57 protein-coding genes (2 of these 57 cut by a window edge) are annotated in these 57,671 nt (G+C 43.5%); 11 read left to right on the top strand and 46 right to left on the bottom strand.

Going from position 1 to position 57,671, the window contains the following annotated elements; genetic code table 11:
- The 16 genes from BLHYD_RS01690 to BLHYD_RS01615 form a co-directional block, all read right to left on the bottom strand.
- Positions 1–379: the 5' portion of an indolepyruvate oxidoreductase subunit beta gene (locus BLHYD_RS01690; RefSeq protein ID WP_005946948.1), read on the bottom strand. It extends 191 nt beyond the left edge of the window; 379 of the gene's 570 nt are visible here — the first part of the coding sequence; its start codon is at positions 377–379; its stop codon lies beyond the left edge, outside the window.
- Positions 380–384: 5 nt separating this feature from the next.
- Positions 385–2,163, bottom strand: a complete 1,779-nt coding sequence (gene iorA, locus BLHYD_RS01685; RefSeq protein ID WP_021845670.1) for an indolepyruvate ferredoxin oxidoreductase subunit alpha — start codon at positions 2,161–2,163, stop codon at positions 385–387.
- 30 nt (positions 2,164–2,193) lie between these two features.
- On the bottom strand, positions 2,194–3,099 hold the full coding sequence (locus tag BLHYD_RS01680) for a bifunctional enoyl-CoA hydratase/phosphate acetyltransferase (protein ID WP_005946945.1): 906 nt from the start codon (positions 3,097–3,099) through the stop codon (positions 2,194–2,196).
- A gap of 473 nt (positions 3,100–3,572) precedes the next feature.
- The gene (locus tag BLHYD_RS01675) at positions 3,573–4,244 is read right to left on the bottom strand and encodes a V-type ATP synthase subunit D (protein ID WP_021845668.1); all 672 of its coding nucleotides are present in this window, start codon (positions 4,242–4,244) and stop codon (positions 3,573–3,575) included.
- A gap of 79 nt (positions 4,245–4,323) precedes the next feature.
- On the bottom strand, positions 4,324–5,694 hold the full coding sequence (locus BLHYD_RS01670) for a V-type ATP synthase subunit B (protein WP_005946941.1): 1,371 nt from the start codon (positions 5,692–5,694) through the stop codon (positions 4,324–4,326).
- Between the two features lies 1 nt (position 5,695).
- Positions 5,696–7,465: a V-type ATP synthase subunit A gene (locus tag BLHYD_RS01665; RefSeq protein WP_005946940.1), complete on the bottom strand. Its 1,770-nt coding sequence runs from the start codon at positions 7,463–7,465 to the stop codon at positions 5,696–5,698.
- Between the two features lie 64 nt (positions 7,466–7,529).
- Complete coding sequence (locus BLHYD_RS01660) at positions 7,530–7,850, bottom strand: V-type ATP synthase subunit F (protein WP_005946938.1); 321 nt, start codon at positions 7,848–7,850, stop codon at positions 7,530–7,532.
- Complete coding sequence (locus tag BLHYD_RS01655) at positions 7,843–8,814, bottom strand: V0D/AC39 family V-type ATPase subunit (RefSeq protein WP_005946936.1); 972 nt, start codon at positions 8,812–8,814, stop codon at positions 7,843–7,845. Before BLHYD_RS01655 ends, BLHYD_RS01660 begins: the two co-directional genes overlap by 8 nt.
- A gap of 33 nt (positions 8,815–8,847) precedes the next feature.
- Complete coding sequence (locus BLHYD_RS01650; protein ID WP_005946934.1) at positions 8,848–9,441, bottom strand: V-type ATP synthase subunit E; 594 nt, start codon at positions 9,439–9,441, stop codon at positions 8,848–8,850.
- 46 nt (positions 9,442–9,487) lie between these two features.
- The gene (locus tag BLHYD_RS01645; protein ID WP_005946933.1) at positions 9,488–9,967 is read right to left on the bottom strand and encodes a V-type ATP synthase subunit K; all 480 of its coding nucleotides are present in this window, start codon (positions 9,965–9,967) and stop codon (positions 9,488–9,490) included.
- On the bottom strand, positions 9,964–11,982 hold the full coding sequence (locus BLHYD_RS01640) for a V-type ATP synthase subunit I (RefSeq protein ID WP_005946932.1): 2,019 nt from the start codon (positions 11,980–11,982) through the stop codon (positions 9,964–9,966). Before BLHYD_RS01640 ends, BLHYD_RS01645 begins: the two co-directional genes overlap by 4 nt.
- 42 nt (positions 11,983–12,024) lie before the next feature.
- On the bottom strand, positions 12,025–12,333 hold the full coding sequence (locus BLHYD_RS01635) for a hypothetical protein (RefSeq protein ID WP_021845666.1): 309 nt from the start codon (positions 12,331–12,333) through the stop codon (positions 12,025–12,027).
- A 273-nt stretch (positions 12,334–12,606) separates the two neighbouring features.
- Complete coding sequence (locus BLHYD_RS01630) at positions 12,607–13,719, bottom strand: ABC transporter substrate-binding protein (protein WP_005946928.1); 1,113 nt, start codon at positions 13,717–13,719, stop codon at positions 12,607–12,609.
- A 327-nt stretch (positions 13,720–14,046) separates the two neighbouring features.
- Positions 14,047–15,078, bottom strand: a complete 1,032-nt coding sequence (locus tag BLHYD_RS01625) for an AI-2E family transporter (protein WP_005946926.1) — start codon at positions 15,076–15,078, stop codon at positions 14,047–14,049.
- Between the two features lie 114 nt (positions 15,079–15,192).
- Positions 15,193–15,858: an RluA family pseudouridine synthase gene (locus BLHYD_RS01620; protein ID WP_005946925.1), complete on the bottom strand. Its 666-nt coding sequence runs from the start codon at positions 15,856–15,858 to the stop codon at positions 15,193–15,195.
- A gap of 1,436 nt (positions 15,859–17,294) precedes the next feature.
- Positions 17,295–19,553, bottom strand: a complete 2,259-nt coding sequence (locus BLHYD_RS01615) for a hydratase (protein WP_055164253.1) — start codon at positions 19,551–19,553, stop codon at positions 17,295–17,297.
- A 380-nt stretch (positions 19,554–19,933) separates the two neighbouring features.
- Here BLHYD_RS01615 and BLHYD_RS01610 point away from each other — a divergent pair, with 380 nt between their 5' ends.
- The 3 genes from BLHYD_RS01610 (at position 19,934) to BLHYD_RS01600 (ending at position 21,712) form a co-directional block, all read left to right on the top strand.
- Entirely contained in the window at positions 19,934–20,215 is a 282-nt protein-coding gene (locus tag BLHYD_RS01610; protein ID WP_021845662.1) for a hypothetical protein, read from the top strand.
- Positions 20,216–20,663: 448 nt separating this feature from the next.
- On the top strand, positions 20,664–21,215 hold the full coding sequence (locus tag BLHYD_RS01605; RefSeq protein ID WP_005946916.1) for a DUF3793 family protein: 552 nt from the start codon (positions 20,664–20,666) through the stop codon (positions 21,213–21,215).
- 74 nt (positions 21,216–21,289) lie between these two features.
- Positions 21,290–21,712: a flavodoxin gene (locus BLHYD_RS01600; protein WP_005946914.1), complete on the top strand. Its 423-nt coding sequence runs from the start codon at positions 21,290–21,292 to the stop codon at positions 21,710–21,712.
- A gap of 149 nt (positions 21,713–21,861) precedes the next feature.
- Here the strand turns inward: BLHYD_RS01600 and BLHYD_RS01595 are convergent, their stop codons facing one another.
- From BLHYD_RS01595 to BLHYD_RS01585, 3 genes are all read right to left on the bottom strand, one after another.
- Entirely contained in the window at positions 21,862–23,208 is a 1,347-nt protein-coding gene (locus tag BLHYD_RS01595) for a glucose-6-phosphate isomerase (RefSeq protein WP_005946912.1), read from the bottom strand.
- A 159-nt stretch (positions 23,209–23,367) separates the two neighbouring features.
- On the bottom strand, positions 23,368–23,961 hold the full coding sequence (locus BLHYD_RS01590) for a hypothetical protein (protein WP_021845661.1): 594 nt from the start codon (positions 23,959–23,961) through the stop codon (positions 23,368–23,370).
- A 145-nt stretch (positions 23,962–24,106) separates the two neighbouring features.
- On the bottom strand, positions 24,107–24,805 hold the full coding sequence (locus tag BLHYD_RS01585; RefSeq protein WP_005946908.1) for a 5'-methylthioadenosine/adenosylhomocysteine nucleosidase: 699 nt from the start codon (positions 24,803–24,805) through the stop codon (positions 24,107–24,109).
- A gap of 236 nt (positions 24,806–25,041) precedes the next feature.
- Here BLHYD_RS01585 and BLHYD_RS01580 point away from each other — a divergent pair, with 236 nt between their 5' ends.
- Entirely contained in the window at positions 25,042–25,287 is a 246-nt protein-coding gene (locus BLHYD_RS01580; RefSeq protein ID WP_021845660.1) for a TIGR03905 family TSCPD domain-containing protein, read from the top strand.
- A 344-nt stretch (positions 25,288–25,631) separates the two neighbouring features.
- Here the strand turns inward: BLHYD_RS01580 and BLHYD_RS01575 are convergent, their stop codons facing one another.
- The 4 genes from BLHYD_RS01575 to BLHYD_RS01560 form a co-directional block, all read right to left on the bottom strand.
- Positions 25,632–27,230, bottom strand: coding sequence for an MBL fold metallo-hydrolase RNA specificity domain-containing protein (locus tag BLHYD_RS01575; protein ID WP_005946902.1), 1,599 nt, complete (start codon positions 27,228–27,230; stop codon positions 25,632–25,634).
- 78 nt (positions 27,231–27,308) lie between these two features.
- A complete protein-coding gene (locus BLHYD_RS01570; RefSeq protein ID WP_148391204.1) occupies positions 27,309–28,202 on the bottom strand; it encodes a hypothetical protein in 894 nt (297 codons plus the stop codon).
- 261 nt (positions 28,203–28,463) lie between these two features.
- Positions 28,464–28,973 carry a DUF6147 family protein gene (locus BLHYD_RS01565; protein WP_005946899.1) on the bottom strand — a complete coding sequence of 170 codons (510 nt, stop codon included), beginning with the start codon at positions 28,971–28,973 and terminating at the stop codon, positions 28,464–28,466.
- A 75-nt stretch (positions 28,974–29,048) separates the two neighbouring features.
- Entirely contained in the window at positions 29,049–29,828 is a 780-nt protein-coding gene (locus BLHYD_RS01560; protein ID WP_005946897.1) for a DUF4367 domain-containing protein, read from the bottom strand.
- A 120-nt stretch (positions 29,829–29,948) separates the two neighbouring features.
- On the opposite strand from BLHYD_RS01560, the gene BLHYD_RS01555 reads away from it, so the two are divergent.
- Positions 29,949–31,034: an undecaprenyldiphospho-muramoylpentapeptide beta-N-acetylglucosaminyltransferase gene (locus tag BLHYD_RS01555; protein ID WP_005946896.1), complete on the top strand. Its 1,086-nt coding sequence runs from the start codon at positions 29,949–29,951 to the stop codon at positions 31,032–31,034.
- A gap of 5 nt (positions 31,035–31,039) precedes the next feature.
- Here BLHYD_RS01555 and BLHYD_RS01550 read toward each other — a convergent pair whose 3' ends face one another.
- Both BLHYD_RS01550 and BLHYD_RS01545 read right to left on the bottom strand, forming a co-directional pair.
- Positions 31,040–31,561 (bottom strand): RNA polymerase sigma factor, encoded by a 522-nt coding sequence (locus BLHYD_RS01550; protein WP_005946894.1) that lies wholly within the window; start codon positions 31,559–31,561, stop codon positions 31,040–31,042.
- A 27-nt stretch (positions 31,562–31,588) separates the two neighbouring features.
- Complete coding sequence (locus BLHYD_RS01545) at positions 31,589–31,990, bottom strand: HIT family protein (protein ID WP_005946893.1); 402 nt, start codon at positions 31,988–31,990, stop codon at positions 31,589–31,591.
- A gap of 132 nt (positions 31,991–32,122) precedes the next feature.
- Between BLHYD_RS01545 and BLHYD_RS01540 the strand changes: the two genes are divergently transcribed.
- Positions 32,123–32,803: a sensor histidine kinase gene (locus BLHYD_RS01540; RefSeq protein ID WP_005946891.1), complete on the top strand. Its 681-nt coding sequence runs from the start codon at positions 32,123–32,125 to the stop codon at positions 32,801–32,803.
- Here the strand turns inward: BLHYD_RS01540 and BLHYD_RS01535 are convergent.
- Complete coding sequence (locus tag BLHYD_RS01535) at positions 32,781–33,395, bottom strand: rhomboid family intramembrane serine protease (RefSeq protein WP_040350425.1); 615 nt, start codon at positions 33,393–33,395, stop codon at positions 32,781–32,783. The genes BLHYD_RS01540 and BLHYD_RS01535 overlap by 23 nt on opposite strands.
- 181 nt (positions 33,396–33,576) lie before the next feature.
- Between BLHYD_RS01535 and cyaB the strand changes: the two genes are divergently transcribed.
- The gene (gene cyaB, locus BLHYD_RS01530; RefSeq protein ID WP_005946887.1) at positions 33,577–34,140 is read left to right on the top strand and encodes a class IV adenylate cyclase; all 564 of its coding nucleotides are present in this window, start codon (positions 33,577–33,579) and stop codon (positions 34,138–34,140) included.
- A gap of 206 nt (positions 34,141–34,346) precedes the next feature.
- Here cyaB and BLHYD_RS01525 read toward each other — a convergent pair whose 3' ends face one another.
- The 4 genes from BLHYD_RS01525 to BLHYD_RS01510 form a co-directional block, all read right to left on the bottom strand.
- Positions 34,347–36,263, bottom strand: coding sequence for an oxidoreductase (locus BLHYD_RS01525; RefSeq protein ID WP_005946885.1), 1,917 nt, complete (start codon positions 36,261–36,263; stop codon positions 34,347–34,349).
- Positions 36,264–36,489: 226 nt separating this feature from the next.
- Positions 36,490–37,683: a site-specific integrase gene (locus tag BLHYD_RS01520; RefSeq protein WP_005946884.1), complete on the bottom strand. Its 1,194-nt coding sequence runs from the start codon at positions 37,681–37,683 to the stop codon at positions 36,490–36,492.
- A gap of 78 nt (positions 37,684–37,761) precedes the next feature.
- Positions 37,762–37,965, bottom strand: a complete 204-nt coding sequence (locus BLHYD_RS01515; protein ID WP_005946882.1) for an excisionase — start codon at positions 37,963–37,965, stop codon at positions 37,762–37,764.
- Positions 37,965–38,975, bottom strand: a complete 1,011-nt coding sequence (locus BLHYD_RS01510) for a replication initiation factor domain-containing protein (protein WP_005946880.1) — start codon at positions 38,973–38,975, stop codon at positions 37,965–37,967. Before BLHYD_RS01510 ends, BLHYD_RS01515 begins: the two co-directional genes overlap by 1 nt.
- 537 nt (positions 38,976–39,512) lie before the next feature.
- Between BLHYD_RS01510 and BLHYD_RS01505 the strand changes: the two genes are divergently transcribed.
- The gene (locus BLHYD_RS01505) at positions 39,513–40,148 is read left to right on the top strand and encodes a helix-turn-helix domain-containing protein (protein ID WP_005946876.1); all 636 of its coding nucleotides are present in this window, start codon (positions 39,513–39,515) and stop codon (positions 40,146–40,148) included.
- Between the two features lie 274 nt (positions 40,149–40,422).
- Here BLHYD_RS01505 and BLHYD_RS01500 read toward each other — a convergent pair whose 3' ends face one another.
- Positions 40,423–40,980 (bottom strand): TetR/AcrR family transcriptional regulator, encoded by a 558-nt coding sequence (locus BLHYD_RS01500; RefSeq protein ID WP_005946872.1) that lies wholly within the window; start codon positions 40,978–40,980, stop codon positions 40,423–40,425.
- A gap of 177 nt (positions 40,981–41,157) precedes the next feature.
- On the opposite strand from BLHYD_RS01500, the gene BLHYD_RS01495 reads away from it, so the two are divergent.
- The 3 genes from BLHYD_RS01495 to BLHYD_RS01485 all read left to right on the top strand — a co-directional run bounded on the left by BLHYD_RS01495 (position 41,158) and on the right by BLHYD_RS01485 (position 42,815).
- Positions 41,158–41,853 carry a C45 family peptidase gene (locus tag BLHYD_RS01495; protein ID WP_005946868.1) on the top strand — a complete coding sequence of 232 codons (696 nt, stop codon included), beginning with the start codon at positions 41,158–41,160 and terminating at the stop codon, positions 41,851–41,853.
- 298 nt (positions 41,854–42,151) lie between these two features.
- The gene (locus tag BLHYD_RS01490) at positions 42,152–42,571 is read left to right on the top strand and encodes an RNA polymerase sigma factor (protein WP_008728841.1); all 420 of its coding nucleotides are present in this window, start codon (positions 42,152–42,154) and stop codon (positions 42,569–42,571) included.
- Between the two features lie 4 nt (positions 42,572–42,575).
- Positions 42,576–42,815 carry a helix-turn-helix domain-containing protein gene (locus BLHYD_RS01485; protein WP_005946862.1) on the top strand — a complete coding sequence of 80 codons (240 nt, stop codon included), beginning with the start codon at positions 42,576–42,578 and terminating at the stop codon, positions 42,813–42,815.
- A 248-nt stretch (positions 42,816–43,063) separates the two neighbouring features.
- Here the strand turns inward: BLHYD_RS01485 and BLHYD_RS01480 are convergent, their stop codons facing one another.
- The 15 genes from BLHYD_RS01480 to BLHYD_RS01410 form a co-directional block, all read right to left on the bottom strand.
- Positions 43,064–43,702, bottom strand: a complete 639-nt coding sequence (locus BLHYD_RS01480) for an HAD-IB family phosphatase (RefSeq protein WP_021845236.1) — start codon at positions 43,700–43,702, stop codon at positions 43,064–43,066.
- Positions 43,703–43,775: 73 nt separating this feature from the next.
- Complete coding sequence (locus tag BLHYD_RS01475) at positions 43,776–45,092, bottom strand: RuBisCO large subunit C-terminal-like domain-containing protein (RefSeq protein WP_005946848.1); 1,317 nt, start codon at positions 45,090–45,092, stop codon at positions 43,776–43,778.
- A gap of 19 nt (positions 45,093–45,111) precedes the next feature.
- On the bottom strand, positions 45,112–46,554 hold the full coding sequence (locus BLHYD_RS01470) for an aspartate aminotransferase family protein (protein ID WP_021845238.1): 1,443 nt from the start codon (positions 46,552–46,554) through the stop codon (positions 45,112–45,114).
- Between the two features lie 125 nt (positions 46,555–46,679).
- The gene (locus BLHYD_RS01465) at positions 46,680–48,227 is read right to left on the bottom strand and encodes a xylulokinase (protein WP_005946843.1); all 1,548 of its coding nucleotides are present in this window, start codon (positions 48,225–48,227) and stop codon (positions 46,680–46,682) included.
- 271 nt (positions 48,228–48,498) lie between these two features.
- Positions 48,499–49,884 (bottom strand): DUF6382 domain-containing protein, encoded by a 1,386-nt coding sequence (locus BLHYD_RS01460; RefSeq protein ID WP_196795164.1) that lies wholly within the window; start codon positions 49,882–49,884, stop codon positions 48,499–48,501.
- A 40-nt stretch (positions 49,885–49,924) separates the two neighbouring features.
- On the bottom strand, positions 49,925–50,338 hold the full coding sequence (locus BLHYD_RS01455) for a TadE/TadG family type IV pilus assembly protein (protein ID WP_040350422.1): 414 nt from the start codon (positions 50,336–50,338) through the stop codon (positions 49,925–49,927).
- A gap of 15 nt (positions 50,339–50,353) precedes the next feature.
- Complete coding sequence (locus BLHYD_RS01450) at positions 50,354–50,773, bottom strand: hypothetical protein (protein WP_005946837.1); 420 nt, start codon at positions 50,771–50,773, stop codon at positions 50,354–50,356.
- A gap of 6 nt (positions 50,774–50,779) precedes the next feature.
- Positions 50,780–51,523: a hypothetical protein gene (locus BLHYD_RS01445; RefSeq protein WP_050769867.1), complete on the bottom strand. Its 744-nt coding sequence runs from the start codon at positions 51,521–51,523 to the stop codon at positions 50,780–50,782.
- A 22-nt stretch (positions 51,524–51,545) separates the two neighbouring features.
- Positions 51,546–53,006, bottom strand: coding sequence for a DUF5702 domain-containing protein (locus BLHYD_RS01440; RefSeq protein ID WP_040350421.1), 1,461 nt, complete (start codon positions 53,004–53,006; stop codon positions 51,546–51,548).
- A 29-nt stretch (positions 53,007–53,035) separates the two neighbouring features.
- Positions 53,036–53,203, bottom strand: a complete 168-nt coding sequence (locus BLHYD_RS01435; RefSeq protein ID WP_005946831.1) for a Flp1 family type IVb pilin — start codon at positions 53,201–53,203, stop codon at positions 53,036–53,038.
- Positions 53,204–53,224: 21 nt separating this feature from the next.
- Positions 53,225–54,238 carry a type II secretion system F family protein gene (locus BLHYD_RS01430; protein WP_005946829.1) on the bottom strand — a complete coding sequence of 338 codons (1,014 nt, stop codon included), beginning with the start codon at positions 54,236–54,238 and terminating at the stop codon, positions 53,225–53,227.
- A 2-nt stretch (positions 54,239–54,240) separates the two neighbouring features.
- Entirely contained in the window at positions 54,241–54,984 is a 744-nt protein-coding gene (locus BLHYD_RS01425) for a type II secretion system F family protein (protein ID WP_005946827.1), read from the bottom strand.
- Positions 54,981–56,171 carry a CpaF family protein gene (locus BLHYD_RS01420; protein ID WP_005946825.1) on the bottom strand — a complete coding sequence of 397 codons (1,191 nt, stop codon included), beginning with the start codon at positions 56,169–56,171 and terminating at the stop codon, positions 54,981–54,983. The genes BLHYD_RS01425 and BLHYD_RS01420 overlap by 4 nt, the downstream gene beginning before the upstream one ends.
- Positions 56,168–57,172: a P-loop NTPase family protein gene (locus tag BLHYD_RS01415; RefSeq protein WP_005946823.1), complete on the bottom strand. Its 1,005-nt coding sequence runs from the start codon at positions 57,170–57,172 to the stop codon at positions 56,168–56,170. The genes BLHYD_RS01420 and BLHYD_RS01415 overlap by 4 nt, the downstream gene beginning before the upstream one ends.
- Positions 57,169–57,671: the 3' portion of a prepilin peptidase gene (locus BLHYD_RS01410; RefSeq protein WP_050769866.1), read on the bottom strand. Its footprint extends 4 nt past the window's final position; only the last 503 of its 507 coding nucleotides appear in the window; its start codon lies off the right edge, out of view; it ends in the stop codon at positions 57,169–57,171. Before BLHYD_RS01410 ends, BLHYD_RS01415 begins: the two co-directional genes overlap by 4 nt.

Genomic DNA, 57,671 nt, shown 5'->3' with positions numbered 1-57,671 from the left:
CTGTCGCTTTTGAATGAGATTTAATGATATCCAGCACATCATCTGGATACTCTTCCTGTCCGGTAATCACAGACATAGAGTCAATCTCTTCATCATTTACAACCAATACACCGCCTTCTTTCAGATAATCCAAAGCTCTCAACGCTTCCATTTTCTCAAAAGAAACAATGATATCGGCACTGCCTTTCTCAATTACCGGAGAATAAACCACATCGCCGTAACGCACCTGTGAGGATACGCTTCCACCACGCTGAGACATTCCATGAATCTCACTCATTTTCACATCAAATCCGGCTTCCATTAAGCCCAGGGTCAGTATTTTACTGGCGAGGATGGTTCCCTGGCCACCTACACCAACTAATAAGATACTCTTTGTCATCGTCCTTAATCCTCCTTCGAAATGGCGTCTTTCCTACAGACTTGCATACATACATCACAGCCCACACACTGTGCACGGTTAATATGTACCTTCTTGTTTACTCTGTCGTAATTCAGAGCCGGGCACCCAGTTTTCAGACAAGCTTTACATCCGATACACTTCTCCGGATCAATCTTATTCTTGGTTTTAAACAGATTGTCGAATTCATCCAAATCCGCCTGTGAGAATTTCTTCAGTACACATGGCCATCTGGTAATGATTACGGAAGGCTCATCTTTGATTGCCAGACACTTATCCAGAGTTTCATCAACCTCTTTCAAATTGTTTGGATTAATAACGAAGATATGCTTGATACCAATCGCTTTCACCAGGTCCTCCAGGATAATCATACTAGCCGGCTCTCCCTTCGCGTTAAAGCCAGTACCTGGGTTCTGCTGATGTCCTGTCATTCCGGTAATACGGTTATCCAGGATAATATTGATGGTGTTGCTGTTATTGTAAACAGTGTTAATCAGGGAGTTCACGCCAGTGTGGAAGAAGGTAGAATCACCCAATACAGTTACCACACGACGTCCGGTGTCACCCATATTGAACGCTTTCTGAGCGCCATGTCCTAAGCTGATGCTGGCTCCCATACAGACAGTGGAATCCATTGCTTTATACGGAGCTCCTGCTGCCAACGTATAACAACCAATATCACCACTGATCATAATATCTTTTCTCTTTCCAAGACGGTAGAACATTCCACGGTGAGGACATCCTGCACAGAATGTAGGCGCACGGTTAATCAATTTGCTGTGATCGAATTCGATCGTCTTTGGCTTCTCTCCGCCCACTGCCGCGCGAATCACATCCGGAGTCATCTCTCCCCATTTCGGGAAAATCTCTTTTCCTACACATTCGCAGCCCTGCAGTTTTACAAACTCTTCAATATAAGGATCATTCTCCTCCAAAATATATACCTTATCTACTTTGCTACAAAAATCCTTGATCAGATTTGCAGGCATCGGGTTTGTAAAGCCCAACTTCAAGTAAGATGCCTTATCTCCCCATACTTCTTTCGCATAATAATAGCAGATACCAGATGCGATGACACCCACAGAAGTATCTCCCATCTCTACTCTGTTAAATGGAGAAGTCTCACTGTACTCTGCCAACTTTTCTAATCTCTCTTCCAATTTTACACGCATTGGTCTGGCGTGCGCTGGCAAGCAGACATATTTCTGTGGATTTTTCTCCCAATCTTTCAGCGGAATCTCCACACGGTCATGCAGTTCTACTACAGATTTAGAATGGCAGACACGAGTCGTCATACGAATCACAAATGGGGTATCATATTTTTCACCCAATTCATAAGCCGCTTTCACCATGTCAATACATTCCTGGCTGTCAGATGGCTCTAACATCGCCAATTTTGCGGCCTTTGCATAGTTACGGTTATCCTGCTCATTCTGAGAAGAATACATACCCGGCTCATCAGCTGTAATAATTACATTACCTGCATTTACTCCCATATAAGCCCAGGTAAACAATGGGTCCGCCGCTACGTTCATACCTACATGCTTCATAGATACGATACTTCTAGCGCCGCCGATTGCCGCTCCGATCGCAGACTCCATGGCAACCTTCTCATTCGGTGCCCACTCTGCATAGATCTCCTTGTAAGTGGAAATATTTTCCAGAATTTCTGTACTCGGTGTGCCTGGATAAGCTGATGCGTGACGTACACCTGCTTCATAAGCACCTCTGGCGATAGCCTCATCGCCGGTCATTAATTTTTTCATTTCCCGCTTTACCTCCTTCATTCGCTTCTTCTATTTGTTTACCATACAAGCACATGCCAAAAGTGAATAATATTTTTCTTCAAACGTCGCGCTTCTGGAATTCAGCGCGATTGGACACTTCGCTCCCACAACACATCCTGCCATCCGTGCCTTGCCAAGCATCAGCAGAGACTTCACCATAATATTTCCCACATCAATGCTGGGAACTAAGAGGATATCCGCTTCACCGGTGACTGGGCTGTCAAAACCTTTGATCTGAGCAGATTCTTTGCTCATCGCCAAGTCCATAGAGATAGGTCCCGCAAAATCACAGTTCGGAATCTCACCTGCCTCAGCCATCTTTTGAAGTTCTGCCGCATCTACGGTAGCCTGCATCTTCGGGTTCAATACCTCTACCGCACAGAGGGCAGCCATCTTTGGTCGTTCATACCCAAAGCCACGGAACATTTCCACCGCATTGATGGCAATGTCTTTCTTCTTCGCCAGATCAGGATACATCATCATCCCGCCGTCAGTCACTCCCAATATCTTATGATAAGTCGGAACATCCAGTAAGGCCACATGAGACATCGCCTTCCCTGTCCGGATACCTTTTTCCTTATCTACAACACCTTTTAACAAAGTGGACGTCTGTAGGAGCCCTTTCTGAATGAAATCCGCCTTTCCTTCACGGACCAATTGAATGCCCTTCTCCACTGCATCTTCGTCAGTTTGACTGTCAATCACATCTGCCGGGTCAATCTCATGTCCCAGAGATTTTCCGATCTCTAGAATTTCTTTTTCTTTTCCCACCAGAATATAATCCAGTATCCCCTCTTCTCGCGTCTTCAAGACTGCTTCCAGCGTGTGTGCATCGTGCGCAGCTATAACTACAACTTTGCACCTGCCAGCCGCCTGAACCTTATCTCTCAACTGCTCAAAGCTTTCAATTACCATTGCGGTCGCCCTCCTTTAATAGAATTACGAAACAATTTCTTCCTCACAACGGATACCGCATTTCTCTCATCGGAGGAAGCCCCCATACAATTTTAGTGGATTCACCAGTACGTACTTTTTGCTACTTCATAATAGTTATATAAATCGTGCACGATTCTTTAATGCTATTGTAGCTTTCTTCCATAAAAAAGTCAATTATTATATATTTTTTTTTGCATTTTCTCTGTTTTTACCTTTTTTCATAATAGATTTTCAGTAATATATACCATGAATTCTAAAAATCTTATTAATTATATAACAAATTTTCCCAATCACTCTATTCAGACGCAGTTTTCTTCTATTATGCAAAGGTCAGGGCAGACTAGCTCATACATCCTAACTGTGTTCTCTGTCTGTGCCAGCGGCATCCTCGCTTCGCTAAGAAAAAACTGCTGTGAGACATTTAATGTCCCACAGCAGCTCTCAAATGAGCTCTATGCTTCTCGAACCGGACGTTCACTGTACTTGTGAGCATCCTCCAGCATCATATCCTTCACCTTCATCAGGCGAATCTGCGTGCTTCGTTCATTCTCATCCAGCTTCATGGTAATATATTTAATATGCTCCTGTGCCTGTGGAATAATCACATGCTCCAGGGCATTTACACGACGACGAGTCTTCTCGATCTCCGCCGACATCAACTGACACGCTTTCTCGCACTCAGCTAGACGCAGCATATCCGGCAGAATATCTGCCAAGGATTTCACCGCCCCGTCTAAATCACTGGAAGTAAACGCAAAACCATATGAATAGATATCGTTGGCGTCTGCCGTCCTGGTCTTATACTCAAAGGACGGAATATCGACACTCATGACGTTCTTTGTGGAAGTCTCCAGATAGACCTCCTGCTTCGGCGCCATCAACGCAGTGTTCAAAGTCTCCTCCGACATTCCGGCCTTCGCCACAACGAAGTTCGTATTCGCCGATCGAATTCCCTCTTCCACTTTCAATCGCAGTGCCATATTTTCACGTGCCAAATCCAGGAACTGGCGCATAAGTTCATCTCGTTTATCTTTCAGAAGCTTGTGTCCTCGCACCGCGGTCACAAGTTTTTTCTTCTGTTTGGTCAACTCCATACGGGTTGGGTTCACCTGGGTAGATGCCAAATTCCTTCACCTTCTTTCCTACTCTAACGCAATCTGTCGTATGTGATGGCTGTATATACAACCTGCTACCGGATACTCGTTACTTTCCGTAATACATATCCAGGAACTTGTCATCAATACGTTTCAGCTCACTTCTAGGAAGAATGGAGAGCAATTTCCATCCGATCTCCAGGGTCTCCTCAATATCACGGTTCGCATCATATCCCTGGGATACATACTGCTCCTCAAAGGCATCTGCGAACTTCGCATAAATTAAGTCGATGTCAGACAGAGCTGCTTCGCCTAAGATGGTCATCAGCTCTTTCGCGTCTTTACCGCGGGAGTAAGCCGCAAAAAGCTGATTCATCGTGTTGGAATGGTCCGCACGAGTTTTTCCCTCACCGATACCCTTATCCTTCAGACGAGACAGTGACGGAAGAACATCAATTGGCGGAGTCACTCCGCGACGGTACAGCTCACGGCTCAGGATGATCTGGCCCTCGGTGATATATCCGGTAAGGTCAGGGATTGGGTGAGTCTTATCATCCTCAGGCATGGTCAAAATCGGAATCATCGTGATACTTCCATTCTTTCCAGTCTGACGTCCAGCACGCTCATACAGCGTAGCCAAATCTGTGTACATATATCCCGGATATCCACGACGTCCAGGAACTTCCTTACGTGCCGCGGATACCTCACGCAACGCATCTGCATAGTTGGTGATATCCGTCAGGATAACCAACACGTGCATATTCTTCTCAAAAGCCAGATATTCAGCAGCCGTCAACGCCATCTTTGGCGTCGCAATACGCTCTACCGCCGGGTCATTGGCTAGATTGATAAACAACACCGTACGGTCGATAGCACCTGTCTCTTTGAAACTCTCTACGAAGAAGTTAGACTCCTCGAAAGTGATACCCATAGCCGCGAATACTACGGCAAAGGGTTCTGAGGTTCCGCGCACTTTCGCCTGTCTGGCAATCTGAGCTGCCAGCTGTGCGTGGGGAAGACCGGAAGCTGAGAAAATCGGCAGCTTCTGTCCACGTACCAGTGTGTTCAGTCCGTCAATCGCGGAGACACCCGTCTGAATAAACTCTTCCGGGTAGACACGGGCGGCTGGATTCATTGGCAGTCCGTTGATATCTCTTCTCTCATCCGGCAAAATCTCAGGCCCATCATCAATCGGACGGCCCAGACCATCGAATACACGGCCTAGCATATCTCCAGAAACACCCAGCTCCATGCTTCGACCTAGGAAACGTACTTTACTGTTTGACAGGTTGATACCTGTAGAATTCTCGAATAACTGTACTAAAGCATTGCTTCCATCAATCTCCAACACCTTACATCTGCGGATATCACCGTTGGCTAGCTCAATCTCACCCAGCTCGTCGTAGGTAACATTCTCTACACCTTGTACCAGCATCAAAGGACCGGCAACTTCTTGTATGGTTCTATACTCTTTTGGCATTTTACAGGTCCTCCTTTCCTAAAAGGCCAGCAATCTCAGCAGACAGTTCTTTATCCACGGCCTCATATTCGGCTGTCAGATTGCTTTCCTCTGTATATTTATAACGTCCAATTTTCTCACGGACAGGCAGTTTTACCAGATCATTGACCTGTGCGCCGCGACTAAGTGCTTCCGCGCCTTCATCGTAAAATGCCAATACCAGCTTCATCATATAGTGCTGTTTTTCCAGAGATGTATAAGTGTCAATCTCATGGAAAGAATTCTGATGCAGGAAGTCCTCACGGATAGATCTGGCCGCCTCCATCTTTAAGCGGTCTCCAGGTGACAACGCGTCCATACCTACCATCTGTACGATCTCTTCCAACTCGGATTCTTCCTGAAGCAACGTCATCATTTCCTGGCGCAGAGCCATCCAGTCCTCAGCTACATTTCCATTAAACCATGGTCCTACGTCATCCAGATACAAAGAATAGCTAGTCAACCAGTTGATAGCTGGGAAGTGACGTTTATAGGCCAGGGCAGAGTCCAATCCCCAGAACACTTTTACAATACGCAGAGTCGCCTGGGATACTGGCTCAGAAATATCACCACCTGGCGGCGATACGGCACCGATCGCTGTCAGCGCTCCCTCTCTGTTATCGCTGCCCAGACAGATCACATGTCCAGCTCTCTCATAGAACTGAGCTAGACGGCTTCCCAGATATGCGGGATAACCTTCCTCACCTGGCATCTCCTCCAGACGTCCAGACATCTCTCGAAGAGCCTCTGCCCAACGGGAAGTAGAGTCTGCCATCAGTGCCACGGAATAACCCATGTCACGGAAATACTCTGCAATCGTAATACCTGTGTAAATGGATGCCTCACGGGCTGCCACAGGCATGTCGGAAGTATTCGCAATCAAAACCGTACGCTCCATCAAAGACTGTCCCGTCTTCGGGTCTTTCAGCTCTGGAAACTCATTCAGAACGTCGGTCATCTCATTTCCACGCTCACCACAACCGATATAAACCACAATGTCAGCCTCCGCCCATTTTGCCAGCTGATGCTGAATCACCGTCTTGCCGCTTCCGAAAGGTCCTGGAACCGCAGCCACACCACCTTTGGCGATGGGGAACATGGTATCGACTACTCTCTGTCCAGTCACCAGCGGAACCTTCGGAGGAAGTTTTTTCTGATAAGGGCGTCCTACACGAACTGGCCATTTCTGAGCCATAGTCAGCTCTTTGTCTCCATCTTCCGTCTCTAAAATTACAACTACATCATCCACCGTAAATTCTCCGGCTTTGATGTCTTTTACCTTACCTTTCATATTCGGCGGAACCATGATCTTCTGCTGAACCAGCACAGTCTCCTGTACGGTTCCCAGAACATCACCGCCGGCCACTTCGTCGCCTGGTTTCGCAACTGGCACAAAGTTCCATTTCTTATCACGTTTCAGAGACGCAACCTCCACACCACGCTTCAGATTGTTGCTGTTGGTCGCCTTCATAATGTCGTCCAGAGGACGTTGAATACCATCATAGATACTGGAAATCAATCCAGGTCCCAGTTCTACGGACAGTGGCATTTCGGTGGATTCCACCGGTTCGCCAGGTCCAAGACCAGAAGTCTCCTCATATACCTGAATGGAAGCCTGGTCGCCGTGCATCTCGATGATCTCACCGATCAATCGCTGATTACTAACACGCACCACGTCGTACATGTTGGCATCTCTCATACCCTCAGCGATAACCAGAGGTCCTGCCACCTTCTTTATCGTTCCTTTGCTCATTTGAACAAATCACCCACTTTCCTAATTTTCCTGTCTCAATTTTGAAGACAGGTTCTCAGTCCTTCTAATTATCTCCAAAGAGAATATCTGAGCCGACTGCCTGCTCCACGGATTTCTTGACTCCGGCCACTCCTGCGCCGGTATTCCCTGACACTCCCGGTATCTGAATAATTGCCGGCAGAATCTCTTCTCGATATTTCTCTACTTCATGCTCCAGCACAGCCGCAAGAGCTTCTGTGATATAAATCACTGCGTAAGCTCCTTCCGCCAGCTTATGCAGTTTCTGTTTCGCTTCATCAGGGTCTGACACAGGAAAAGTATCCAGACCCAGCGCAGCGAACCCATAAATGCTGTCATACTCGCCGATCACTGCAATCTTATACATACATTTCCCTTATCCTTTCCCGGATAAATTCATCCGATAACTGATTCAGCTTTCCAGTCAGAATAATCCTGACTGTCTTTATCTCATTCTCTCTGGCTAAGATATAAGCCACAAGAGGTCCAATTGTAAATGGATTATATAGCTGCGGGTGGATTGTCTGGATAATCCGGTTATCACACCAACGCTCAAAAGCAGAGGCTGATTCCGCCAGAGCTTGTGCACCTTCAGCATATACCGTTCCGCTTAAATACTCCTGAATCGCGTCCATACCGCTGAGTGCCGCACGAGACAGTTGGTCTACACTGATGGAATCACATTCTGCCATTGCTCTTTTCATAAATTCCATTGTTTTCGCGGTTTTTTGTGAACGCACTGCAATTTTGATATCTGCCACAGCCACCGTAGACTCTGCATAGTCACGGATAATCTCAGCATCAGACCGTTTACCGGCCTCGTAGATGGCCTCTAAGGCTGCTTTGTCAACCATAATGTCACAAAGCTGACCATCTCTCGTGTGCAGAAAAGTCTCATAGGCCTCTTCCGCTACCCGAGACATGCTCTTCGGCAGTTTGGAGAAATTCTTCTCAGATATAATCTCCATCATTTCTTCTCCACTGATCGCGCAGTCATTGAAGAAAATATTGGGATTCTTCTCCTCCGTGGCGACTTCCTTGATCGCCGCCTTAAGATTATGGAATAGATTTGAGTAGGTGAGCACATCAAACACCGACATGTCGTCTACCAGTTCCCGCATCAATTCCCAGGTTTTCTCCCTCTCCCGGGTCAAAATTGCCTCTGCATTCACGGGAGTGTCCATATCCCCCCAGCCCTTGTCAATCAGAAATTGCAAACACTGTGCCTCATCTTTACATGCCATAAGCTGATCGATCGTGGCCTGAGAAAACAGGGTTGTCTCCCTCGCACGGATTCGCGCTACCGCGTAGGTGTATTGCTCGTCATACATAGGTGTATACCTCCTTTTCGCGGATTTGCGCTTTTATGAAAATAATACTCTTTGCACCTGATCCTGCAATTCATCCTTCCTGGATGCAAACATCGCCTTGAAAGAACAGTTCTCTTCAATTCCACCATAAGCCAGAATAAAACCGCCATCCAAGTTTTTCGCCTCTTTGGACAGACTCAACATACCGCCCACAGATGCCGCGATCTCCTGGATTTCCTGCTCAAAACCCGCAGGCATCTGTTCCAAGTCACGCTGTGAGAAAAAAATTTCTCCACTTTGAGGAAGCGCATACTTTTTCAGCATCTCTCGAATAATCTGAAAATATTCATCCCCAGATTTCTGCACAAATACTGCATATGCCCTATCCACAACAGCAGTAATCAACTCCTGCTTTGCCTCCAAAAGAGAAGTTCTACGCCGTAAGTCTGATGAAGAAATAACTCTGTCTTTGTAATTGCGAATTTCTGCTTCCGTCTTCTTCTCAGAATCCTTCTGCATATTCTTTACTTCTTCCCTGGCTTCGTCCATAATCTTCTCTGCGGAAGTTCTGGCATCTTCGAGAATCTTTTCAGCGGAACTGTTCGCTTCATCAAGGATTTGGTTAATCATCTTATCTAATCCAGTCATTTTCCGCTCTCCTTTATTTTACTACTGATTGATTATCACGCTGCAATTACGGCATTGGGATTGCTGTAACAGCCAGAATAGAAATCAAAAGAGCAAGGATTGCGTAGGTCTCAACCATCGCCGGGAACAGCATCGCTTTACCGAACTGCTCTGGTTTTTTCGCTACGATACCGATAGCAGCCGCAGAAGTCTGTCCCTGAGCTTTGCCGGAGATCAGTCCAACGATACCAATCGGTAGACAAGCTGCCAGAATCAAAAGGCCTGTCTTCGGGTCTAAGTTCGCTGGATTTCCGCCCAACAGACCGATCTGCGACAGAGTGATAAATCCAACCAGCAGACCATAAATACCCTGTGTACCAGGCAGAAGCTGCATAATCAGAACCTTTGCGAATTTACTTGGGTCTTCACTGACAACACCAGAGGCCGCGCGTCCGGCAATACCTACACCAATTGCGGAACCTGCACCTGCTAAAAATACTGCGACTGCTGCACCTAACAATGCGTATACTAAACCTAATTGATTCATAAACTTGTTTCCTCCTTAACATCAACATATTTTGTTTTCGCTTTGAATGGTTGGAAAGGTCTTCCTCCGCCTTCATAGAATTTACCAAAAAATTCCACGAACTGAAGACGGTTGGTGTGCACATAGGCACCCAAAAGATTAATGGCCATATTCATGGCATGGCCAACGATAAAGACGATGATAAAAAATATTGCTCCGATAATTCCCTTACCCATCATGCTTCCCATCTGATTGACTACGGAAGCAATAACTCCTGTGGCAAGTCCCAGCGCCAACAGACGTGAATAGGACAGTACGTCACTTAGCCAGCCCGTGATATTATACAGGTCATATGCTCCCAGAGCAATCCGGAGAGCAGGGTTTTTGTTGGCACGTCCAGACATTAGAAGCAGACCGACTGCTCCCACAATCGCCAGCACCTTCGCCAACATCTGCAAAGCTGGTGGGAACACAATCGCTATCGGCGACATTGATGCAAAAATCTTACTTGGAAGAAGCATCAGAATCAATCCGATCAGGAACAAATACCACAAAACCACATCGCAGAAGAAATCCAAATACTGTTTGTTCTTAATACACAGATATCCTTTGATTCCCAATCCCACGAACAGGTGGATAATTCCAAACAACATACAGAACATCAGCAGGGTCATCGGCTCTTCCAAAGGAACAAACCACAGTGCCGGAACAACAATTTCTTTTCCAAAGAATACTCTGGCAACCACGGTGACAGCGTCCCCAAAAATACCGCCAAACATCAGTCCCCAAAATACTGTAGAGAGTCCACAGTACATAAACATTCGAATCGCCTTTTGCATCCCCTCTTCCATCCTGGGGAATTTTTTTATAATCACCGCACAGGCGATAAACACCAAAACTCCGTATGCTGCGTCTGAAAGCATAAGTCCGAAAAACACGATATAGAAAAAGGACATGATCGCTGACGGGTCAATCTCTCCCGCTTTTGGCAGACCATAAGAAGCCAACACACCCTCCACGGATCCTGCTATCTTATTATTTTTCAGCAGAACCGGGGCTTCCTCCGGGTCCGGTGTTTCCACATCTACGACAAGGTCATATTTCTCTTCCATATGCTTCTGAAGAGCTGCCGTATCCTTTTCCGGTACATAACCACTGATCAGAAATGTCTGACGAGACTGCAAGACTTCTCCCAACACTTCATATTTCTGAGCTCTAGCCCGGAAATAGTCTGAGACTATCTTAAGCTTCTGTCTACTCTCGGCATAGCTTTGAATCTGTTTTTCAATCCCTGCGTTTTCCTGTTCCAGATTTTTAACTTCCTGTTCCAGTTTTTCTTTCTGCTTGGATGGAATCTCATCAGTCACCATCGATGGCTTTGAAAATCCCATCGACCGCAGAGCCTCCTCCATTTTCGTCGCCTGATCTCTCAGGCAGAACACTGTCACACAGGTCTGGTCCTGATCTGAAGAAATCACCTGAATATCCATTGCTTCCAACTCAGGAGCTTCCTGAGCCAGTCTCTCATAGATCTGCTCCAGAGTCAGCTGACCGCCGAAACTTCCAATTAACACAGCCGTAAATTTAGTTCCCTGATATCCCATCGGGATATCCAGCGACAGCCAAGGCTCCAACGATTCTATCTGATTTTCCACCTTGACTGCTTTCGCTTTATTCTCAGTCAACTGTTTTTTCAGAGTCAGCAGTTCATTTGCACTCTCTAAGACTTTGTCTTTGCCCTCCGTGATTTGATCATACTCACTCTTCTCCACCAGAGCTCTTCCTTCCAATGAAGAAAACATAGAAGTCTTTTCCGGTGCATATTCCTGAAGGATCTCTAAAGCATGATCGATTTGAACCGCCTTTTTGTCAAAGCCTTGCCGCACTTCTAAAGTGTTCGCTTTGCGAAGCGCCGCATCTTCAACAATGGATGTGTCAATTTCCATGATTCCCAATGCCTGGAGTTCTTCTAATATGGCCTTTCTGTTTTTCTTCATAGCGCAGATACTAAATCGTTGCATCTGCAATACTGCCATACCCACATACCTCCTTTACCAAATATTTTACCTTCCTGTCTTCTAGTACAGGTTCGCGATCACGGCCTCAACGGCCTGTGATTCTTTCTGCGCCGCCTTCTCCCTAAGTGCAGCAATCTCCTCTTGCACTCCCCGCAGCGCCTTCTCCTGCTCAGCTTCTGCTTCTTCCTTCGCAGCCTCCATCTTCGACGCTGCATCCTCTCTCAAGCTCTTAAGCTGAGCCTCTTTAAAAAGCTTGGCATCTTCTTTAGCTTTTGCCACCATGGCATCCGCCTGCTGCCGTGCATCCTTTACAATCTTTTCCGCCTTTTCCTCCGTCTCTTTTACAACATTAATAGTTTCTTGAATCATCTGATCACCACCTTTATCCATATAGATAAAATTTTATCATAAATCATATGATAAAGCAACGTGTTTCCAGCATTTTTTATATATATTCCCATTATACAAAGAATTTTTTATACATTTTAACATAAAACAAACCTCTGGAAATCCTCGACGTTTTGTAGATAAATAATACAAAAGTGCAGGAAACTGTCGATTATTCTACGATTCCCTGCACTTTTATACATTACTAATTATAAGTCTATTTTTTAACAACGAAAATCAATGAACAACAAGTGTTCACAACAGATATTTCGTATTTTCAAACTCTTTTATGTTCTGGCTGTCAATCCACTGACTTTTTACCCAGACATGTTTCTCGGAATCTTCCAGGTCTCCAGGCTCAGCCGCCTTGATAGCCTCCAGGATAGTCTGGTAGCCAATCTCATATGGGTTCTGTGCGACAAATCCCACTTCCCGGCCCGATTTAACTGCCTCCTGCTGCGCGGTGGTTCCATCCACTCCGACAATCGCGATATCCTGACGTTTACTGTTCTGAACACAATCCAATACTACATCAGAAACTGCGCCATTGGTACAAAAGATGCCCGCCAAATCGCTGTTCGTGTCCAAAAGCTGCTGCACCACATCTGACAACTCTTGCCCTTCACTGTCATAGACCGGGTCTAACACCTCTATACCCGGAAAATCTCTCATAAATTTCTGAAACGCAGTCACGCGCGTCACTGACGACTGCCCCAACTCACTGTGAGCTATAATGGCAACCTTTCCTTGACTGCCCAGTTTTTCCGCTAACTTTGTCGCCGCAATCTTGCCAATTTTTCCGTTTCCAGAAGTACAGATTCCATCTGGCAGACCACTGTTTAAACCCGAGTCAAACGTAACCACAGGAATTCCGTTTTCATGAGCCGTCTCCAACTGGGCTTCACAGGAATCCGCATCAATCGCTGACAGACACAGCACAGTAGGATTCTCCGAGAGCACTGCATCAATGGTGTTGATCTGGTCCGTCACCTTCTGTTCATCATCTGGCCCTTCAAAAGTCATTGTAATTTTGTCTTCATCTTTGTAGCCGTAAGCTTTATTTATCTCACTTACCGCATCTTTCATGCCTTCTTTGACAGCTTTCCAATATTCATCCTTCGTGGACTTCGCAATCACCGCTATACGGCTTCCCTTCGCCACTGGCGCCGATGTATCTACATCTTCTGACCGATCAGAGATACTACTCTCTTCCGGTGACATTGTCACTTCGGCACTCTGCTCTTCTGTGTCTTCCTGTACGGCGTCAACCATCGCCTCCTGGGATTCCCCTGACACGGATTGGGAACAACTGCTGAACAATCCAAGCATCGTAGCCGTCAAAAACACAGCCGCAATCTTTCTCTTCATAGGCTTCCTCCCAAAAATCTTCTGGTTCTTCCAGAAAATATGCCTCTTCTAGTTAAACTTGTTCAGTTTCTATTCTCCAATCATTATACACTTTTTCGTTCCCTCGTCCAGAGATTTTACACTTTTTTCACGAAAAAACCTTACATTTTGTTACTGTTCAGCCATGCGGCTTAGCCTGGCAGAATCCGAGGCAGGCTTGCTGGCAGGAAGATTCTTCCAGTTTAAGACATATAGCGCTCAGACATAAGCGAGGATTTTGCTGCGTCAGCAGCGAAAAAGCAGCGCCAGCTACAAATTTGAGTTGTATGGTTGAACAGCTTTCATGGCTCAATCCCAGATGTCCCATTCTTTTCCTACTTCATAGGCCACTGACAGGGACAGCGGCCCAGCAAGAACACCCCATGGTCCGTACAAATAAAATCCAAAATATACAGCTGCCAGAACAATCACTGGCGAAATCCCCAACCTCCTTCCAATTAACTTAGGTTCTAAAAACTCTCTGACGACACTTGTCACCAAGTCTAGAATCACACACCCTACAGCCACAGAGAATTCCTTTTTCAACAGGAAATACACAGCCGCTGGATAAAGAAAAGTTCCCGTTCCAATGACAGGCAGAGCATCTAGAATTCCCAATCCAGCACCAAACAACAGATAATAAGGGCTCCCCATCAGCCAAAATCCCAACGTACAAATCAGACCAATGACTCCCATAATCACCAGTTGTGCCTTCAAGTAAGTGATGGTCGTCTCTTTCAGCCGCCTCGCAATTCTCCTCACTCCTCTTAATACTGAGGACTCCCTCACCTTCCTTTTCACACTATCCATTTCCTGCAAGAATAAAATCCCAGAAAGCCAAGTAATCAAAAAACCCATCCCCACCAAAAATATTTCTCCGGCCTCTGAAATAAGCTTCAAGAAGCTTTGCGGAGTAACACTTTCCATGAGATTCCTCTGCATCTGACCTGCCTGAGTGAGTATGAATTGTCGGCTAACCTCTTTTTTAATTCCCGTGACCTGTTCCGCAGCCTGACAGCACTGATCTAGAATCCTCATCCCCCAGTCAGATAGGTTGTGAAAATTCAAAAAGATCAACTTAATCTGCTCCCACAGCAGAATTCCTCCTTTCCATAGGAGTAACAAGAAAAGCGTCAGTAATCCCACTAGAATCACAGCACCCGCCCAACTTTTTTTGAGATGAATTTTTCTCTCTATCCACTCCCCGGCCGGATAGACCCAGACAGCTAAAAGCCAACCTATCAAAAAAGGAACTGCAACAGGCACCACATACCGAAATCCCAGGTATACTCCTATTACAATTCCAATCGCGCAGATCTTCCTTCTAACTTCCAGGCTCATCCTCTCACCACACTTTCCACATCTGCTAACGCCCAATCAGCTTTGGACCAAGTGCCCACTGCTCATTTCAGACACCAGCACCTCAGTGCATTAGTATGGCTGTTTTCAAAAACTTTATTCAAAAAAGCCCTGAAAAGTCTCGCCTCTTGGCTGTATACAAAAATCCATTTTTCCCCCGCTGAGAGGATGAGTAAAGCTCAGCTCACAAGCACACAATCCCAGATGCACATTCTGCGTTCCCGGGTTGTATTTTCGATCTCCCAAAAGTGGCATCCCTCTGTGCGCCATCTGTACCCGTATTTGATGGTGCCTCCCTGTTAGCAGTTGAATATGCAACAGCATTTTACCATTTTGCCGTTTTAAAAGTCTATACTCTAAAACCGCACGTTTACTCCCAGAAGTATTCTTTGGGACAACCATGGAGTAATTTTTTCTCCCGTCCCGTCTCAGCCAGTCCTCTAGCCGCTCCTTGTCTGGCACTTTGGCATCTTGCGCCACTGCCAAATAACATTTTTTCATCTCTCCTCTGGCTGACTGACTGCTTAGTCCACTCGCTGCTTTCGGATTCTTGGCGAACACCACCAATCCCTCCACCGGCTGGTCCAGTCGATGAATCACCGCCACATATGGCAGCTTTTCCGGATTTCTCATCGCCAGCTCATTCTTCAGCGCGCTCTCCAAATCCATCCTTCCAATCCCAGCACTCTGGACTGCCATGCCTGCCGGCTTATGACAGACAATCAAATCTTCATCTTCGTACACGATTACTTCTCTCAACATTCTCCACTTGCTCCTACTCTTTTCTCAACGGCCACTCTCCGAATACAGGCAGCTATTCTGTAATGATATGTATCATATCACAAAATTGCCGCAACGCAAACAATAAGACGACCATCACAATTCTTTTTAATTATGATGGTCGTCTTAACACTCTTCGTTATTCAATTTTTCGATCCTCTTCTTTTCTTTCTCTGTACAAATGATAGATTACTCTTATTTTCTTCTGATATAAGATATCAATAAGATTTAATAAGTATAGATCAACCTTCTTTGGTTACAATCAAATTAAGTAATTTAATTTTCTTGTTCCATATTCAATTTATCTATTGTTAATCTTTCTTTTTATTTCCTGCTCATAAAATGAAATGATACATATCATTCAATTTATTTAGAAAGTTCTATAGAGTTTCGACTTGTGATTCACGTATCACAAATCACTTGGATCTTCCTCATAAATATCTTAACCTGATCTCTTTTGTATCATTCTAAGGTACTTTTCTATGATCCTTCTTTTATGAATAACTTCCACCATTTGACAGTTATTCACTGATGTAAAGTTTCAATTCATATGTCCTCTTAATGTAGATCATGACCTATGTTAAAAATCATTTATATATAAAATGTGGGCTTTATTTTATACATTAATATTTTTATCATTTTTCTGATCTCCCAGAGGATACCTATGGATTTCAAGATATCTTACCTGTCTTTTCCTAATCACGGTTAACTGGTTATTTATAAACTACATCTTTATAAGAATTCCAGATAATTATTCTGAAGCGATCTAGAGATACCATATCGCATTTTCCTTTGAAAATTGCCATTGTTCTCTGGCGATCATTATCTTTCTAATATCTTGATTCTCATTATGTACTTTTCCAAGAGAGCTCTCTGCTCATCCTTCATCTAATCCATAATTTATTAGTCAGGCAGTTATATCTTTTTAGAAAATGTTTCTTTACACAAATTCTAAAACCTTTATATCAGTTTTGTGGTAATATTCAATATAAGAACAGCTTCTATAATACCTTGGATACGTTTTCCTTTTCTTGGACTTCAATTACTTCTATGTATCCGGTCTTTCTCGCAGGAACCGCTGCCTACCACTCTTATATTGATGATCATCTGTTTAAGTTCCCATTGGACTATACCTCCTTCTAAATACCATTCGTTTCTAGTAATTTATATATACTATGAATTGAATGAATTTCTTTCTTGTTTCTTTGTATGGTCATATAATATCACTGTCCCCTTTATTTGTCAATACATTTTTTGATATTTTTTATAATTAAATATTTTCAGAATTTTTATTCTTTTTATTACTGGTAATTTTCTATATTTTTATATTTTTTCAGATAATTTAAATTCAAGAATAGTTCCGAAAAATTCACAGGCCCGATTTCATGCTAATGAAACGGGCCTGATCTCATTCTATACTATCTGCGATTGTAGTTAATCAGACATCCCTTCAGGATGATCTCTCTCTCGTCATCTGTCAGCTCACCCAATGTAACCGTGAACTCTTTAAGTCCACTCTCTCCCACTGTATACACGGTGATTACTTCTGATTTCTCTTCCACAGCTTTGCGGATTCCCGGCACATACAGGTAATCCCCATTCTTAAACGGCAGCTCTCCTTCCGGAATCAGGAATGGCAGCATCCCCCAGTTAATCAAATTCGAACGGTAACGCTTTGTGGCGTACTCATTGGCAATGTTCGCCCAGCCGCCCAGCACCTTCTGGCAGGACGCAGCCTGCTCACGGGCAGAGCCGTCTCCCGGCTTCACCGCAAAAATCGTGCTACCAACACCGTAATCTCCTTCCTTTATTCCAGGGAATTTGTCATCAATTTTATCCAGAACCTCTGTCAACTCTGGAAGTACTTTCACCGGACATTCTCCGGCGTCGATGGCCTCCTGTGCCACCTTCACTTCTTTTGCTCTTCCCACGTAGGCTGGGTCCTTTCTAGACAAGGTAAATTCAGCCAGTCCTAGAGGATTCGACCGGAAGGAAGAAGTCTCTCCTGACGGAATCAGCTCGTCCGTCGTAGTTACAGGATCATGAATCTCCGACACGACTTTCAGAATCAAATTCTCGGCCAAAGCCGGCATCTTCGGCCAGTCTTTAATGTTCGGGCCAAACTGAATCTCCACAGATGGGTCTGCTATGCCCTTGCTGTCAAAGACACGGTTTTCGTAGATCGTTTTATCAAAATAATATTTAGGATTTGTATATCCTCCTGTATATTCTTCAGCAGATGTAAGGAAACCTTTGTTTGCTGCCGTAGCGGCAATAGAACGCGCATCCATGAGAGCAACAGACGATATCTGTCCGTTTTGAATTTTTGAGCCTTCACGATTCGGGAAGTTTCTGGTGGTATGACGAATGCTGAAAGCATTGTTCGCCGGTGTATCGCCCGCTCCGAAACACGGACCGCAAAATGCAGTCTTAACAACTGCTCCGGTTTCCAGAAGAACAGCCAGCGTTCCGTTTTTCGCCAGTTCCATATAAATTGGAGTACTTGCTGGATATACGCTCAAAGTAAATGCGTCATAGCCGATGCTGCTACCTTTGAGAATATCCGCTGCCGCACAGATGTTCTCAAAACCACCGCCGGCACATCCAGCAATAATGCCCTGATCCACATAGAGCTTGCCATCTACTACTTTTTCTCTCAGAGAAAAGTCAATCTTTCCGTCCAAGCTCACCTGAGCTTTCTTTTCCACATCATCCAAAATATCCAACAGATTCGCCTTTAGCTCATCAATCGTATAGGTATTCGAAGGATGGAACGGCATAGCAATCATTGGTTTAATTTCATCTAAATCAATCTCAATCATTCCATCATAGTAGGCCACATCACCCGGCTTCAATTCCTTATAGTCCTCACTTCTGCCATGAATTGCGTAGAACTCCTCAATCTTGGCATCCGTCTTCCAGATGGAGGACAGGCAGGTCGTTTCCGTAGTCATGACATCAATACCTATTCTGAAATCTGCACTCAAATTCTCGACGCCTGGCCCAACAAACTCCATGACTTTATTTTTCACGTAGCCGTTGGCAAATACTTCTCCGATAATTGCCAAAGCCACGTCCTGGGGACCAACGCCCGGTCTCGGACAACCTTTCAGGTATACTGCTACCACGCCTGGCATATTGATATCGTAAGTCTGAGACAGAAGTTGTTTCACCAGCTCAGGGCCACCTTCGCCCATGGCCATTGTTCCAAGAGCCCCATACCGAGTATGACTGTCAGAACCCAGAATCATTTTTCCGCCACCGGCCAGCATCTCCCGAGCATACTGATGAATTACAGCCTGATGGGGCGGAACGTAGACACCACCGTATTTTTTCGCACATGTCAGACCAAACATGTGATCGTCTTCATTAATGGTGCCACCCACCGCACACAGAGAATTGTGGCAGTTCGTCAACACATAGGGCACTGGAAATTTCTCCAACCCTGACGCACGGGCTGTCTGTATGATTCCCACAAAAGTAATATCGTGGGAGGTCAGTTTGTCAAATTTGATCTGCAATTTTTCCATATTGCCAGAAGTATTGTGATCCTTCAGTATCCCATAGGCTATAGTATTCTTTGACGCCTCTTCCTTTGAAAGCGGCAACTGCTCCTGGCCTTCCTCCACAATCTTAAGGCCATTCACCAAATAGACGCCCTTATCATATAGCTTCATACTCTGTCCTCCTTATATTCTATGCGTACTCTCGGAATCTCTACGCTCAAATTCATAAAAAGAATCCTGTCTCACAGGATTCTCCGCCTGTAGCAACTACCTCTTGTGCGAGTGCGCATCCGTAGCGGAGCGTTTGTGTAATAGGAGAAAACTTTCACGCTTTCGCGTAAAAACGTCTTCTCTATTACACGAGAATCCCTCTATATTATCTCTGCATTATTATAGTCGATTTCCAGAAAAGTTTCAAATTATATTTCATTTACCAAGCTAATTGCGCATTTCGTCTCCATATTGTATAATCCTGATAACTCTAATGGGATAAGCCACCGAAAATGCCAAATTCCCTTAATCGCATAAAAGGAAGAAAGGAAGGTTCCACCATGTTTCGTCTATGGGGCAAGCTGTTTAAATCCAATCGTCTTCTCAGAGACACCGTCTCCTGCAACGATAAAGAAGATACCAGAACACACAAGGTTTTCCAATGCTTAGAGGAAATCTGCTATGAGCTTGATCTAGAAAAACCTATCTGGTTAGACAAAAATATCCAAGACTTTAAATACCACGACAAAACCAGATTCTATCAAGACAACTTTATTGAACATGTGGACTTTGATTATTTGGAAATCGAAGTAATTGAGGAAGATGTAACTATTCAGCCATAACAGCTCGAATTAGCTGCTGCGCAGCTTATATCGCTGCATATATGGCTAAACGCCATATGCCTGATCAGAGCAAAATTCCTCTGCAAGCAAACTTGCTCCGGATTTTGCTCTTATCCGTCGCATGGCTGAATAGTTGCAGGAAGATTAAAAAATTTATAAGAACCTATTGACATCGCTGTAAGAGTATGTTAATCTGTATTCAGTTAGTGATAGCTAACTTAATAATCACAGGCAACTATGCCGCATTTTTTATCGCAGTTTAGTTAGCTTTTACTAACTAAACTTGTTGTCCTCACGTGTATTATCCCTAAGTACACACAGGACTCATTTTTAGAAACCCTTATCCCCTAAATGGCGTTCCGTGCTTTCCTCCAACCAAATTAAGCACGGAATTAGCCATCTCCAAGAGAAATTTTCTCCAAATTAATGAAGAAAGCAGGTGTTTCTCATGTTAGAACGTTATCTGGTAGAGCACTGCTCTCCTACCTTAGCTTCAATTAAGACAGCGAATCTGTTCACTTTTACATATCATTCCAGTGAAGAAGTCACTCAGTATATAGAAGACTGGAATAAAAAATTCCAGCCGAAAGGTGTATCCATCACTATTTTGAGAAACCGAAATCAAAAAGCACTGCTTTACGTTTATCGCCCGGAGAAACTAAACGCTGATCTGAAAAGAAGAGGGGTTCCGGAATTTCTTCAGCAATATGGATACAAGGAATTCACAGCGGAATATGGAATTGAGGTTTTAAAATCTAAGTTTGCAAAAAGCGAGGTATTTCCCCACGAAATCGGACTGTTTCTGGGGTATCCTTTAGATGATGTGATCGGTTTTATAGAAAATGCTGGAAAAAACAGCAAGTGCAGTGGCTGTTGGAAGGTCTACTGTAACGAATGTGAGACTATGAAGCTATTTTCTCAATTCAAAAAATGCAAAGATGTCTATCTGCGGCTGTTTTTACAAGGAAAACGCAGTGTTTTGCAGCTCACCGTCGCCTGATGGTCTCGGATATCCCCCGAAACCTAAACGACTGACTGCCTGACATAAATCAAAAAAAGAGAGGTATAAATACAATGAGTAAAATTGCAGTTGTTTATTGGAGCGGCACTGGCAACACAGAGATGATGGCAGAAAAAGTTGTAGAAGGCGCAAAAGCTGCCGGTGCTGAGGTTACTTTATTCACCGCGACTGAATTCTCTGTTGACAAGGTAGGCGAATACGACGCGATCGCTTTTGGATGCCCTTCCATGGGAGAAGAGGAATTAGAAGACACAGAATTTGAACCAATGTTCACCTCCTGCGAATCTGCATTAAAAGATAAAAAAATTGCTCTGTTTGGTTCTTACGGATGGGGAGACGGCGAATGGATGCGCACTTGGGAAGATACCTGCAAAAATGACGGTGCCGTTCTGGCATGCGAATCCGTAATCTGCAACGAAGAGCCGGATGATGAAACGAACGATGCCTGCGTGGCTCTTGGAAAAGCACTTGCTTAATTAACGAAAACAACCATATACAATTACATACACACATACATACAAGAAAACGCGCTGTGAGCGCGTTTTCTTTATGAATCGGATAGGGAAAACTCTCCCCTATCCGCCGTAATATCACAGCAAGCTTCTCCCTCCTGCTGTTCACTCAATTATAATCTCTTCAACAACTTTTCTCTCTCAGACTCATAGCCCGGTTTTCCCAGCAGGGCGAACATATTGCTCTTATAGCTCTCGACGCCTGGCTGATTAAACGGATTCACTCCCAGGAGATATCCACTGACTCCGCAGGCAAATTCGAAGAAATAGAATAGCTGTCCGAGATAATACTCATTCTGCTGTGGAATATCTACACGCAAATTCGGAACCTGCCCGTCTGTGTGAGCCAGAATCGTACCGTTCATTGCACTCTTATTGACAAAATCCACATCCTTGCCTGCCAGGTAATTCAGCCCGTCCAAGTCCACAGCTTCCTCATTGATGATGATCTGATCAGAGGACTCCTCCACATTCAGAACGGTCTCAAACATAATTCTGGCTCCATCCTGGATAAACTGCCCCATGGAATGCAAATCTGTAGTCAGATCGACTGCCGCCGGGAAGATACCCTTCTGGTCTTTTCCCTCACTCTCGCCATATAACTGCTTCCACCACTCATTCACATAGTGAAGGCTTGGCTCATAATTTGCTAAAACCTCCACGCTCTTACCTTTGCGCAGAAGAATATTACGAACCGCCGCGTATTTCACAGCGTCATTTTCTTCAAAAGGAGCATTTAATGCGAGCTCTCTGCCTGCCGCCGCACCTTCCATCAGCTTATCAATATCAGCACCGCTGACTGCGATAGGCAAAAGTCCGACTGCTGTCAAAACAGAAAACCGTCCTCCCACATCGTCTGGGACAACAAAAGTCTCATATCCTTCCTCATCGGCAACTGTCTTCAACGCTCCACGAGCTTTATCTGTGGTTGCGTAGATTCTCTTCGCCGCTGCCTCCTTGCCGTATTTTTTCTCCAAAATCTCTTTAAATACCCGGAACGCAATAGCAGGCTCTGTGGTAGTTCCAGATTTGGAAATAATATTGACTGAGAAATCACGGTCTCCCACAACATCAATCAGTCCTTTGATGTAACGACTGCTGATACTGTTTCCAACATAGTAAATCTCCGGAGTCTTGCGTGTCTCCTTTGAGACATTGTTGTAGAAACTGTGTCTCAAAAATTCGATAGCCGCTCTCGCACCCAGATAGGAACCCCCGATTCCGATAACCAAGAGTACTTCTGAGTCCTCCTGGATTCTCTTCGCCGCCACCTTAATTCTGTCAAACTCTTCTTTATCGTAATCCACCGGCAAATCAACCCATCCTAAAAAGTCATTGCCAGCACCGCTTTTGGACACCAGAGTCTCTTTTGCAGCCTGTGCGAGCGTCTTCATAGATTCGATCTCATGGTCAGCAATAAAACAACCTGCTTTCGAATAATCAAGTGTAACTTTATTCATCTTACGTCGCTCCTTTTTTCTATTTGGATTTCGGCTTTGACACCCGAATCCTATTCATTAATAAGTATAGCAAATTACCACTTTTTTGCAAGAGATTCCACGGGTTTTTCCAAAATCTCCGTAACGCCTCAGCCATGCCCCTGATAAGAGCAAACCTTCTTACTGTTCCATGAATTCCCGTATCACTTCCCGCATCAATTCTTCCTCCTCAGGCGTCAAAAGTTTACTGAAACGGCTTCCGGCTGCAGCTGTCTCTCGAATACTCCTGGCGATCTGATCAACCATTTCGTCCTGCATTACAGTATTCGTCACTGTGACAGGACTCTGTTCCAGTTTGGTGCGTCCTTGGTCAATGTAGTCCGCCAACGAATCCACAAGCAGCTCCTCCTTATAAGAAAAATCCAGGACCTGCCTCAACAGCAACAGGCACATCGGAATTCCCACTCCCATATAGAAGTAGAGCAAAGAAACTCCCTCCTCTATGGACAACTTAGACGCTAAGAGCACTTGGGCCCCCATGAAAAAGACACAGAATAGAGAAGGATACCACACCCAGAGATTCATCCGCCGAGAGAGATGATCTCTGCTTTTCCATAAATTCAGCCACTTCTCTTTCAGGTTAGATAAGTGGCTGGTATTTTTCAGTCTTCTTCTGTAAGTAAGGTGAACGATGAACATTTCCAGGGCGCCCACAACCCCCGACGCTACCATGCCGTAGAAAAATACGTGCAAGTCCATGAGCTTGTGTAACATAACATCCTCCTTTGGTATTAAAGCTCCCTCCAAACTCCCTTCAAGGATTTTCTATCGGAGAAAGTTTAGGTTAGACTCATTATAGCTCATATACCCCTTCAAGGAAATAAAAATCGTTCGTCAAATTATTCAAAAAACCGCTGCTTTACAGATATTTCATCATATTCTGTGTCAATTTGACACAATGATCAATTGCTTGTCTCTCGAATACAGGATAATCCACCGTCGCACTGTCATCTGCCTTATCTGAAATCGCTCTGGCGATTAAAAATGGAACTTTGTTCAGCCATGCGGTCTGTGCAATCGCTGCTCCCTCCATCTCCACACAATACCCCTGAAAAGTCTCCGTAATTTGATCTTTGACCTTTTTGTCTGATATAAACTGATCTCCACTAGTCACACGCCCCCGGAAAACCTGTATCTCAGGATTGACTTCCCGGCACACTTTTTCTCCCAGAGAAAGCATCCTCTCATTTGCTGGAAAAGAAAACACCTCCATACGTGGAACTTGCCCTCTCTCATAGCCAAAGTCCTTAGCATCCACATCGTGATGGACCACATCTGTAGAGAGCACAATGTCTCCAATATTGATCTCATTTTTCAAAGATCCGGCAATTCCAGTGTTGATAACTCCCTCAACATGGAAATCATCGATCAGAATCTGTGTGCAAACCGCAGCGTTAACCTTGCCAATTCCTGAGCGCACGACCACAGCTTTTTTTCCTTCCAAAACACCTCTGTAAAACTCCATCGATGCTTTCTTTGTCACTTCCACCTGTTCCATCTTTTCTTTTAAAGCGGCAACTTCTTCTTCCATCGCCCCGATGATTCCTATACAATCCATATCTATCTTCCTCTCTTTTCATAATCTGTCCGAAACCGGCAAAAATATTTTCCCTCCCGATTTGCTTCTTTAATTATACCAAAACTCTCTCTCTCAGAAAAGTTTTTCCACATTTTCTCTACCTATTTTCCTTGCTCTCTGCTATACTGTCTATGATATAAATCTCTCATATGATGAGAATATATTGAAACATGTCAGGTCCTAGTAAACCTGCATCATTTATCAGGAGGTTAGATATGGAATACAAGACAAAGGGCGTCTGTTCCCAAAAAATCAAGTTCGAAATCAAAGACGGTAAAGTCTTCAACGTCAACTTCGTGGGAGGCTGTGACGGTAATACAAAAGGAGTCGCCAGACTGGTGGATGGAATGGAGGTTCAAGAAGTAATCAAAAGATTAGAAGGCATCCATTGTGGTTTCCGCGGTACATCCTGCCCAGATCAGCTGGCAAACGCTCTGAAAGCCGCCACTGAGCAGAATTAAGTAAATTTCACGCATCAGCGTGACAAGGTCTTTCTATAAAAAACAAAATAGAAAGCCCCCTTCAGCTCTCTCATCCCCTCAATCTTTGAGTGGCGCAGCTCATTTTGTGCGCCGCCGCAATACCGCTTCGCGGTGAAATTTCTCATTGCGGCGCATCCACAGCGGAGCGTTTATGTTATAGGAAAGAACTCGCATTAGTGTGACAAGGTCTTTTCCATAACATAAAAAGCCGCTGTACAGTTGAGAATACTCTATCTAAATCCTTTCAGATTTATCTTATGGTTTCCCAACTGCACAGCGATCTGTGAAATCCTGTAAATATAAATATGTCATATCTTACTGTCTTATCGATCCCACTTATCACACAGAGACTGTACTTCCCGAGCAAATTTCTCCAGATCTTTGTTCGCCACACCTTCGTTCCTGCGTATAACTGTGAGCAACCGTTGTCCAAGTCCCAGCAATCTCTGAAATACTGACGAACCGCCTTGATGGGCCTGCTCTTTCTTCTTCTGAATTCCAGCCGCCTGGTACTCGCAGACATTATTGGCCAAATCATAAACTGTTCCACTAAACGGAGCCATAGTGTCATATCCTAGCTCTTCTCGCAGCCTTTGGGCAAACAATTCTGTCACCTTATCTTCCCCATGTGTCACAAAGACTTTCTTAGGTTTTTGCCGGAACGATGACGCCCATTTCATCAAACCTTCGTTGTCCGCATGTCCGCTAATGCCTGGCAACACACAAATCTGAGCGTTCACCTGAATCTCCTCTCCGAATAGTTTCACCTCAGAAGCGCCTTCCACGAGCGCTCTTCCTAGGGTTCCCACTGCCTGATAGCCCACAAACAAAATTGTAGACTTAGGGTTCCACAAATTATGCTTTAAGTGATGCTTGATTCTTCCTGCGTCACACATTCCACTGGCTGAGATGATAACTTTACAGCTCTCATCGAAATTAATCCCTTTTGAATCGTCACTGGTTATAGATACTTTAAGACCAGAAAATCCAATCGGATTGATTCCTCTTTGAATCAATTCTGTGGCTTCCTCGTCATAACAATCCAGATAATGCTCTGCAAATATGGTCGTAGCCTCATTTGCCAAAGGACTATCCACATAGACTGGAAAATTCTCATGTCCCTGGACTAAGCGGTCTTCCTTGATCTGCCGGATAAAATAAAGCATCTCCTGGGTTCTTCCCACTGCAAAGGATGGAATCACCACATTGCCGCCCCGATCAAAGGTCCTCTGAATAATCTCTGCCAATGACTTCACATAGTCTGGACGTTCCCCGTGATTTCGGTCTCCATAGGTAGATTCCATTACCACATAGTCTGCTTCTTCCAGATAAGTAGGGTCTTTAATCAATGGTTGTTCTGTATTTCCAATGTCTCCTGAAAATACAATTTTCTCTTCTTTCCCGTCCTCTTTTAGCCAAATCTCGATACTGGCTGACCCCATCAAATGTCCTGCGTCGATAAATCGGACTCTGATTCCCTCGGAGAGATGGATGATCTTACCATACTCACAGCCTACAAAATTTTTCAGAACTCCCATAGCGTCTTCCATAGTATAGGCCGGTACAAATTCTGGTTTTCCGCTTCGGCGTCCCTTACGGTTTCTCCATTCTGCCTCAAACATTTGTATATGGGCACTGTCTCGGAGCATAATGTCACACAGATCGCAGGTCGCCTCCGTGGCATAGACAGGTCCTTGAAAACCTTTTGCGTAAATCGCCGGTATATTTCCAGAATGGTCTATATGAGCATGGGTCAGCAACAGAAAATCTACCTCTCCAAGATTTACCGGAATCTCCACATTCTCATAATAATCTGGCCCCTGCTCCATACCACAGTCCACCAAAAACTTTTTCCCCGCTGCTTCCAAATAGTAACAGCTCCCTGTCACTTCATGGGTGGCGCCGATAAATGTTATTTTCATCCAATTATCCCTTCCTTCTCAAATTGCAGCCAAGTCTTCCTAGTTTTCTCCTTTTATTATACACAATTCAGAGGGAAATTAACAATCTTTTTTCGTAAGAAACGGTATAAAATAACCGGACAGACATAAACCACTCTCCAAGTCCACAGGTACAAAGTGGCAATACCCACTGTGAGAGGCAATATCGCCTGGAACCTCAGAGGAATATGCTGAGTGTCCCACATAATATTGAATCTCCTTTTCAGGAGCCAGATTGAGCAGTTCTTTTTCCCAGCATTGTATATGTGCCGGGAGTTGAATTATTCGAATGCGTTCTTTAAATCCATTCATATTATCAAGCAGTTCTTTCACATTTCCATCAAAAACGCCTTTTCCCAGCAAAAGCGTTCCTGTGCGATAACCTTCGAATTTCTTGTCAAGATGAGCCTTTAACGTTTGAAAATCCCGCCGATGCAAACAGCCAAAACCACAGAAGTCTTTCTCTTCTATCAGGCAGGGAGAACAATGATCTTCTGGGTCATAAATTTTTCCCGCAAATGCACAGTCTTCTCCCAACGCTTTTGTCCCAGTATAACCATGATACAGACTTAAGCTATTTCCCAGGTTCCTGATGTGAAACTCCCACAGTCCGGTTCTCCATTCATGGGACTCTCCTTCTCTCAGAAATTGCAGTTTCCCTGCCTTTGCAGCAAGCTGCTTTGATATGACCAGACTTTCCGTCCCAGCCGGCAGGTACATCTGTCTGACTTCATGTTTTTCCAGCAGCTCTTCTACCTGCCTGAGTGTCTCATCTTCCAGATCAGCTACCACCAGAACATCCATTGGATACCGTATGGCAAGTCCCTCCTGACCACCCTCACCTATGTAGGCTAAATGTACACTCGCTTTTTCAAACTCATCTCTGTACGCGAGTGTGTGATAAATTCCTTTTCCGTTATTGCCAAAACGCATTCTAAAATATCTTGCTCTCATTTTTTCAATTTCTCAACCTCTCTCTGATAAAACCAAAAGAACCTATCCGAGATCGTTCAGATAGGTCCATGTCAATACGTGATGTAAGAAAACAGCCTTCTACGGGCCTTTCCGTTCTCTTTTCTTTCCGAACATTTCTCTCGTTTGTAAACGGAAGAGTAAGAAATTTATTTATTACAACACTTGTCCATGTTCCGGTATTCAGTTGTCCTACTTTTCAAATTCAGTAGCGTTATTTTTCAATATTAAATTTCTTCTGAATCAATCACCAATCCAGACACCCTTGGTCTGAGTTGTTGTTGACTCTTTTATGCCACCTTCTTTTGCTGCATGGTAACCCACTAATCTATAATAATGATTTTTAGGAACAAGTACATTAATTTCTTTTGTCAAAAGAGCAGCATTAGCTGAAGTAAACTTCCACGTTTTATAAGTGCTATATTCTCCATTACTCTTTTGCTCTAAATATAAGTCTAAATATAACATATCACAATTATGATAAGCCTGAACAACACCCACCAAATTACATTGATTGTTTGCGACTTTTGTGATTCTCACAGTTCCAAAATTCAAATGATTAGATCTCGTTTTAGGTCTGTTTGTGTCAGTAGAACTATTTTCAGTAGTTTCTTCATCAGTTATATCTTCTCTAACATTTGAAGAATCATTTTGTAAACTGCTTGCATTTACCAAACATAAAGAAAACGATCCAACCATACATAAAGCAACGAGACTAATGACACTAAACTTCATTAGAATCTTTCGTTTCATTAAAGATAACCTCCTTCCTTATTATACTTTTCTTACCTTCCAATAAGAATACGTATAAACTCTAAAAAAATATCATTAAAAACGAATATTTTTTAAAAGTTTTAAAAATTCCTCTTTTTCCATCTTCCCACTTATATCATAATAACAATTATTATAAATCCAATGACCTACAAAAGCAGGATTTTTATCTCCTTCATCCTCTCTTTTAGTCACTTCTATCTGTATCTGGTCTACATTAATATTAAATCGTTCTTTAATTTCACCCTGATGAAAAATATTACTAACAAATTCATCTTCACCTTTAGAAATGTAAAGAAGCAAAACCTCTTCATTATAATTAAAATCTACTAAAGCCATGCCTGCTTTTTGATATATTGTATATCCCGAAAATGAAAACTCTTTAGGTTTATACATAAATACAGGACAATTACATCCCAATTTCTCTTCAATCTCAGCCATTGCTTGTTCTTCTTCCATACCGTCTTCGTCTAAATTATCTGTATTACTGATTTCAATTACTTCATCTTTCCCAATCATATAGCTAACACTTCTAAGAAATCTCTGTCTATTAGCTTGACTGGTCATACTCACACTAAAAATAGCGATCACTGTAATCGCTACCATCGCCACATATTTCCCCGCTCTATGTACCCAGGAGACTTTCTTCCTTCTCTTCTCCTGCTCTTCTAAAATTCCCTGGTAGATTCTCAGACGCATTTTTTCCTCTATCTCATCGTCATCAGCCCAGGGATCTTCCATTGAATCCAACTCTTCTTCAATTTTTTTTGCCTCTTCCAGGTAGTCCGGTAGAAGCTTTTCTTTTTGCTGTTCCTTCTTGCTGAATTTTTCACTCATATAAAAGCCTGTTCTCCTATCTTACCTTGACAATTTCCCCACTGAGGTTCATATTATGAATAGAGGCTGGGAAAATTACTCCTGACTCTTATCCATACCAATCATCTTAGGAGGATTCATATGAAACATATTGTACTTACCGGCGGTGGTACAGCCGGACATGTTACACCAAACATCGCCCTGCTTCCCCGCCTGAAGGAACTGGGCTATCAGATCTCTTATATCGGTTCCTATGAAGGCATCGAAAAGAAGCTGATCGAGGATTTCAATATCCCTTATTACGGAATTTCTTCCGGTAAGCTCAGGCGTTATTTTGACATAAAAAATTTCTCAGATCCATTCAAAGTGCTGAAGGGGTATACCCAGGCCAGAAAACTCTTAAAGCAGCTAAAACCCGACGTCGTCTTCTCCAAAGGAGGATTCGTCACTGTACCAGTAGTAATCGCTGCTAAAAAATTAAAGATTCCTGCTGTCATACACGAATCAGATATGACTCCTGGCCTGGCTAACAGACTCTGCATCCCCTCCGCCGCAAAGATCTGCTGCAATTTCCCTGAAACCGTAAGTCAGCTTCCCGCTGATAAAGCTGTGCTGACTGGAACTCCAATTCGTCAAGAACTCCTAAGCGGAGACCGTCAGGCCGCTATGGATTTCACCGGTTTACACGAGGATAAACCTATTCTGATGATTATCGGAGGAAGCCAGGGAGCTGCCTCCGTCAACGAGAACATACGTAAAATTCTTCCAGAACTCCTAAAAGATTTTCAGATTATTCATCTGTGCGGCCGTGGAAAACTGGATGAATCCCTCCTGGATTTGGAAGGCTACCGTCAATACGAATATATTCGAAAAGAACTGGCCGACTTATTTGCACTCTCTGACGTGGTGATATCCAGGGCCGGAGCCAACGCCATCTGCGAGATTAATGCTCTGAACAAGCCAAATCTGTTGATTCCTCTGTCTGCCAAAGCGAGCCGCGGCGATCAGATACTCAACGCACGTTCCTTTGAACGCCAAGGCTACAGTATGGTCTTGGAAGAAGAAGAAATCACCGAAAAGACCCTTTACAATTCCATAAAAGAACTGTATGCCAATCGTGATTCTTATATTCAGGCGATGAAAGCCAGCACAAAGACGGATTCCATCACCCGAATCACTAACATCTTAGAAGAACTAACAGACTCTTCAAAAACTATGTCTGAATAAATTTATCAGTCATTTCCCTGGCGCCTTAGTTCTTCTGCCATCCAGTGTCTTGCACGAGAAATCTGCGTGCGCAAGTACGCAACACTGATTCCATAATCACTCGCCACTGACACTGGATTTTCTTCGTTCACACTTACTCTGCGAATCAGTTCGTACCAAACTTCATTTCTCTGTTTCAAACTGTAAAATACCCGGAGCTTCTTTCTGCACAGTTCTTTTCTCACAACCAAGTCTTCAGGATCTCCCGTCCAGATTCCACTTCCGTTTTCATTTGCATCTAATCCTGAAATTACTTCATGTTTATGATATGACTTTCTGCAGAAATCTACTGCGATTCTCCTACTGTAAGACAAAATCCAAGCTTTCGCAAACTCTTCATCAATTTCATCCAGTTTGAAGAACATTGTTATAAACACTTCTTGACATATGTCTTGTGCCAACTCAACATCATGGACCACTGAATACGCAACTTTCAGTGATAACCTGTAATACCTTAAATAAATCTCATCAAATCTTTCTATCTTCATCTTTTGTATAAAACCCCTTTATAAAACTCACTTTAACTTTCCAATAATTTCGTCCCTTACTTCGTCTGTTAAAGTCCCTGGTTTCCATGTCACATTTACTTGGTCTCCTTCATAGCGTGGAATCAAATGCATGTGAAAATGGAAAACTGTCTGACCCGCTACCTCCCCATTATTCTGTACGATGTTAAATCCATCGCACTCTAAAGCTTCCGTCATTCTGCCTGCCATTTTCTTCGCCAACACCATCGCTTTCCCCGCCAATTCATCCGGCAACTCATATATATTGGCCGCATGAGATTTAGGAAGAATCAATGCATGTCCCTTGCTCGCTGGTCCTAAATCCAGGATAACCCTAAAATCATCGTCCTCATACAGAGTTGCCGATGGTATTTCACCGTTCGCAATCCTACAAAAAATACATTCCGACATTCCTTATACCTCCTATGTCTGATATTTTTATTGTTAACTATATTTTGTCGCATTTTGATGAAATTTGCAAGACGATATTCATTGATATTTTCATTTTACAATGGTAAACTTGCTTAGGAGGTGATACAAAATATGCCCAATAATGAACAATTAGAACAACTAAAAAGCGAAACTCAGCTGTTAATCTCAAAAATCTCCCATGAAATCCGTAATCCCGTCGCACTTATACAAAGTACGCTAGACTTAATGGCTATTCGTCATCCAGAAATCACACAGTTCGATGAGTGGGACGATATCATGGACAGTATGGACTATCTCAAAGGGCTGCTCAATGACGTCTCAGAGTTCAATAACGCCACGAGATTACATTTACAGCCTACACATATGAAGGAGTTTTTGACAGCTACGTTTCGGTCACTCCAGCCGACTTTAGACTATCTCTTTATCCATCTTGTCACAGAACTAAACCTACCTGAAACTCCTTTACTTATTGACCCTACTAAATTTCGACAGGCGCTTTTAAACCTGTTGCGTAATGCCTATGAAGCCTCACCTATGCATGGAATCATTCATTTTTATGCATTTTCCAAAGACAGTTTACTCATTCTTCAGATTGAAGACAACGGCTGTGGTATTCCTCCTGAAGACCTTTCCACTTTATTCCAGCCTTTTGTCACCCATAAAAAAGGAGGCACTGGTCTCGGTCTGACTATAACCAAACAGATCATAGAAGCTCATAACGGCACGATAACCGTGGAGTCATCACCTGGCAAGGGAACTAAGTTTACCATTACTCTGCCCATGACTTCATAACTATATTTCTTTTTCTGTGATACAGAAGCATTGCCACGAGAAAGCCGCAGATGAGTCCGCCCACATGCGCCGCATTGTCCACCCCAGAACTGGTAAACCCAAAATATAGGGAAAATCCAGCCATAATTACTATCTGCCTGGCAGTCAAATCTTCCAGACGCCCATGATTAGCTAAAAGTACATACAGCATTGCTCCCATCACACCAAATATAGCACCAGACGCTCCCGCTGAGACACTCAACGCCCCTTCCTGGTATTCCAGATAACAGGATAGGATATTCCCTCCCAGACCGCTGAATAGATAGATCAATAGATATTTGACTTTTCCCACCGCACGTTCCAGATTGTCTCCAATCACATACAAAACCAGCATGTTATTTGCCAGATGTGCCATTCCAAAGTGCAAAAACATGGATGTAAATAAGCGGTAGTACTCCTTTGCCTCCACAATCAGAGCAGCATTGGCAGCACCACATCTAAGCATATGCTCAGTATTTCCACTATTTCCAGATAAATCCACAATCAAAAACACAACAACGTTGAGTACAATCATCGCTATGTTAATCGAGAATTTTTTCTTCCTCTCTCTCATGAAATCCTCCTGTCTCAACTCCCGAACAGATAGATTGATGTTTGACGCATTCATATTGTATCAAAATTTCCTCCTGCTGTGAACTAGGCAATTAGCCACACTGATGTCTATTCCAAACCTTCCAAATCTATGTTAGAATATATTATACATGTCAGCATATTAACTGCGAGGAGGAAAAAATATGTTAGAAGTAGAGCTAAAAGCATCCCTGGTAAATCTTTCTACAGATCAAATCCGGGATTCTGCTGAGAAGATAGGATTTCAAGTCAAAAAAAGGCTTCGAGAAATTGATATGTATTTTAATGGCAACGAGCGAGATTTCCGGGACACCGATGAAGCTCTGCGACTGCGAAGCTGCCAAGATCTCTCCAATGGAGGGCCTGCCCAGGTTTTCATCACTTACAAAGGTCCCAAACAGGATAAAGTCTCTAGTACTAGAACCGAATTTGAAACTTCTGTAGGTGAACTCTTCACTATGCGCAAACTGTTGGAAGCACTCGGATATCAGCCAATGTACTCCGTGGACAAAACTCGAACGGAACTTTGTTCCGGCCAGATCACACTATGCCTAGACTGTGTAGAAGGACTGGGAAACTATTTGGAGCTGGAAATACTTGCAGAATCCGAAGTCCAAAGAGATTCTGCCGTCCAAAAGCTGCTGTCCTTGTTGGATTTGCTACAGGTGCCACGTGACAATATGACTCGCAAATCCTATCTGGAACTGCTCTATTTCCCAGAAAGATAAAAACCTTTTCTTTTTGTCGTACTTTAACAGATATTACAACAGTTCTTTTAGAACAGAGTAGAATTGCCGGCAACAACTTCTTTTGTATACCCGAGTATCCTCAAAGCGCACACTGATTTTGTGCACGCTTTAGTTGCTAAAATATACGAAAGAGAGCTGCTGCCGGCAAATTTCTGCATATCTATGATTTTTTAATTGCTCTCATCTTAAAGTTCACGAGCTAATTCATAAGCATTCCAAATCGCATACATGATATTGTGCACTTGACTGGAATCTCCTATATTGTAGACAGGAATGTCTAAGTCCTTCAAGGCCTCATACAAACCATTCTCTGACAGATATCCCACTGCTGCAATGAGCGTATCCGCTTTCAGCTGCTGAGCCTCATCACCCTTTTTCACCGTCACTGTACTCTCTGCCGTATCCACCACGGACGCGCTCGTGTGAACGTCAATCTTATGAAACTTCAGCAAATCCATCAGCATAAACTCATTCATATGAGGAATCTTTCCATGGCCGCCCAGCAGCTCCGGCATAATCTCCACTATCGAAACTTGTTTTCCCTGAGTCGCCAGCCATAAGCCGGTCTCGCAGCCTACGAGTCCGCCGCCGACAATTACCACGTGATCACCTGCTGTCTCTCGTCCCATAAGCACATCTTCTGCGCTCACCGCCTTCTTTACTCCTGGGAATTCCATCTTTCTCGCATGGGAACCAGTCGCCGTGATTATCACGTCTGCCCCAAAGCTCTTGGCATATTCCGGTGTCACGGCAGTATTGTATCTCACTTCAACTCCCAGCAATTCCAGCTGACGTTTATACCAATCTATCAGCTTGTGATCGTTTCTCTTAAAGTGAGGCACTCCACCTGGAATCAGATTTCCACCCAAGGCGTCCGATTTCTCACACACTACTACAGAATGTCCTACAATCGCCGCTGTCCGAGCTGCCTCCATACCTGCGACACCTCCGCCTGCAATCAAAACCTTCTTTTTCTTCAACGCCGGGATAATTCCATAAATGCTTTCCCGACCGCAGGCTGGATTCACTGCACAACTCACAGGGCCATTGGCAATTCGGCCTAGACATCCCTCATGACATCCCAGACATGGACGTATCTCATCCAGCCGTCCAGTTCTGACTTTTTCCACATACTCAGGATCACACAGCAAAGCACGGCCATAGCTCACGATATCGCAACAGTCCTCCAAAGCCTGTACTGCCAGCTTCGGATCATCCAGTTTTCCAGCCAGAATAATCGGCACATCCACTTCTTTTTTCAAAATTCGTCCAAATTCCATGTAAGGACCGTCTTCAAAATACATTGGCGGATGATTCCAATACCAGGAGTCATAAGTGCCCGCATCCACATTTAGTGCGTCATAGCCTGCCGCTACTAGAATCTTTGCCGCCTCAATACCCTCAGCGATATCCTTTCCGGCCTCCTCGTATTCCTCTCCTGGCAGCCCCCCTTGTCTCAGAGCCTTCATACAGCTTTTCAAACTATAGCGAAGACTGACAGGAAAATCTGGCCCACAAGCTTTCTTAATTCCCTGCACAATCATTGTGGAGACTCTCAGACGGTTTTCCAAACTTCCACCAAATTCATCTGTGCGGTGATTGAACAATTCAATCGCGAACTGGTCCAGCAGATATCCCTCGTGAACTGCATGAACTTCCACTCCGTCAAAGCCAGCTCTCTTCGCGATCACTGCTGATTTTACAAATCCTTCAATCAGTTTCATGATCTCTTCTTTTGTCATCTCACGATGAACTGTCCGCGGGTCAAAACGGTTCGTCTGCTCTGACGGTGCAATGTTCTTGGAAATAAAGCCTGGCAGAGCGCTTCTTCCTAGACCTCCTGTAAGCTGAAGAAAGCATTTCGCGCCGTAAGCGTGAATCCTCTCGTTCATCTGATAGCAGCTGTGTATAAACGCGATCGGCATCGTCGTGGGACATGGCAGCCCCACTGTGGGCAATCCCTCAATCGTGGTGTCCACGCTGCAAATTCCTGTGATAATCAACCCTACACCGTGCCGTGCACGCTGCACATAATAATCCTGAAGTCTCTGGTGAAACCCTCCAAATGCATCTGCATATCCCACCGGTCCCATAGGTGCCATCGAAGTGCGGTTCTTTAACTGCACCTTTCCAATGTGAGTGGGAGTAAATAGTTCAGAATAAATTATATATGTCTTTTTGACTATCTTTTTATATCTTCTTAAATGTCCGCAAAGCCTTATTTTATCGGCTCTACGGGCATTTTGCTTTTGTGGTAAACCTCACATATCTAGGTCTATCTTCTTATATTTTCGCTATCAAACGTGGTTAAAATCGTGGTAAATACTTCTATGCAATTAGACGCTGAACCTCTGATTTTGCGGTATCTATGGACGCATGAGCGTACCAGTTCATTGTGATACTGATATTTGAATGCCCCATGATATACTGTAAATCTTTCGGGTTCATGTTCTTGCTTGCCAGTCTTGTACAGAACGTATGGCGTAGCGTGTGCGGTGTGATATGTGGCAAGGGGTTATCCTTATGGTGCTTGTTGTATTTCTTTACCATACGGACAAATAAGGCGTTGTAATCAATGGCAACTTTGGGCTTGCCTTTCTGATTGACAAATAGGAAGTTGCCCCGTCCGTCTATCACAAATGGTTCTGCCTTTGGGCGTTTCTTCATCAATCGTTGAAATGCTTTGATTGTTTCCTCACTCAACGGTACTTGCCTTGTTCCGCTCTTTGTTTTAGGCGTTTCAATATAATAGCCTTGTTCCTTGCTCTTTAGTAACTGGTGGTCGATAATCACAACCTCATGGTTAAAATCAACGTCCATGATTGTCAATCCGCACAGTTCCGAGATACGAAGTCCAGTCTTTAACAGTATCAGCACATCATCAAAATACTTATGATACACATTGTCCGTCTTGATGAATGACAGTAGGGCTTGTTCTTGTTCCTCTGTCAATGCGACTTTCTCTTTTGTATCATTTTCTAAGACTTCACTTAACTTGAAATCAAAAGGATTTTTCCTTACATAATCGTCTTGTATGGCGATATAGAATGACGCTTTTAACGAGCGTTTATGGTTGTTAATGGTGTTATAGGAAAAGCCTTTGTCTTTCATGCGTAACGCCCATTCTTTAGCGTCAGAGGGTTTTATCGTATCAATACTCCTAGCACCTAACTTGTCCTCTTTCAATAACCGCATGAGTTGTTCCCGTTGTTTCTGTGTGCTTTTCTTCACGTTTGCCCTTTGTGCGTTCTGTTTGGCGTAGAGTTGGCAAAGCGTCATTTTCTTGCCTGTGCTATCGATACCGTCCTCAATATCCCGTCTTATCTGCTGTTCCAGTTCACGAAGTGAGGGTTTTTCCCGTTTTCCCTTTGGTGTCGGGTCTGTGGGTGTCAATCTCCAAGCATACACATATTTTGTGTTTCCAAATGCGTCCACATATTTATATAAGTATTTTCCGTCTGTTCGTTGGCTCTCTCCAGTATGCAGGATACGTCCTTTGCTATCCCGTCTTTTTTCTTTCATGGTGTCTGCTCCTTTCCTTGTTGGAAAGAGCCTTGATATGACTTGTGTTCATCATAACACATACAAGGCTCATTTGCATTAGATTGCGTTCAATTTATCAATAACCTGTTCAAACTGTCGGCGTTTAATCTGTATGCGGTTGCCATTCATAATGAGCCAGCCAGCGTCCTTGTTTTCCTCTGCCAATCGTCTTAACTTGTTTTCTCCGATACGGAAATATTTTGACGCTTCTTCAATGGTAAGGGTGTATTTTTCCCATACGGGAATATCGTTGTTATTCATCAGATACCCCCTTTCCCATGTTTCGTGTCATATTGGATATAAGGGATAAGGTCGGTGCGGTTTATCATCTGTAAATGTGCGGTTAGTTTACTGGAAAGGGAATTACTGTATCTTGCCTTATCAAGCATAGTTCCCACTTTTTCCAGTCCACCCAATGCGTCATGTTCTTCCAAGAAGTAAAAACTTTTGACAGCGGAAATCACGCCACCCTCTGTGAGCCATTGCTGTGTTTCTTCAAGGGAATTTTGCTGTTTTGGTACTTGCAGTTTTAAGACTTCCACAGCCCCTAAAAAGCGTTCCCAAAACCGACAAGTTTTCCACCTGCTCTTATTACTTTCGTTTCTGTTTGGTACGACAAAGCGTAGGTTGTTTGCCAATAGCCCGAAAGCCAGTTCTCCCAGTTCCAGCGGTCTGTCCTTGAATGTCATGGCAAAAGCATGAGCCTTATCATCACGCAGTTGCATTTCTGTCCGTTTCCAACTGCCGACTTCATCAAGTGTCTTATTATGTTTTGAACAGACTTCCTTATCCTTGTCATAAAAGCGGTAGGACAATCCCGATTTCCCAGCACCGATATAAACGGTCTTTGCGGTGTCGAAATCATCAAACTTGCTTTCGTCAAAGTGGTAGCCCTCACTATTCGAGATAAATTCCTCTTTTTCGCATTTCTTCTTTATCTGCTCTATGGTAAAAAATGGCTTTTCGTTCTTATCATCAATGGCAATATCCAGTCTAGTGAAATGGAAGTTATCCAGTCCATATCTTCGCTCACAATGTTTGAACATATCTCCAAAGGTATAATTCCTACTATCAAGAATACGGAAAATATCATCACAACCTCTGCCAGTCATAACAAGATAACAGCCTAGCCCTTGTGGGTTGTCCTCTGTCTTTCTTGCGTCCCCCGATACATAAATATCTCCAATCTGCCAGCGTGCTTGATAAGTCTTGAATTTAATGCTTGCCGGATAGACATTGAAAATATCAGTCGGTAAACCTAAAATGTGCATGATGACATCTTCGGCGGTTGCAGTATCGAATACAATACTGATGTAATCAATCTTAACGGATAAATTTTTGTGTGTAGTTATAGTGCATTACTCCTTTCGTACTTCCCGTTTTTTTGCGGGGTAAAAATCGTGTTTTTTCCTTTATTTATCACAGTTTCTAGGTACTATGACATGTATGCGCAGGGCGGTGTTACATATACGCCCTCTGCGAACGCCTTTAGGCGTTCCTTTTCCAAAAGGAACTGTCTGTCCGAACACGTCTGGGGGACGTGCCCCGTCCAGCCAGCCCCTTTTGGAAACCACTATTTTCGGTCTGATAGTCCATGCTTATTCATGCTATCAAAGTGAAAATGTATCTTCTCTATGCTTACTCAAGCGTGTGATTGACCCTATCGTGCTTAATCACTCTATCTGATACGATAATAACGCCATTAGAATTACTTGTCAAGAAGTTTTTGTTGACTTTTAGATGTAGATTAAGTATGATATGCTTATAAATACCAAGAAAAGCAACGAAAGGAGCGGTTATACTAAGTTATGGAGCATTATGAAAAGAAAATCAGTTTCTTAGGAGAGAACATACAGACCATAAGAAAACACAGAGGAATGAAACAACAGGAACTTGCGGATAAAATCGGTATCAATATGCAGAGCCTTTCCAAGATTGAACGAGGTGTGAATTTTCCTACCTTTGATACATTAGAAAAGATAATGGACGTGCTGGGTGTAATGCCCAATGAATTATTATCGGGAGAATGGAAGTATGTTAATCAATCCGAAAAGGAAGTCTGCCAGTTTTTAAGAATTGAAGAACGATTAAATGCAGAACTAAAACATGGACATTATGACAACTTCTTTGACAGCGAGGAAGAATGGCTGGAATATGAGTTGGAAAAGTTACGGGAATATATTACCGACTACATCAACGGGAAAAGTATTGTAGCGTCCGACCTTTATCCAATCAAAGAATTTATCCAGCATTTGAAGTTTCAAAAACTGTTAGACCGCTATGATGATTTATACAGCATGGATATGTTCGGGGAAAGCATAGAGGGACATAAATATAGGACACCTTATCAAGTCGTAAAAATGATAAACCCCAATTCAAAAGAAGATATGGAATTATTACGGGAAGTATTGAAAAATAACCATTTTGATGATGAGGACGAATAACTTTTTTCCTCTTTGTAGAAGATACAGCAAACAAAAAGCCCAGTAAAGAGTGCAAAGCACCACCAATGGTGGCAAGGCTCTTGACAGGGCTTTTTCTTTTCTGTGGAGGGTAATCAAGAGGAAGAAAAAATAAAATTTGATTTGTGGTAAATCGGATAATATCAATGAAATTGTCACGGTACAAGTTTGGGCTATATAAGGAATAGTAACTGGAAGATTGTTGGATAAAAGAAAAAGGCTTGCAGTTCTGTATTGATTTGCAAGCCTAAATATATTATTTATACTTCTGGAAAATCCCGACTAATAAAGTATCTATCGCTTCAGCTAATTCAAATCTAACTTTATCTGAGGCAGAAAAAGCGTTTCCTAATTGCAAAGTTGTATAACCGTGAATTATTCCAGTAAGCATATTTAATATTTCAAGTGTTTTGTCTTTGTTAAGACTGCACGATTGGATAAGAGTAGTTAATAATGAAAGATAGTTGTTAAAAATGGTTGCTGTTTCCTCTGTTCCGTGCCACACAGCCCATTGAATTGTTTCATAAACTCCGGGGTGTTCAATCATATAGTTTAGGTATTCGATAGAAACTAACTTAATTGCTTCTTTCCCTATTTTTCCAACGGCAATTTTCATCATTCTTTCATTCATGTCACGCATACCATTATGAGCAACTTCTAAAAGAAGATTATCTAAACTTTCTATGTGATTATATAAAGATGGTGTACGAATGTTTAATTTTTGAGCAACAGCTTTTAACGAAACGTTATTTAATCCTTTTTCATCTGCTAAGTCTGATGTTGCTTTTATTACTGCTTCTTTAGTGGTTTTCATAGTTATGCACCTCATTCAAAATATCATACAAACACAATTCTAGCTAATTGAATTAGTGTAGTCAATAACACAATTAGAAAATTATGATTATTTATTGACTTTCCTACAAAAACATTTTAAAATACTAATTGAATTAGTTAAATAACTATTTGAAGTAGTATTTTGAGGAGTGATTATATGTGTACAAGATTTGTTTACAATGGTATAGATAAAATTGTTGGTTTTAATTTTGATATTGACCTTTCTGTATGGGATCATACTGTAATTACCGAAGAAAATAGATTTTATATTGGTATTAAAATGCCTGACGGTATGTATCATTCATTTCATGGGATAAATAAAAATGGTAATGTAGGAACACTTCTTTATGTTCATGGTAATGAAAATGCAAGGTATATAGAAAGCGAGGATTGTATTACAATATCTGAATTAACAGAAAAATTCATTAAGGCAGAGATTTCTTTTGATAAAGCCTTGGACATTGTTAAAAAGAAAAAAATTATTTATGCACCAGATGCTACTATGCAAGCTATGCTTTCTGATAAAAAAGGACGAGTTTTAATTATTGAACCCGGAATTGGGTATAGATATGAACAAGAAAATTTTTCACTTATTACAAATTATTCTATTCTAAAACCAGATATAACAAAGCCGTACATTGTTTCTGGGGATACAAGATACGAAGTGGCTAAAGAGTTATTGGCAGGATATGATAAAGATTTTTCAGTAAATGACGCATTTAAAGTATTAAAATCTGTTTCTCAAAAAGACTTGTGGGCAACTAGGGTTTCATTTGTATATTCTACAGAAAAAAATAAAGTTTATTATGTCTTGAACAATGATTTTAGTAATGTATTTGAATTTCAGTTTTAATACTAATGAATTTATAAATTTGCAATTATGATAAGAAAGGTTATTATGATAGGACTAAAAAAGCAAGATATAAAAGCATTGAAAGTAACTGCTGTGGAAAGTTTTAGGAATAATCTTATACGATTATGCACTACCTAACAGCATTTTATCAACAACTAAATATTTTACAATATTAAAAGTTCGTACAGACGGTATATTTTGTACGGACTTTTTTCTTGTTCTTCTTTTTGTATTTTCCAAAGATATAGACGGTATCTCCGTTTATATATTTCAGCGTATGCGGAAAGGAGGTGAGATTATGAACCCATCTTCTTTCGAGCATATCGTTAGAATACAGTTTAATGCTTTGATGATGACTGTTATTAAATGCACAGTAAAAAACAGAAACAGACAGTTTGCAAGACGTTCTAAGCGTGAAGTTTTATTCTGTGAATTATCAGATACGAAAAATGTTGAATGTGTAACTAAGGATAACTATTCTTGTGATTACATTTCGTTTGAAGTCTTGAATTTTACAATTCAAATATCAAATGAGAAACTTGCTGTTGCTTTATATAAGTTATCGAATAAAGAGCGTGATGTAATTCTATTACGCTATTTTCAAAGTATGAGCGACCAAGAAATAGCCGAATTATATCATGTATCACGTTCTGCTATTTATCGCAGAAGAAGTAACGGATTGAAGAAACTAAAAACAGTATTGAAAGAAAGGAATTGAACCAATGAAAAAAGAATATGGCTACCCTACATTAAAAGTAATATGTCAAGCGTCTGCTGGAAATGAAACTGCCATAAGAGAGATTTTGAAGTTTTATGACGCTTATATATGTAAATTATGCTTGCGTCCGTTTTACCACTCTGAAAGTGGTAAAATCATTATGCAGGTTGATGAAGAATTAAAAGGTCAAATCCATACAGAAATGATGAAAGCAATCTTGAAATTTGAAATCAGAGTAAAATAATCATACTACATGAATGAAAAACGGGAGATACACAGATATTTGTGCTATCTCCCATGTTGTTTTTGTGTCATATCAAGGCTCATTCAATCGTGGTAAATTCGTGGTAAAATGAATAGTTTTCTATACTTCAAAATGTTTGAAAGTATAGTGTTTATGCGTGTAATTAGAAATCAGATATAAAATTTCAGAATAACATGTCATACCCTTTCCTCCTAAATATTCAGGCGTATCTCTGAATTTTCTTTGCGTTATGGACGGAATCTTTCTCGAATCACTTCTGTCACATCATAAAATGTCTCATACGGAAAATAAGGTTTTCCCAATTTATCCAGATACTTCGCCAACAAATCTCGGGCGAAGACAGTATCCACTGCCTGAGACATCTTCATATCCGTAAAGCTGTCACCGATTCCAATCGCATGTTCATATTGATACAGTGCCATCACGTCTGTCTTTTTCAACAGTTCATTTCCATCGTCATACTGGGAGATCAGCTTCATCTTCGGTCCGCTGACATCCAGGTCTACCGCGTGCAATTCTTCTAACTGTTCACGATATGGCGCCAGCTTCCGCTCAGAAAACTGTCTCACACCCCCTGAGATGACCACCACAGGAATCCCCAAGTCTTTCATAGCACTCAAAAATTCTGAGAACCCTTTCCTCACAGCGACGCCGTCTACATAGTCCAGCATTTTCGGCAGCAATTCTGAAGGAGCCCCATCAAAAGCATAACGCACTACCTGACTGAGAGTCATCTCGCCTTTTGTAAGCTTGTCGTTATACTCTTTGAACTCTCTTGGGTCCGAGAACAAACGTATTGCTCCGACTAAGGTATCCTCCATAGTAATTGTCCCGTCAAAATCGACAAACACAATATTTTTGTACAAATCCACATCCCTCCCTTTGAAACAGGCCTCCGTTCAAGCGGAGGCCCATATACGCTTTATTTTTCAACCTTGACTAATTCATCAAATCAAAGTTCTTCTTCAAATCAGGATTCAGGAATGCCAGCATACGTGCCAGTTCTTCGTGGTCCTTCGCATAATCCACCACAGAGATTCCCTTCATAGCTGCATCAATAGCTTGACGCATGGATTTTGCTCCTGCCTCGCTTCCGTCTGGATGGCCATGAACACCGCCACCTGCGGCCAGCATCACATCCGTACCCACATTTTTGACAATTTTCTCTACCGCCATCTGTGTAGTTCCGCCAGAGCAAGCGTACATCATTGGTTTGATGTTCCACCATGGCTGAGTAAAGAACTTAAAGCAGCGGTAGAATTGTTTATAGGATACCGGGAATTTACCATATGGATGTCCATTAATCTGGAAGTCACCGCCTGCCAGACGTGTGATCTTACCCACCAACAGAGGTGCTGAAATACCTGTATAAGTGGAAGCTGCCATAGTTCCTGCAAAGTTTACATGGGCCAGTATCGGCACATTGATATTTGGATCGTCTGCCAGCATCTTCAGTGTATCAAAGCCTGTCGTATAAACATTCACCATCAGGCAGTTTCCTCCATACTCCAATACGCGGTAGGCATTCTCTCGAACTTTCTCCGTGCTGTCAGAAATATTTACCGCATAGAGACTGTGCTCACCGGTCTCCTCATAGACCTGTTTCTCCTTCTCCATAAACTTCGTGACACGTTCTTTTAATGGGCAGTACGGTCCATCCGCCAACATCAGCTCGTCGTCCTTGATAACGTCTACTCCGCCCTTGCATGCGTGATAGAATAAGTCCGCTCCCTCGTCAGGAGTCCATCCAATATTCGGTTTAATCATAGCGTTCAGCAGAGGTCTGTCCGGAACTTCCAGCACTTTACGAAGCCCCTCAACACCGAATTTCGGCCCTTTAAACTGAGCAATAAATTTCTTCGGGAATGCTACATCAATCAGACGAATCATACCGGACGCTGATATATTTCCAAACAAAATCGTCATAAGGGAAGACATGCTGTTTGAAAAGTTCTCCATAGGATAAGCAATCTGTATAATATACATCGGCGGTTCATCAGACTGGTAATCGCAGCCAATATCTGGAACCTCATACAGAGCTACCAGCTTAGACCCGAAGCGACGGGTCTTTTCCGCAGAATCCGCACTTACTTTAATCCAGGTTCCCGTGGTCTGTTCGTCAGCGATAGCCATAGCCAGTTTCTCAATGTTAGATGTCTTAACTTTAGCCTGATAAGTCGCAATCACATAGTCTTCCGAAAAAGAAACTTCCGGAAATGCATAGGTCAGATTTTCTTCATCCAGTTTACGAATCATATTGTTGTCCTCCTTGTCATTAACGTTCTATATTAGAAAATACCTCTTCAAACGCATTGAGAGTCTCCGCGATGGTCTCGTCATTATCTGCCATACTTGTATAGATTCGACTACCTGCCAGAGTAATCACACCGTTCGCCGTGAGAGCAGCTCCAAATTCTTCAATATACTGCTGCCGTTCTGGAATTTTCTTAAACACATCCGGGTCCGCAGCGCTCAGATACATAACACCGGATACCTCAAAATGAACAATAGAGCCTGTATTCCATGTCACGAACGGAAGTTCATATTTATCAATCAATTTTTGAATGCCATCACAGAGCTTATCTCCATTCTCACCTGCCTTCATAGCCGCATCCTGGCGGATGATCTCATCAATTGCGAAATAACCCGCTGCACAGCTTAGAGGATTCGCAGTTAAAGTACCACCCACATACGCCTTCTTTTTACCCGCTTTCACCCCAGCAGCAATACAAGACATGATCTCCTCGCTGCCTCCTACGCCGCCGGCCATCGGATATCCACCGGCCACAATTTTTCCAAATACTGTAAGATCTGGTTTTACATTGAAGTATCCCTGTGCTCCTCCAGGTCCCACACGAAATGCCGTGACAACCTCATCAAAGATTAACAACGTATGGAACTCATCGCACAGTTCACGAACCTTCGCCGCGAAATCTTTTGCCACTGGACGCGTCCCACTCTCTGGTCCAAAAGGCTCAATGATTACTGCTGCCGTTCCGCCTGCTTTCTCATTCTCCTCCAATACTTTCCTCAGACCCGCTACATCGCCCGGGAAGAATTCTGAGGTATTCTCTGAAACTTCCTTCGGAATTCCATGGGCCTCAAAAGTCTTTGTATAAGGTATATGTAGAGAATATACCAACTGATCGCTCCATCCGTGATAAGCGCCGCCTACCTTGACAATCCGCTGCTTTCCGGTGTAAGTACGTGCAATACGGATGGCAACCATATCTGCCTCTGTTCCACTGGCCAGACAACGGTACATCTCTACCCACGGCATACACTCATGAATCTTCTCTGCCAGTTTCATCTCATACGGATGAAACAGACCGGTGACTGGGCCTGATTCCTTTACCACTTCCCAAACCTTCTGATTGACAGGTTCGTAATTGCTCCCCAGTAATGTAGGGCCGCCAGCTTGAAGATAATCCACATAGCGGTTTCCATCAATATCATACAAATAAGCCCCCTGTGCTTTCTCAATTACCAATGGAAACGGATAGTTAAACGCCAGGTTGTGCTGCACACCGCCTGGAATTACTTTTTTAGCCTCCTCAATCATTTTTTTTGAGCCGCTGCATTTTTCTTCGAAATACTTCATGTACTTCTGCATCGCCTCAGGCTTGATGTGATGAATCGGCTCGTTGACCAGCCTGTCCATCTTTGCATAAATCTCTTTCTCGTCTGGCCAACGAGATACACCATAATGAGCATTCATTGTCTTTAACCTCCTTTATCATTGCCATAATAACTATGAGCAGATCTGCCAAGATCTGCGAGGCACAGTCCACCTCTCTTATAAATATACAGACAATCTATCTTCCGGACGAATTCCCTGCTGCGTCAGCTCTTATTTCTATTCAACGCAGCATAGGCCTTTTTATTATTTTTGTAGAGGTCTTTAAACACTGGAAAGATCTTCGTATAGGCAGCATGATTCTCAGCATTTGGTTTATAAGTAGCACTGACTTTGATGATCTTTTTAATTTCCTTGATATCGTCTAACATTCCCAGACTAACCGCCATCAAAGCCGCTGCTCCCATCGCACCCACCTGTCTCGGATTTTCCACAGTCTCTACTTCCCGTCCCAAAACATCTGCCATTACCTGACAGATATATGGAGCAATCGCACTTCCTCCTGTAAAGCGCACAACAGGATGTGTTTTAAAAGAAGTCTCCGTGCAGTCCAGCAGCCATCTCATATGTAGGCATACTCCTTCAATCACAGCTTTCATTAAGTCACTTCCATGCGTCGTGATATCCAGATTAAAGAACAGTCCTCTGGAATTGGCATCGTCGAAAGGACACCGATTTCCATGCATCCACGGCGAAAAGATCACTCCATTGCTTCCTGCCGGAGTATCCTTGATGTACTCAATCATCTGGTCATAATCCATTCCCATCTGATCGATACGGTCTTTTACCCACTCCATACACTTACCGGAAGTCTCAACCTCTGCGACATAATTATATGTAGTAGGGTCTACACCAATCAAAGCTCCGATCAGATTGGTCAAGTCCAAATGAAGCTTATCCACTGTAGTCGCGACCCAGCCTGAGGTACCTGAATAGACCAGTACGTCCCCCACATTCACACATCCTGCTCCCACAGAGCACAGGCTCACATCACTTCCACCTGAGAAAACCGGAGTTCCAGATGCCAGACCCAACTCCTCTGCCGCCTCTGGCAACAAAGTCCCCACTTCATCTGTGGAACCGCAGATTTCAGGCAAATGCCGCATGTCTATGCCAACCATTTTACACAGCTTTTCGCTCCAGCAATCTTTTTTCACATCAAACAAAAAAGTAGCACAGGCATCATCTCGGCTCGCCAGCATCTTTCCCGTGGCACGGCAAGTTAAATACTCCTTTGCATCCAGCCATTTATAAGTTTTTTGAAAGATTTCTGGTTCGTTGTCTTTCACCCAGAGATATTTCCATGCAGGGTCCTTGGCACTAGCAGACACTGCGCCTGTTATCTTCAGATATTTTAGCACTTTGAAGATATCTAGTCCCTCCACCTTTAAGCCTGTACTCATACAGCGTTTAAACTGTTTATCAGCCCTGGCATCCATACAACTCATTGCTCTGCGCAAGGGTTTTCCCTTCTCATCTACCATCACCACTGTCTGAAACTGAGAGCAGAAGGAGATTCCTTTGATCTCTTCTTTCGCAACCCCGCTCTTTTCCAACAATTTTTTGGTACTTCTGGCCATTGCTGCCCACCAGTCAGCAGGATCCTGCTCCACACCGCCATTTTCCAGTACATGAAGTTCATAAGCATCTGTCTCGCCTGCGAGGTACCGGACGCTATCTTCGGCAGAAATACTGAACATACAAGTCTTCAGACCTGTTGTTCCAACGTCATAGGTGATAACTTTTACTGACATCTATTCTCTTCCCCCTTTACGTTGATTCTTACTTTGTCGCCCCCAAATTGTCTATACAAAAAATTATACTTCTTTCTAATTTCAAATTCAAGTTGTGATAATTCACCTTTTCGGTACGTAAATATTATTTAAATTAATTTTTTTTAAAAAATTACAAAAATACATTTTTAATCATTCGTCTTTTTATTTTATTCTCCTTATATCGACAATTATCTGCATTCTGCAATATAAATTCCTATAAAAGTATATTATAAATATTTTTTTACATTCTCTACTTCAAAAAAATATAGGAAATATCTGCAAATTGTACCTCATCCTGATCTCTCAGCTCATACTCCTCACCACTTTCCAGTACCCTCCCATTGACAAAGGTCCCATTCCTCGAATTGAGATCCATCAGATAAAATTTTCCTTGAATCTTCCGTATTTTAGCATGAACTCTGCTGACCGTAGGATAAGGGAGAACCACATCCACCGCTGTCTTAAGTTTCCCCACTATCAGCAGTTCCTGGTCCAACAGAATCGGCGGAAATTTTCCTTCCTCCTTGCTCACCAGAGAACTGCCAGCTGTCTTAGGAGCCTCCGACAATACCATGGTCAGTTCTGCTCCATCCTCTGTCTCAGTATGTCTCCCTCGGCCATCTTCTCCATCCGCCTTGTCAAAATAGATGTCTTCCTTTCCTTCTTCCTGCCGATACCACCCTTTTGTTTCTTCTTGCTCTACACTCAAAATTTTTCGCACGGCTTTCTTATCGCAATATCTAGTTTTTCCCTGCTCCTTTTGTAACATATTCTCAGCCCTTTTCGTCTTCTTTCTTGAATAAAGCCAAACTCCCATAGAGAGGCTTCCCATCATGACTATCCCCCCTCCAAGAATCCAAACCAATTCTATGTTCCCGCCACACACTTTCCAAATGACTGCCACACTCAACAGTAGCCCAGGGATAAGAAAAGCAGCTTGCCAAGGCAAACTCCTGTCTACTCTAGAGGATTTTTCCCGTAAAAATACGGATTCTTCTCCTTCTCTCTCAAAACCCTCAACCTCCTGAGAAAAGGGCAATTCTTCCCACAAAAAATCCTCTTTCTCTGCACACGTCTCTTCCTCAAATGATTTCTCCTCGTAATCCTGGTACAATTCTTCCTTAATTCTGTCAATCTGAAACTCCTTTTCCATAGAAATCCGATACATTCCATACCCCAAAGTCACCGCATCCTTGTCCCGGTGGTCAATCTTGGGAAGAATATACTCAGCCAGCTGCCGAAACTGTTCTCCCACCTCTTTTTCATACCCTGGCAGATAACAAAATCGGATGTCTGTCTCTCCGGCTTCCAGATAAATAAAATCCGGTGCCAGAATCAAATTTCTAGCATCTAGCAGATAACTTCCCAATTCCTGGGCCGCTCTCACCATCCCTTGAAAAATCTGAAAAATATCTTCCCGTTTCATTTCCTTTCCAGCGTATCTGTCAACCAGAGATTGACGAGACGTAATCTCAAAATAAAAGAGATTCTTCCCATCCATCCCTTGAATTGTACACGACAGTAACGAAGAAAATTGGTTACAAAGAATCATTCTGGTTTGATATCCAGAAGTGTTCACTTCCTCGGGCCCCTGTAAAATTAAATAACTGTGATTTACATCTCTTTTATAATCCACCTGCATCTTTACTCCTCAATTCTCCACCACTTTCAGGGAATCAGTCGCCTTTCCAGATACGTGCTTTCCGTATTCTCTGCACCGGAAATATCTTTTTTGCTTCCCCTTGAATTTTCAGGTTCCACCTCAATCCCCCGTACAAGGTAAAAACATCGCCCGTATATGTGACTTTCCATTCTTTTCCTGTTTCCTGAACCTGCATGTTGACTTCACTCATCCCCCAAAACCCCACCGACGCCCGCTCCTTCGCTCTCAGCCGCGCGGCTTCCAGCGGAACCCCATCCTGTCGGTGTGACTCTATAGCCCCAGTCAAAGCTGCCTCGCAGGCTCCTGCGCTCAAAAAGCACCGGTTGTGAACATAAAAACACAAGCCTAACAAACTGAAAATCACAAACAGAATAACCGACATCAAACAGGCCAGCTCCACCGTCAGACTTCCTCTTCTGCAATTCACTTCGCTCACTCCTTTCTATAATAGCAGTCTTATTAAATTCCCCAATAGAAAAAATGGAACCAATGGCAGTTCCGCGTTTTTCTTTTTCCTGCCAAGCATAAAATCCCAGCCTGCCCAAAAAGCTGCCCCAAAAAGTCCTGTCAAAAGTGTCATAGTGGTCTCCCAGGCCCCCAGGCACATTCCCAGTCCCATCGTCAAAAATCCATCTCCCAGACCAAGAGCCCCTTTTGTGACAAGGCTGATTCCCAACATACAGATTCCGGGCAAAAGCCCCCACGCAATCTTCATAGCAGCCTCCACACTGATGCCTCCCAATATAAATCCGAAACTCCCCAACAGAACAACAGACCATAGCCCTATCTTTCTTGCCCGGATATCCGTATAACTATTCCACGCCAAAACTCCCAAGATAACAATCTCTCTCATCGTCTCCATTCTCTCCTATCCTCCACATCGGCTGCAAGCAAGCCATCCTTTTACCTGTGACAGCGGGACCATACGTACAGTTCGCTTCAAACCTCCACAGGTTATTTGTCCGTGATAATGGTCGCCGCTCCCGGTAATGTAAACTATCGAAGGTTTTTTTCCATCTTCTATACATCTCTCGCATGGATAATACTTTCCACCACTTTCATTCCTCCGTCCAGGCAGTTCTTTTGCCGAGACCGCCTCCAAGGATACTCTGAGGTAACTGCATGTACTTTTTAAATGATAGACTTTGCCTGTATCCGCTATATATACCATCTTTTCTTCCTGTACAGCTCCGTTCTCCTCCCGGTATCCCGTCCAAGTATGTACTTTCAGCTTGCTATACATTGGAACCGGCGGCAGGGAAATTGCCGAAATCGGCACTCTCCAGATGTAAAAATCCGGTATTTCCACCTCCTTCGGAGCATTCTCCCGGGAACTGTATTCCATTCCTATCTCCTCCGCCCGTTCCCGCAGTTCATACTGCCTTTGAACCTGTATCTGAAAAATCTCAAAAAAACTCAGAATCGTAGCTATCCCCACAAAGAATAGAAACAACACCAGTGCGCATTCTACAGTCAGACTTCCCTCAGCGGCAGAGGCGCAAAAAGATGCCTTCCCGGAAACGGCAGATTCTCCTTTCGGGGGTGAAGAATCTGTGTAGCAGACCTGAAGAGAGTGTACGTTATCTTTATATACCTGTTTTCGAAAAAGCATCTTTTTACACCTCCTGTCACCTCTAGGAATTTCCATATCCATATTGTCTGTTCACTGTAAAAGCTCGGTCTTGAATCATAACCTCCACAGATACTTCCAGTGCAGTCATACAATAGTCCAGCCGAAAAGAACTATTGTTTTTCCGTACCCGCATTTCCATTTCTACCTGATCTAAAGCCCTCATAACCTGTGTATCTGTACTCTCCAAAAACAGCAGTACCTGCAAGTAATCCTCATAAGAGAGCCCTTCTGAGTCCCCCCTGTGTCCAGATTCCAAAAGATCTGGAAGATGTATGAGATTTTCCAGTGAAAGCTGCCAGGTATCCGCACTTTTCCAAAGTCCTATCTTTCCTCCTGAAAATAGTTCTCTCAAATCTAGAACGCTCTCTCCAAAGGACCAGCAGACCAGCAATGCCTTCTCTATGATTGACGCAGCCGGTGGAAAAAGAAATGCCGACGCGATCGCAAGCGCCAAGCTCTGCGCTTGCGCCCGTTTCTCAGGGTTAGACAGCAAATAAGATAAGTTGAACCCTTCTCGAATCAGCAGAAGACGATTCGCCGCAGACTTCAGATTTTCTCCATCACTCTCTTTGCCGAATAAAATATACTCTACTTGATTTTTCATCACTCCCCCTCCCGGGTCTAAGTAATTTCCCATCCTGTCCAGAAGATATCTCTGAAACAACAGCCGCTCCAACGCCGATGCCTTCTCTTGTCTATTTCCCATGGCAAACCCTTTTTCAAGCTCTCTCTGGGAGAGCATCTGACTGAGATCAACAGAAGTCCAGGATACTTCCTGAGGGTTTTCTAAAACCAAAGAAAGAATCCCCCTATTCATCAGCTCCCGTATGGTCTGAATTGGATTTTCCGCCTGCTCTGTCTGAACAGGATCCTGCTGAAAACTGTCGCCCTGAAATCCTTCTTCCTGAACCTCCTCCTGGGCTTCCTGTTCCAGCGCCTGATCAATTGCCTGGTCATATTCTGTGAGAGCTCCTCCTTCGGATTCCTCCCAGACATTTTCATGACCCTGTGTCTCCTTCGCTCTTTCCTGTACAGCCTCTTCCAGCCATTCCAATCCTTCTTTTTCAGACACCTGCTTTTGTACTTCCACAGACTGCCTTAAAAACTCCTGTCCACCGTAGTCCGTCAACAGTGTATAACCGCTGATGCCTCCGATTCCCAGCTCCATGGATATGCCCTTCACCTGAAGAACCGGCTCCATATATCCCTCAAAAATTTTATACGCCTGTCCCACGGGCACTCCCTCCGACGACACAGATGGATAAAGCCCAAATATCTCATAGCTCTCCAATAGTTCCCTGTCATATTGAGCAAAAAGGGAATACAACCCTACATCTGCTCCGTTTAAAACATGTGCTCTTCCGCAGGAGACACGCACGGATTCCAACAATGCACTAACTAAAACCACCAGAACGCTCAGAGTCAATGCCAAGAATACTGTAATACTCCCTTTTCGCTCCACAGGCACCACCTCCTCTCCAATTTCTGAGCTTAAATAGCATTGCTCTGCTTAGTGATCTTAGACAGTATGTTCTTTACTAAACTAACCAGCTGTTCCTTGAATATCACAACTAAACTTATCAAGACCATCAAAATCAAGATAATCTCCACGACGCCTACCGCGTCCTCTTCGAAAAATAAGCCCTGTAGACTCCCCATATTCTCACCTCCCTCCTTTGTTCACCCGCTGTAAAAGGATAAGCAGGCTGGTATCATCAACAAAGCCAGCACCACGCCTAGCATGAGAATCATAGGAACTAGCAACTTCGTAGCCGCAGTCTCCCCGTGGATTCTGGCTCTGCGTTTTCTCTCTTCCCAGGCCTCTGTAGACTCCCTCTCTAGCATGTCCACCAAATTTCTGTTTCCACTGCGTAGATTCTGAACTAAGAGGGTAGAAAAGGTTTTATATTTCGCCTGAGCGCACCTTTGTCCGAAATTCTGGTATGCTTCCTTTTGCGATACTCCGCTATCCATCTCGATACAAGTCCTGCGAACCTCTTCATACCCCGGACGCCTGTCCTTTGTTTTCGTCTCGCAATCCTCAGAGATCTTCTGAAATGCTCCCCGCACAGACATTCCTGCCTGAATCAAGAGCGTGAACTTCGTCACTAGACCCGGATAGTCCATTATAAGTTCTTCCTCCCGCTTTTTTCTGCTGTTTTCCTTCTCCCTTTCTCGGAATACCAGCAATACCGCCGCAGCTCCCAGACACATAGAAGACATGAACGTTCCCGTATAGTCCTCCGGAATCCCCCACTGCAAAGACCTGCCGTTTAAAGTCTGCGGAAGGTAATAATTCTCAGGATCGTTCTTCTCCTGGTTGAAACGCAGAATTTCATCCTGAACCTGCTGTTCCAGACTTAGCTCCTGTTTAGCTTCCTCCGGTCCTTCTTCCTCCTGTTGGTTTTCTTTCTCAGGAATTTGCACGGTGAGCCTGCTCTCTTCCCCGCCGTCCACACAGACAACCAATTCCTGTTCATATCCTAACTCTTCCCGGTGCATCACCTTTGGCACCTGGCGCTCTCGGTTATTCTCGACACTCAAAATGATTCCCAATAGGTTTCCCCCCACAGCGACCAGAAAAAACAGTCTGCGTCCTTTGTCATCTTTTAACATTCTCCCGATCTTCCACTTTTTGTGAAATCCCAACCACAGCAGAAAAAGTCCTACAAATATACATATATGTAATTCCATACTCACACCTCAATGTCCACAATCCGATTTCCCAACCACCAGGCAAAAAGATATACGGCCAAACATCCCGTCATCACCGCCACTCCAAACAGGTTTCCATATAAAACCTCTAAAAATCCCGGAGAGGTCAAACTCATATATAGAATAATCCCGAATGGCATAACGCTCATCAACCTCTGTTCTGATTTTTTTGCCGTCAGTACCGCCTCAATCTCTTTTTTTACCTCAATTTTATCTCCCAGCATCTGCGCGGATTTCTCCAAAATTTTTCTCATATCCCCGCCGCTTCTCTTCGCTGTCTGAAATACAACTGCAAAGTTCTCCACGTCCTCCGAATGACTTCTGCTCCCCAAATCCATGAAAAGTCTCTCCACAGGCACACTCAGCTTTAATTTATCTTCCATTTCTCTCAACTCTCTTGTAAGATCTGCTTCTCTCCCATAGAGACGTTCTAATTCCCGTGCGCACAGCGAAATCGCATTTTCCACGGAATAGCCGGCTTGCAAGGTAACATTCAAGGAATCTAGCATGTCCTTGAACTGATAATTCAGTTCTCTTTGTTGCTCTCTAATTTTTTGTTGTTTTCGCAGACGAAAATAAATGAATACGATTGCCGGCAGCGGGAGAAAGGCCCAAATGTTCTGGTAAAACAGCCAGTTGACCCCCGCACACAGCACCGTAGCTTCGGCCAGATATCTCACTTTTTCTTTCCACTGAAACTGATACATTCCATAATCTTTCTTCAAAGCGCCACCCCCGACCGCGCCAGCTTCTCTGCTCTGACTAAATCTCCCGTCCGCACTAACCCCTCTCCCTCCTTCCAGCAAAACAGTGGATTTAGCTGAATTTCACCATTCTCATATCCCAAAACTTCTGTGATCTCCAACACCTTCCTGCTTCGGTCCCGCATTCTTCCAAGATGAATCAGCAAATCCAGCCCTGAGGCAATCTGGCGCCTGATGGCTTCCATAGGCAAATTCATTCCCATCAGCACCATTGTCTCCAACCGGCTCAGCATATCCTTGGTACTGTTGGCATGGGCTGTGGACAAGGAGCCTTCATGGCCTGTGTTGAGTGCCTGCAGCATGTCGACGGCCTCCTTTGAGCGTACCTCTCCCACAATAATTCTGTCAGGGCGCATTCTCAGCGCAGTCTTGATTAAATCACGAATCGTGATATCTCTGCCTCCTTCCAGATTCGCCGCTTTTGCCTCCAATCTCACCAGATTGTCGATTCCCTGAATGCGAAGCTCCGCATTGTCTTCAATGGTGATAATTCTCTCCTCATTCGGTATATATTCTGAGAGAGCGCCTAAAAACGTCGTCTTTCCACTCCCGGTTCCGCCTCCCACCAAAATAGAATAGCGTGCCTGAACCATCTTACTCAAAAACCTCACACATTCCTCCGTCAGACTTCCCAACTGTAAAAGCTTTTCCATCGTAATGGGCTGTTTCGAAAAACGTCGTATTGTCAAAATCGGTCCATTTAAAGCTACGGGAGCGATGACCGCATTTACCCTCTCCCCGCTCTCCAAACGTGCATCTACAATGGGGCTGGCTTCATTGACGACCCGATTGCACTTTCCTACAATCTGCTGAATAACATCCTCCAATTTTTCTTTTGAGGTAAAACTTCTGTTCCACCTCTTGATTTTTCCTTCTCGTTCCACAAAAATACTGTCCGGCCCATTGACCATAATCTCTGTGACAGAATTGTCCTCCAGCAAATCTTGAAGTACATCCAGCTTTCTCACAGAATGAAACAGCCGCTGCCGCAACTCCACCTTTTCCTTTAAAGACAGCCCTTCTTCTTTCAGATCACTCAGTATCAGATCATCAATCAAACTTAGAATCTCCCCATCCGTGAGCTCTCTGGTCAAATCTAACCTCTGCATCAAGGCCTGCCGTATCTCCTGAAATTTTTGTCTGCTCATAATTTCTCCTTTCTCAATAGCTCTCTCACATAGTCACCAAGGGCACTCCACACCAATTGATCTATATAATCGCCTCCTTCCTTTTTGAGACCATGATAAGGCAAATGAAGTTTTTCAATTTTTTGAATCAATTCCTCCTGACCGCTCAATTGTAGTGTCCGTTCGAACTGCCTGATCTTTTCTTGAGAAACCCAGTCTTCCTGGACCGGCATGTAGATCTTATGACAGCAATTTAAAAAACTCCCAAGATCTTCTAATCCATTTCCCACATCCACAATCAAAACCTCATAGGCGCTGTAGACGGCTATTGCCTGAACCAGATTCTCCCACTGTTCCATACTGGTCCCTCGTATATCCATAGAAAACTGTACCGGCGGCAGATAATCCATATTATTGCAGGTCAAAACCATTCCACCCAAAAGATGCGCAAAATTTGTATACCCCTGCCGAATGTAGTAAAGCAGATCACTGAGATTTTTCTCAAACTCTGTGTCCATCATAATCTTCAAAGCGGAATATTCCTCTAAGCTTAAATAGAGAACCGCTTTCTGTTTTGCAAGAATCTGTCCAAGCGTCAGAGCAAAAGAAGTCTTCAGGACTCTTCCCAAAGGTGAGTAGACTCCCAATACCTTCAGCGGCCTTTGAATCCTCTCACCGGTCAGCTCGGTCTCCTCCCCGTAACAATTCAACACTTCCCGAATCACATTGTCGGAAGATTGGTACTTATATACACTGGGATATTGATCTAGCTGAGGACTGTGAACTCCCTCAGAGAGAATCATCAGCTTTCCCACATCTAATTCTCTCACTCTAGGGCACATGGCCTTGTCCGAGATCAAGAGAATCTCAATGTGGTGCTTTTGCGCGTACTCTGTCAAAACGTCCACACTAGAAAACGCTTGGATTTCATAGGGATGCGACTGTTTCTGATTCAAATACTCCATAAAGTTATGTGCATATTCCTTCTCAGGATCACACACGGCAAAAATTGCTTTCTTCAATAGTACCCTCCTATCCAAAAGAGAACCCCCAGAAAAACAGGCACCGTAAAATGCATATTCTCCGGTCTATTCCCTGTAAGCCCATAGGGAGCAAACTCTTTTGTCCGTATAAAGTTCCATAAATAGTGAAAAAAATAGCGCAGACGTTCCGCAAGGCTGCGGCGCGCAACGAGAAGCAGAAATGCCAAAATGGCACCCAGAAAAAAACTATAAAGCATACAGACCAAAATTTTCTTTGGTCCTATGATTCCTCCGACGGCTGACAAAAGTTTTAGGTCTGCCGCCCCCAGCATTCGTAGATAATAAAGTAAAAATAAGATTGTCAAAGGAAGCAGTGCACCCAGAAAGAACACTGCGAGTCCCCGGATGCCTCCTGACCAGATTTGCCAGAATGAGCCAACCGCCCACCCGCACAGAATCCACTCATTACTTACCTTCTCCTTTTTCAAATCCATGCAGACTGCCACTGCTACCAGGCATAATACAATAGCTCTTTGCA

Origin of the sequence: Blautia hydrogenotrophica DSM 10507, from assembly GCF_034356035.1 — a bacterium.
Lineage (GTDB): Bacteria > Bacillota > Clostridia > Lachnospirales > Lachnospiraceae > Blautia_A > Blautia_A hydrogenotrophica.
The sequence above is the reverse complement of the archived record's forward strand: the minus strand, read 5'-3'. Positions and strand labels throughout refer to the sequence as shown.

Coding starts and splice junctions, on each gene's coding strand:
- iorA (WP_021845670.1), bottom strand. CDS start 2,163: ATGAAAAAATTAATGACCGGCGATGAGGCTATCGCCAGAGGTGCTTAT.
- BLHYD_RS01680 (WP_005946945.1), bottom strand. CDS start 3,099: ATGGTAATTGAAAGCTTTGAGCAGTTGAGAGATAAGGTTCAGGCGGCT.
- BLHYD_RS01670 (WP_005946941.1), bottom strand. CDS start 5,694: ATGCCAAAAGAGTATAGAACCATACAAGAAGTTGCCGGTCCTTTGATG.
- BLHYD_RS01665 (WP_005946940.1), bottom strand. CDS start 7,465: ATGAGCAAAGGAACGATAAAGAAGGTGGCAGGACCTCTGGTTATCGCT.
- BLHYD_RS01660 (WP_005946938.1), bottom strand. CDS start 7,850: ATGTATAAGATTGCAGTGATCGGCGAGTATGACAGCATTTATGGGTTC.
- BLHYD_RS01655 (WP_005946936.1), bottom strand. CDS start 8,814: ATGTATGACGAGCAATACACCTACGCGGTAGCGCGAATCCGTGCGAGG.
- BLHYD_RS01650 (WP_005946934.1), bottom strand. CDS start 9,441: ATGACTGGATTAGATAAGATGATTAACCAAATCCTTGATGAAGCGAAC.
- BLHYD_RS01645 (WP_005946933.1), bottom strand. CDS start 9,967: ATGAATCAATTAGGTTTAGTATACGCATTGTTAGGTGCAGCAGTCGCA.
- BLHYD_RS01640 (WP_005946932.1), bottom strand. CDS start 11,982: ATGGCAGTATTGCAGATGCAACGATTTAGTATCTGCGCTATGAAGAAA.
- BLHYD_RS01635 (WP_021845666.1), bottom strand. CDS start 12,333: ATGATTCAAGAAACTATTAATGTTGTAAAAGAGACGGAGGAAAAGGCG.
- BLHYD_RS01630 (WP_005946928.1), bottom strand. CDS start 13,719: ATGAAGAGAAAGATTGCGGCTGTGTTTTTGACGGCTACGATGCTTGGA.
- BLHYD_RS01625 (WP_005946926.1), bottom strand. CDS start 15,078: ATGAGCCTGGAAGTTAGAAGGAAGATCTGCGCGATTGGAATTGTAATA.
- BLHYD_RS01620 (WP_005946925.1), bottom strand. CDS start 15,858: ATGTTGAGAGAAGTAATCGTGTACGAAGATGAAGATTTGATTGTCTGT.
- BLHYD_RS01615 (WP_055164253.1), bottom strand. CDS start 19,553: ATGAAGCTATATGATAAGGGCGTCTATTTGGTGAATGGCCTTAAGATT.
- BLHYD_RS01610 (WP_021845662.1), top strand. CDS start 19,934: ATGTTTCGTCTATGGGGCAAGCTGTTTAAATCCAATCGTCTTCTCAGA.
- BLHYD_RS01605 (WP_005946916.1), top strand. CDS start 20,664: ATGTTAGAACGTTATCTGGTAGAGCACTGCTCTCCTACCTTAGCTTCA.
- BLHYD_RS01600 (WP_005946914.1), top strand. CDS start 21,290: ATGAGTAAAATTGCAGTTGTTTATTGGAGCGGCACTGGCAACACAGAG.
- BLHYD_RS01595 (WP_005946912.1), bottom strand. CDS start 23,208: ATGAATAAAGTTACACTTGATTATTCGAAAGCAGGTTGTTTTATTGCT.
- BLHYD_RS01590 (WP_021845661.1), bottom strand. CDS start 23,961: ATGTTACACAAGCTCATGGACTTGCACGTATTTTTCTACGGCATGGTA.
- BLHYD_RS01585 (WP_005946908.1), bottom strand. CDS start 24,805: ATGGATTGTATAGGAATCATCGGGGCGATGGAAGAAGAAGTTGCCGCT.
- BLHYD_RS01580 (WP_021845660.1), top strand. CDS start 25,042: ATGGAATACAAGACAAAGGGCGTCTGTTCCCAAAAAATCAAGTTCGAA.
- BLHYD_RS01575 (WP_005946902.1), bottom strand. CDS start 27,230: ATGAAAATAACATTTATCGGCGCCACCCATGAAGTGACAGGGAGCTGT.
- BLHYD_RS01570 (WP_148391204.1), bottom strand. CDS start 28,202: ATGAGAGCAAGATATTTTAGAATGCGTTTTGGCAATAACGGAAAAGGA.
- BLHYD_RS01565 (WP_005946899.1), bottom strand. CDS start 28,973: ATGAAACGAAAGATTCTAATGAAGTTTAGTGTCATTAGTCTCGTTGCT.
- BLHYD_RS01560 (WP_005946897.1), bottom strand. CDS start 29,828: ATGAGTGAAAAATTCAGCAAGAAGGAACAGCAAAAAGAAAAGCTTCTA.
- BLHYD_RS01555 (WP_005946896.1), top strand. CDS start 29,949: ATGAAACATATTGTACTTACCGGCGGTGGTACAGCCGGACATGTTACA.
- BLHYD_RS01550 (WP_005946894.1), bottom strand. CDS start 31,561: ATGAAGATAGAAAGATTTGATGAGATTTATTTAAGGTATTACAGGTTA.
- BLHYD_RS01545 (WP_005946893.1), bottom strand. CDS start 31,990: ATGTCGGAATGTATTTTTTGTAGGATTGCGAACGGTGAAATACCATCG.
- BLHYD_RS01540 (WP_005946891.1), top strand. CDS start 32,123: ATGCCCAATAATGAACAATTAGAACAACTAAAAAGCGAAACTCAGCTG.
- BLHYD_RS01535 (WP_040350425.1), bottom strand. CDS start 33,395: ATGAGAGAGAGGAAGAAAAAATTCTCGATTAACATAGCGATGATTGTA.
- cyaB (WP_005946887.1), top strand. CDS start 33,577: ATGTTAGAAGTAGAGCTAAAAGCATCCCTGGTAAATCTTTCTACAGAT.
- BLHYD_RS01525 (WP_005946885.1), bottom strand. CDS start 36,263: ATGGCACCTATGGGACCGGTGGGATATGCAGATGCATTTGGAGGGTTT.
- BLHYD_RS01520 (WP_005946884.1), bottom strand. CDS start 37,683: ATGAAAGAAAAAAGACGGGATAGCAAAGGACGTATCCTGCATACTGGA.
- BLHYD_RS01515 (WP_005946882.1), bottom strand. CDS start 37,965: ATGAATAACAACGATATTCCCGTATGGGAAAAATACACCCTTACCATT.
- BLHYD_RS01510 (WP_005946880.1), bottom strand. CDS start 38,975: ATGCACATTTTAGGTTTACCGACTGATATTTTCAATGTCTATCCGGCA.
- BLHYD_RS01505 (WP_005946876.1), top strand. CDS start 39,513: ATGGAGCATTATGAAAAGAAAATCAGTTTCTTAGGAGAGAACATACAG.
- BLHYD_RS01500 (WP_005946872.1), bottom strand. CDS start 40,980: ATGAAAACCACTAAAGAAGCAGTAATAAAAGCAACATCAGACTTAGCA.
- BLHYD_RS01495 (WP_005946868.1), top strand. CDS start 41,158: ATGTGTACAAGATTTGTTTACAATGGTATAGATAAAATTGTTGGTTTT.
- BLHYD_RS01490 (WP_008728841.1), top strand. CDS start 42,152: ATGAACCCATCTTCTTTCGAGCATATCGTTAGAATACAGTTTAATGCT.
- BLHYD_RS01485 (WP_005946862.1), top strand. CDS start 42,576: ATGAAAAAAGAATATGGCTACCCTACATTAAAAGTAATATGTCAAGCG.
- BLHYD_RS01475 (WP_005946848.1), bottom strand. CDS start 45,092: ATGATTCGTAAACTGGATGAAGAAAATCTGACCTATGCATTTCCGGAA.
- BLHYD_RS01470 (WP_021845238.1), bottom strand. CDS start 46,554: ATGAATGCTCATTATGGTGTATCTCGTTGGCCAGACGAGAAAGAGATT.
- BLHYD_RS01465 (WP_005946843.1), bottom strand. CDS start 48,227: ATGTCAGTAAAAGTTATCACCTATGACGTTGGAACAACAGGTCTGAAG.
- BLHYD_RS01450 (WP_005946837.1), bottom strand. CDS start 50,773: ATGGAGACGATGAGAGAGATTGTTATCTTGGGAGTTTTGGCGTGGAAT.
- BLHYD_RS01445 (WP_050769867.1), bottom strand. CDS start 51,523: ATGCTTTTTCGAAAACAGGTATATAAAGATAACGTACACTCTCTTCAG.
- BLHYD_RS01435 (WP_005946831.1), bottom strand. CDS start 53,203: ATGGGGAGTCTACAGGGCTTATTTTTCGAAGAGGACGCGGTAGGCGTC.
- BLHYD_RS01430 (WP_005946829.1), bottom strand. CDS start 54,238: ATGGAATTACATATATGTATATTTGTAGGACTTTTTCTGCTGTGGTTG.
- BLHYD_RS01420 (WP_005946825.1), bottom strand. CDS start 56,171: ATGAGCAGACAAAAATTTCAGGAGATACGGCAGGCCTTGATGCAGAGG.